At 67.6% G+C, this 57,168-nt stretch carries 53 protein-coding genes (2 of these 53 running past the window's edge); 24 read left to right on the top strand and 29 right to left on the bottom strand.

From position 1 onward, the window contains the following. From LX13_RS09100 to LX13_RS09085, 4 genes are all read right to left on the bottom strand, one after another. Positions 1-74, bottom strand: partial view of a tetratricopeptide repeat protein gene (locus tag LX13_RS09100; protein WP_253661017.1) — the 5' end (the start) only. The gene continues 2,428 nt to the left of window position 1, outside the view; only the first 74 of its 2,502 coding nucleotides appear in the window; its start codon is at positions 72-74; its stop codon lies off the left edge, out of view. 560 nt (positions 75-634) lie between these two features. Further along, positions 635-1,090 (bottom strand): hypothetical protein, encoded by a 456-nt coding sequence (locus LX13_RS09095; protein ID WP_253661016.1) that lies wholly within the window; start codon positions 1,088-1,090, stop codon positions 635-637. A 388-nt stretch (positions 1,091-1,478) separates the two neighbouring features. Next, positions 1,479-2,573 (bottom strand): inositol-3-phosphate synthase, encoded by a 1,095-nt coding sequence (locus LX13_RS09090; protein ID WP_253661015.1) that lies wholly within the window; start codon positions 2,571-2,573, stop codon positions 1,479-1,481. After that, positions 2,566-3,213: a PadR family transcriptional regulator gene (locus LX13_RS09085; protein WP_253661014.1), complete on the bottom strand. Its 648-nt coding sequence runs from the start codon at positions 3,211-3,213 to the stop codon at positions 2,566-2,568. Before LX13_RS09085 ends, LX13_RS09090 begins: the two co-directional genes overlap by 8 nt. Positions 3,214-3,456: 243 nt before the next feature. Between LX13_RS09085 and LX13_RS09080 the strand changes: the two genes are divergently transcribed. From LX13_RS09080 to LX13_RS09070, 3 genes are read left to right on the top strand one after another with little or no spacing between them, the layout of a single operon-like run. Then, positions 3,457-3,861 (top strand): DUF5318 family protein, encoded by a 405-nt coding sequence (locus LX13_RS09080; protein WP_253661793.1) that lies wholly within the window; start codon positions 3,457-3,459, stop codon positions 3,859-3,861. A gap of 48 nt (positions 3,862-3,909) precedes the next feature. Beyond that, the gene (locus LX13_RS09075) at positions 3,910-6,129 is read left to right on the top strand and encodes a transglycosylase domain-containing protein (protein WP_372499899.1); all 2,220 of its coding nucleotides are present in this window, start codon (positions 3,910-3,912) and stop codon (positions 6,127-6,129) included. Between the two features lie 14 nt (positions 6,130-6,143). Then, entirely contained in the window at positions 6,144-7,727 is a 1,584-nt protein-coding gene (locus LX13_RS09070; protein WP_253661013.1) for a glycosyltransferase family 87 protein, read from the top strand. Between the two features lie 38 nt (positions 7,728-7,765). Here LX13_RS09070 and LX13_RS09065 read toward each other — a convergent pair whose 3' ends face one another. Genes LX13_RS09065 through LX13_RS09050 form a run of 4 tightly spaced genes read right to left on the bottom strand, consistent with a single transcriptional unit; the run spans position 7,766 to position 13,830 of the window. Continuing rightward, the gene (locus LX13_RS09065; protein WP_253661012.1) at positions 7,766-8,341 is read right to left on the bottom strand and encodes a GNAT family N-acetyltransferase; all 576 of its coding nucleotides are present in this window, start codon (positions 8,339-8,341) and stop codon (positions 7,766-7,768) included. Then, positions 8,338-9,828, bottom strand: a complete 1,491-nt coding sequence (locus tag LX13_RS09060; protein WP_253661011.1) for a glycosyltransferase family protein — start codon at positions 9,826-9,828, stop codon at positions 8,338-8,340. The genes LX13_RS09065 and LX13_RS09060 overlap by 4 nt, the downstream gene beginning before the upstream one ends. A gap of 3 nt (positions 9,829-9,831) precedes the next feature. Continuing rightward, positions 9,832-11,790: a DUF7064 domain-containing protein gene (locus LX13_RS09055; protein WP_253661010.1), complete on the bottom strand. Its 1,959-nt coding sequence runs from the start codon at positions 11,788-11,790 to the stop codon at positions 9,832-9,834. 36 nt (positions 11,791-11,826) lie between these two features. Next, the gene (locus LX13_RS09050; RefSeq protein WP_253661009.1) at positions 11,827-13,830 is read right to left on the bottom strand and encodes a DUF7064 domain-containing protein; all 2,004 of its coding nucleotides are present in this window, start codon (positions 13,828-13,830) and stop codon (positions 11,827-11,829) included. 189 nt (positions 13,831-14,019) lie between these two features. On the opposite strand from LX13_RS09050, the gene rpsF reads away from it, so the two are divergent. The 4 genes from rpsF to rplI all read left to right on the top strand — a co-directional run bounded on the left by rpsF (position 14,020) and on the right by rplI (position 15,797). Further along, positions 14,020-14,307, top strand: coding sequence for a 30S ribosomal protein S6 (gene rpsF, locus LX13_RS09045; protein ID WP_188487760.1), 288 nt, complete (start codon positions 14,020-14,022; stop codon positions 14,305-14,307). A 192-nt stretch (positions 14,308-14,499) separates the two neighbouring features. Then, a complete protein-coding gene (locus LX13_RS09040; RefSeq protein WP_188487778.1) occupies positions 14,500-15,027 on the top strand; it encodes a single-stranded DNA-binding protein in 528 nt (175 codons plus the stop codon). 41 nt (positions 15,028-15,068) lie between these two features. Further along, positions 15,069-15,329, top strand: coding sequence for a 30S ribosomal protein S18 (gene rpsR / locus LX13_RS09035; RefSeq protein WP_253661008.1), 261 nt, complete (start codon positions 15,069-15,071; stop codon positions 15,327-15,329). 15 nt (positions 15,330-15,344) lie between these two features. Then, on the top strand, positions 15,345-15,797 hold the full coding sequence (gene rplI, locus LX13_RS09030; protein WP_253661007.1) for a 50S ribosomal protein L9: 453 nt from the start codon (positions 15,345-15,347) through the stop codon (positions 15,795-15,797). Positions 15,798-15,877: 80 nt separating this feature from the next. On the opposite strand, the gene LX13_RS09025 is transcribed toward rplI, so the two are convergent. Then, positions 15,878-16,960 (bottom strand): DUF3089 domain-containing protein, encoded by a 1,083-nt coding sequence (locus tag LX13_RS09025; RefSeq protein WP_253661006.1) that lies wholly within the window; start codon positions 16,958-16,960, stop codon positions 15,878-15,880. A 117-nt stretch (positions 16,961-17,077) separates the two neighbouring features. Continuing rightward, entirely contained in the window at positions 17,078-17,701 is a 624-nt protein-coding gene (locus LX13_RS09020; protein ID WP_253661005.1) for a hypothetical protein, read from the bottom strand. 599 nt (positions 17,702-18,300) lie between these two features. On the opposite strand from LX13_RS09020, the gene dnaB reads away from it, so the two are divergent. Together dnaB and LX13_RS09010 are read left to right on the top strand one after the other, a co-directional pair. After that, on the top strand, positions 18,301-20,511 hold the full coding sequence (gene dnaB, locus LX13_RS09015; protein WP_253661004.1) for a replicative DNA helicase: 2,211 nt from the start codon (positions 18,301-18,303) through the stop codon (positions 20,509-20,511). 105 nt (positions 20,512-20,616) lie between these two features. Then, positions 20,617-22,281: an ABC-F family ATP-binding cassette domain-containing protein gene (locus tag LX13_RS09010; RefSeq protein ID WP_253661003.1), complete on the top strand. Its 1,665-nt coding sequence runs from the start codon at positions 20,617-20,619 to the stop codon at positions 22,279-22,281. Positions 22,282-22,297: 16 nt separating this feature from the next. Here the strand turns inward: LX13_RS09010 and LX13_RS09005 are convergent, their stop codons facing one another. Continuing rightward, complete coding sequence (locus LX13_RS09005; RefSeq protein ID WP_253661002.1) at positions 22,298-22,873, bottom strand: TetR/AcrR family transcriptional regulator; 576 nt, start codon at positions 22,871-22,873, stop codon at positions 22,298-22,300. Between the two features lie 85 nt (positions 22,874-22,958). On the opposite strand from LX13_RS09005, the gene LX13_RS09000 reads away from it, so the two are divergent. Both LX13_RS09000 and LX13_RS08995 read left to right on the top strand, forming a co-directional pair. Next, positions 22,959-23,840: an SDR family oxidoreductase gene (locus LX13_RS09000; protein ID WP_253661001.1), complete on the top strand. Its 882-nt coding sequence runs from the start codon at positions 22,959-22,961 to the stop codon at positions 23,838-23,840. 103 nt (positions 23,841-23,943) lie between these two features. Then, a complete protein-coding gene (locus LX13_RS08995; RefSeq protein ID WP_253661000.1) occupies positions 23,944-24,828 on the top strand; it encodes an aldo/keto reductase in 885 nt (294 codons plus the stop codon). Between the two features lie 114 nt (positions 24,829-24,942). Here LX13_RS08995 and LX13_RS08990 read toward each other — a convergent pair whose 3' ends face one another. The 5 genes from LX13_RS08990 to LX13_RS08970 all read right to left on the bottom strand — a co-directional run bounded on the left by LX13_RS08990 (position 24,943) and on the right by LX13_RS08970 (position 31,871). Then, a complete protein-coding gene (locus tag LX13_RS08990; RefSeq protein WP_253660999.1) occupies positions 24,943-26,847 on the bottom strand; it encodes a glycoside hydrolase family 15 protein in 1,905 nt (634 codons plus the stop codon). Beyond that, positions 26,844-27,737, bottom strand: coding sequence for an SDR family oxidoreductase (locus LX13_RS08985; RefSeq protein WP_253660998.1), 894 nt, complete (start codon positions 27,735-27,737; stop codon positions 26,844-26,846). The genes LX13_RS08990 and LX13_RS08985 overlap by 4 nt, the downstream gene beginning before the upstream one ends. 266 nt (positions 27,738-28,003) lie before the next feature. Then, on the bottom strand, positions 28,004-29,362 hold the full coding sequence (locus LX13_RS08980; protein ID WP_253660997.1) for a wax ester/triacylglycerol synthase domain-containing protein: 1,359 nt from the start codon (positions 29,360-29,362) through the stop codon (positions 28,004-28,006). Between the two features lie 51 nt (positions 29,363-29,413). Then, entirely contained in the window at positions 29,414-30,040 is a 627-nt protein-coding gene (locus LX13_RS08975) for a dihydrofolate reductase family protein (RefSeq protein ID WP_253660996.1), read from the bottom strand. Between the two features lie 460 nt (positions 30,041-30,500). Then, positions 30,501-31,871 (bottom strand): lipase family protein, encoded by a 1,371-nt coding sequence (locus LX13_RS08970; protein WP_253660995.1) that lies wholly within the window; start codon positions 31,869-31,871, stop codon positions 30,501-30,503. 111 nt (positions 31,872-31,982) lie between these two features. Between LX13_RS08970 and LX13_RS08965 the strand changes: the two genes are divergently transcribed. From LX13_RS08965 to LX13_RS08955, 3 genes are all read left to right on the top strand, one after another. Beyond that, positions 31,983-32,552: a TetR/AcrR family transcriptional regulator gene (locus tag LX13_RS08965; protein ID WP_253660994.1), complete on the top strand. Its 570-nt coding sequence runs from the start codon at positions 31,983-31,985 to the stop codon at positions 32,550-32,552. Between the two features lie 60 nt (positions 32,553-32,612). Then, positions 32,613-33,215, top strand: coding sequence for a pyridoxamine 5'-phosphate oxidase family protein (locus LX13_RS08960; protein WP_253660993.1), 603 nt, complete (start codon positions 32,613-32,615; stop codon positions 33,213-33,215). Positions 33,216-33,330: 115 nt separating this feature from the next. After that, positions 33,331-34,812, top strand: a complete 1,482-nt coding sequence (locus LX13_RS08955) for a flavin-containing monooxygenase (RefSeq protein WP_253660992.1) — start codon at positions 33,331-33,333, stop codon at positions 34,810-34,812. Here the strand turns inward: LX13_RS08955 and LX13_RS08950 are convergent, their stop codons facing one another. Beyond that, positions 34,813-35,982, bottom strand: a complete 1,170-nt coding sequence (locus tag LX13_RS08950; RefSeq protein ID WP_253660991.1) for an acyl-CoA dehydrogenase family protein — start codon at positions 35,980-35,982, stop codon at positions 34,813-34,815. Positions 35,983-36,112: 130 nt separating this feature from the next. Here LX13_RS08950 and LX13_RS08945 point away from each other — a divergent pair, with 130 nt between their 5' ends. The 3 genes from LX13_RS08945 (at position 36,113) to LX13_RS08935 (ending at position 37,806) form a co-directional block, all read left to right on the top strand. Next, positions 36,113-36,319, top strand: a complete 207-nt coding sequence (locus LX13_RS08945; RefSeq protein WP_253660990.1) for a hypothetical protein — start codon at positions 36,113-36,115, stop codon at positions 36,317-36,319. Between the two features lie 73 nt (positions 36,320-36,392). Next, a complete protein-coding gene (locus LX13_RS08940; protein ID WP_253660989.1) occupies positions 36,393-37,388 on the top strand; it encodes an NADPH:quinone reductase in 996 nt (331 codons plus the stop codon). Further along, positions 37,381-37,806, top strand: a complete 426-nt coding sequence (locus LX13_RS08935; RefSeq protein WP_253660988.1) for a MarR family winged helix-turn-helix transcriptional regulator — start codon at positions 37,381-37,383, stop codon at positions 37,804-37,806. Before LX13_RS08940 ends, LX13_RS08935 begins: the two co-directional genes overlap by 8 nt. Here the strand turns inward: LX13_RS08935 and LX13_RS08930 are convergent. Further along, positions 37,787-38,152 (bottom strand): DoxX family protein, encoded by a 366-nt coding sequence (locus LX13_RS08930; protein ID WP_253660987.1) that lies wholly within the window; start codon positions 38,150-38,152, stop codon positions 37,787-37,789. The genes LX13_RS08935 and LX13_RS08930 overlap by 20 nt on opposite strands. A gap of 101 nt (positions 38,153-38,253) precedes the next feature. On the opposite strand from LX13_RS08930, the gene LX13_RS08925 reads away from it, so the two are divergent. Next, positions 38,254-38,748 (top strand): MarR family winged helix-turn-helix transcriptional regulator, encoded by a 495-nt coding sequence (locus LX13_RS08925; protein ID WP_253660986.1) that lies wholly within the window; start codon positions 38,254-38,256, stop codon positions 38,746-38,748. 16 nt (positions 38,749-38,764) lie between these two features. Here the strand turns inward: LX13_RS08925 and LX13_RS08920 are convergent, their stop codons facing one another. Then, positions 38,765-39,313, bottom strand: coding sequence for a DUF305 domain-containing protein (locus LX13_RS08920; protein ID WP_253660985.1), 549 nt, complete (start codon positions 39,311-39,313; stop codon positions 38,765-38,767). A 41-nt stretch (positions 39,314-39,354) separates the two neighbouring features. Between LX13_RS08920 and LX13_RS08915 the strand changes: the two genes are divergently transcribed. The 3 genes from LX13_RS08915 (at position 39,355) to LX13_RS08905 (ending at position 42,943) form a co-directional block, all read left to right on the top strand. Then, entirely contained in the window at positions 39,355-40,440 is a 1,086-nt protein-coding gene (locus LX13_RS08915; RefSeq protein ID WP_253660984.1) for an isocitrate/isopropylmalate dehydrogenase family protein, read from the top strand. A 99-nt stretch (positions 40,441-40,539) separates the two neighbouring features. Beyond that, complete coding sequence (locus tag LX13_RS08910; protein WP_253660983.1) at positions 40,540-41,052, top strand: hypothetical protein; 513 nt, start codon at positions 40,540-40,542, stop codon at positions 41,050-41,052. 76 nt (positions 41,053-41,128) lie between these two features. Continuing rightward, the gene (locus LX13_RS08905) at positions 41,129-42,943 is read left to right on the top strand and encodes an NAD-binding protein (protein ID WP_253660982.1); all 1,815 of its coding nucleotides are present in this window, start codon (positions 41,129-41,131) and stop codon (positions 42,941-42,943) included. Between the two features lie 43 nt (positions 42,944-42,986). Here LX13_RS08905 and LX13_RS08900 read toward each other — a convergent pair whose 3' ends face one another. Beyond that, entirely contained in the window at positions 42,987-44,555 is a 1,569-nt protein-coding gene (locus LX13_RS08900; RefSeq protein ID WP_253660981.1) for an APC family permease, read from the bottom strand. Between the two features lie 143 nt (positions 44,556-44,698). Between LX13_RS08900 and LX13_RS08895 the strand changes: the two genes are divergently transcribed. Continuing rightward, entirely contained in the window at positions 44,699-45,949 is a 1,251-nt protein-coding gene (locus tag LX13_RS08895) for an FAD-dependent oxidoreductase (RefSeq protein WP_253660980.1), read from the top strand. A gap of 282 nt (positions 45,950-46,231) precedes the next feature. On the opposite strand, the gene LX13_RS08890 is transcribed toward LX13_RS08895, so the two are convergent. Further along, positions 46,232-46,999: an SWIM zinc finger family protein gene (locus tag LX13_RS08890; RefSeq protein WP_253660979.1), complete on the bottom strand. Its 768-nt coding sequence runs from the start codon at positions 46,997-46,999 to the stop codon at positions 46,232-46,234. Beyond that, positions 46,999-49,920: a DEAD/DEAH box helicase gene (locus tag LX13_RS08885; protein ID WP_253660978.1), complete on the bottom strand. Its 2,922-nt coding sequence runs from the start codon at positions 49,918-49,920 to the stop codon at positions 46,999-47,001. Before LX13_RS08885 ends, LX13_RS08890 begins: the two co-directional genes overlap by 1 nt. 119 nt (positions 49,921-50,039) lie before the next feature. On the opposite strand from LX13_RS08885, the gene LX13_RS08880 reads away from it, so the two are divergent. Beyond that, positions 50,040-51,431: a wax ester/triacylglycerol synthase domain-containing protein gene (locus LX13_RS08880; RefSeq protein WP_253660977.1), complete on the top strand. Its 1,392-nt coding sequence runs from the start codon at positions 50,040-50,042 to the stop codon at positions 51,429-51,431. Positions 51,432-51,444: 13 nt separating this feature from the next. Here the strand turns inward: LX13_RS08880 and LX13_RS08875 are convergent, their stop codons facing one another. From LX13_RS08875 to LX13_RS08855, 5 genes are all read right to left on the bottom strand, one after another. Beyond that, positions 51,445-52,566, bottom strand: a complete 1,122-nt coding sequence (locus LX13_RS08875) for a GmrSD restriction endonuclease domain-containing protein (protein ID WP_253660976.1) — start codon at positions 52,564-52,566, stop codon at positions 51,445-51,447. A gap of 49 nt (positions 52,567-52,615) precedes the next feature. Next, a complete protein-coding gene (locus LX13_RS08870; RefSeq protein ID WP_253660975.1) occupies positions 52,616-53,248 on the bottom strand; it encodes a vitamin K epoxide reductase family protein in 633 nt (210 codons plus the stop codon). Further along, the gene (locus LX13_RS08865; RefSeq protein WP_253660974.1) at positions 53,248-54,030 is read right to left on the bottom strand and encodes a DsbA family protein; all 783 of its coding nucleotides are present in this window, start codon (positions 54,028-54,030) and stop codon (positions 53,248-53,250) included. The genes LX13_RS08870 and LX13_RS08865 overlap by 1 nt, the downstream gene beginning before the upstream one ends. A 145-nt stretch (positions 54,031-54,175) precedes the next feature. Continuing rightward, a complete protein-coding gene (locus tag LX13_RS08860) occupies positions 54,176-54,937 on the bottom strand; it encodes an SDR family NAD(P)-dependent oxidoreductase (RefSeq protein WP_253660973.1) in 762 nt (253 codons plus the stop codon). A gap of 55 nt (positions 54,938-54,992) precedes the next feature. After that, the gene (locus tag LX13_RS08855) at positions 54,993-56,138 is read right to left on the bottom strand and encodes an acyl-CoA dehydrogenase family protein (RefSeq protein ID WP_253660972.1); all 1,146 of its coding nucleotides are present in this window, start codon (positions 56,136-56,138) and stop codon (positions 54,993-54,995) included. A 161-nt stretch (positions 56,139-56,299) separates the two neighbouring features. Between LX13_RS08855 and LX13_RS08850 the strand changes: the two genes are divergently transcribed. Then, positions 56,300-56,512, top strand: a complete 213-nt coding sequence (locus LX13_RS08850) for a TOBE domain-containing protein (RefSeq protein ID WP_253660971.1) — start codon at positions 56,300-56,302, stop codon at positions 56,510-56,512. Here the strand turns inward: LX13_RS08850 and LX13_RS08845 are convergent. Further along, positions 56,493-56,831 (bottom strand): transcriptional regulator, encoded by a 339-nt coding sequence (locus LX13_RS08845; protein WP_253660970.1) that lies wholly within the window; start codon positions 56,829-56,831, stop codon positions 56,493-56,495. The two genes, LX13_RS08850 and LX13_RS08845, sit on opposite strands and share 20 nt — an antisense overlap. Continuing rightward, positions 56,828-57,168, bottom strand: partial view of a hypothetical protein gene (locus LX13_RS08840; protein ID WP_253660969.1) — the 3' portion only. It continues 124 nt past the right edge of the window; only the last 341 of its 465 coding nucleotides appear in the window; its start codon lies off the right edge, out of view — the gene reads right to left on this strand; it ends in the stop codon at positions 56,828-56,830. The genes LX13_RS08845 and LX13_RS08840 overlap by 4 nt, the downstream gene beginning before the upstream one ends.

The raw sequence follows: 57,168 nt of genomic DNA, 5'->3' as shown, positions 1-57,168 counted from the left end.
TTCAAGCCACTTGGCCAAATTGTTCCGCAGAATATAATCGGCGATACCACAGAGGATCGAAGCAGCTTCGTCACCGCCGTGGCGATAGCTACCCCAGTGTCGCCGGAGGTAAAATAGCGTTGCAATTCATCGAGCCAAACAACAGTGCGCCTGGGTATCCCGGCGCGAAGCAACTCAAGGAATTCAATCTCGTCGTATGGTAGCGCAATTTGCCAGTCGCTAAGCTCCTGTGAAATTGCCTCGAAGAGAGTGCGGGTCTTGCCGGTGCATGATGTTCCGATAATGGCTAGAAATGTCGAGTCGTCATTGGCTGATCGCTCTTGGAGATGCGACCTCAGTAACGCGTCGTGAGACCGGAAAAGATACGGCGTAGTTCCGTCTTCGTTGCTTACCGTGATGGATTTATGAACCCCAAGCTCCAGTGGTTCGCATTCGCATATGAGTCGTCCGGCGACAGCATTTATATCTGTTGCTTTTACGGAACGCTGGACGATGTCAACGGCGTCACTGTTGACGACGCTAATGTAAGTGCGACTACCGCCGAGCTGTGCATGATCGCCGGCTAAGAGCGCGTTAGCCGCAACGTTTCCACCTATATTCTGAGAGACCGTGCTGGTGGGCGAAGTCGGCTCCCTTAACGAGGGTGGTTCGATTCACCTCCGAAGTACTGCTGCTGGCCACCGATATGGGTGTGACCACCTCTCGCAGCGGTCGCGTTGATGATATTCGCGGCGACGGATCCCGTCCCGACTGCGGCGGGTCCCGCTTCGGCAAATACGGCGCGTGCAGTTTCGAGTACCTGCGTATCGGTGTTCAAGCCTGCCTCGATGACATGCGTAGATAAGGCTGCCGATGTTTCTGCGCTGGGCCGACGAAGGTGCACGTTCAAGTCCTCGATCGCGTGTGCGTCAGAACGAAAACTAGCCCTTACCATGGCGACTAATTTCTCGAGGCTGCTAGCGGCGGCTCCGCCCACGGCATCCACAGTTGCTGTCATAGCGCTTTTCGCACCTTGCTTCAAGCCGTCGCCTGCACCTGTTGCCAGAGCGCCGAGGATCAGAGAAACCCCATCGAGTTGGGTGACGTCCATACTTCTACTCCTTGTAAACTGGGAACTGCTCCGTGCCAGGGTAGACGTGCCACTTCAGATTCCCTCGAGAACATCATCCGGCTGCGTGCGCATTCTCGCCACACACGCGCCGCACTGCATGAACCCCGAAGAAGGGAAGGTTGAGCCTGACGCCCTTCGGGATACGTAGGCGACTTGCGATCGTCGACACCGAGGATTGTCAGAGATGGTAATCATTTCTCGGCGGGGCGTCTACGGCGTTGATGAAAGCGGCCAAAACTAACGATGTCAGACCACACGGCAAGCGTCCTTCAACGGCAAGTTGGCAATGATGAGTACGGCCCTAGACAACGCAACAGGCCCGCACCTCGAGATCGAGGTACGGGCCTGTCGACGTACTACGGACGGATCACTCAGCAGCGCTGATGAACTCCTCGAGCTCCACGCGAGCGACGTCGTCGGCCATCTGCTCCGGCGGGCTCTTCATCAGGTAGGCCGAGGCCGGCAGGATGGGGCCGCCGATGCCGCGGTCGAGGGCGATCTTCGCCGCGCGGACCGCGTCGATGATGATGCCTGCCGAGTTGGGCGAGTCCCAGACCTCGAGCTTGTATTCGAGGTTCAGGGGCACGTCACCGAAGGCGCGACCCTCGAGGCGGACGTAGGCCCACTTGCGGTCGTCGAGCCACGCGACGTGGTCCGAGGGTCCGATGTGGACGTTCTTGTCGTCGATCTTGCCGGCCAACGAGCCGTGCAGGTTCGAGGTCACGGCCTGGGTCTTCGACACCTTCTTGGACTCGAGACGCTCACGCTCGAGCATGTTCTTGAAGTCCATGTTGCCGCCGACGTTGAGCTGGTAGGTGCGGTCGAGCGCGACACCGCGGTCCTCGAAAAGCTTCGCCATGACGCGGTGGGTAATGGTGGCACCGACCTGGCTCTTGATGTCGTCGCCGACGATGGGGACGCCCGCGGCGCGGAACTTCTCGGCCCACTCCGGGTCGGAGGCGATGAACACGGGCAGTGCGTTGACGAAGGCGACGCCCGCGTCGATGGCGCACTGCGCGTAGAACTTGTCGGCCTGCTCGGAGCCCACCGGGAGGTAGGACACGAGGACGTCGACCTTGGCGTCCTTGAGGGTCTGCACCACGTCGCCGCCGTCACCGTCTGCTTCGGTGATGGTCTCGCGGTAGTACTTGCCGAGGCCGTCGAGGGTGTGGCCGCGCTGAACGGTCACGCCGGTCGGGGGGACGTCGGCGATCTTGATGGTGTTGTTCTCCGAGGCGAAGATGGCCTCGGACAGGTCGAATCCGACCTTCTTGGCGTCCACGTCGAACGCGGCGACGAACTCGACGTCGCGGACGTGGTACTTGCCGAACTTCACATGCATGAGGCCGGGAACGGTCACGTTCTCGTCGGCGTCCTGGTAGTACTGCACGCCCTGAACCAGGGATGAGGCGCAGTTGCCCACGCCCACAATGGCTACGCGCACAGAGTTGTTGTCACCCATGGTCGGGCTCTCTTTCTGTATTCGGTGTTACTGACGTTGCTTCGCCGGTGGTTGCCGACGGGACGGATGTGGCCGCGGTTTCGGACACATCCGGTTCGACGATCGCTGCGTCGTCGGCGGCTGCCGACGATTCAGCGGCGATGAGCTCGTTGAGCCAGCGCACTTCACGCTCACTCGACTCGAGACTCAATTGGTGTAGCTGTCGGGTGTAGCGGTCCACTGCACGATTGGACCGTCCGACGGCATCTCGCAGACCTTCGCGACGCTCCTCGACCTGGCGACGACGCCCTTCGAGGATCCGCATACGGGCCACTGCCGGCGTGCGGCTGAAGAATGCGAGGTGCACTCCGAAGCCGTCGTCGGTGTAATTCTGTGGTCCGGTGTCTGCGACCAGTTCGGCGAATCGTTCTCGCCCCGCGGGTGTCAACTTGTACACCCGGCGCGCACGTCGTTTCAGGGTTCCCTGCGGACCGGTTTCCTCGGCGATGATTCCGTCGGTCTGCATTCTCCGCAGAGTCGGGTACAGCGAGCCGTACGAGAAGGCCCGGAAAGCACCCAACAGTCCGGTGAGCCGCTTGCGCAGCTCGTATCCGTGCATCGGGGTGTCCAGGAGCAGTCCCAGCACTGCGAGTTCCAACATTGCTTTCGATACTCCTTCCCGACCTGTCGAACGAACGTGTGCAGCAATTATTACACGCAATGTATCGGCCCGATATAACTGGGATAGGAAACCACGTGTGAACTGGGGTTTACCGAGCCGATTCGGCCGGGTGTCCGGCCGGGGCCGCGAGTTGTGGCCCCCGATGTCATCGGAACGGTGATCGGGGTTGGGGCCGAACCTGTGGATGGTCGCGGAGCTGCACGTACTCTTGATGACGTGCTTGTGCAGAGACAGACGGTCGATTACGCGCTGCAGCGCCGATCGCTGCTGTCCGACGTCTACGCAGGACGCGCGGCCATGCGAACCGTCTGCGACGCGGATCCGTATCTGTTGCGCGCGGCGAAGTTCCACGGTCGACCCAGTACGGTCCTGTGCCCGGTCTGCCGCAAGGAACAGCTCACCTTGGTGTCTTGGGTTTTCGGTGACAAGCTGGGCACGGTCTCCGGGTCGGCACGCTCGACCGAGGAGATCACCCGGCTCGCGGAGTCCGCCGAGGAGTTCACGGTGCACGTGGTGGAGGTCTGCCGGACGTGCCGGTGGAACCACCTGGTGCAGTCCTTCGTTGCAGGGCTGCCCGTGCGGCCCCGGGCACGTCGGACCAGACGCGTGGCGGGCACCGGTGAGTGACCCCCTCCTCACGGCGTCGTGCCGACGCGGCCGGGAACAGTGTGTTCGATCGATGAGTATGGAGACGTGGTTGTGAGTAACGGAACCGGCGCGCAGCCGCGCACCGTCCGCCAGAAGAAGCGCACGCGGCTCAAGATCGTCGCCTGGGTGTTCGGGCTCCTCGGCAGCCTCGTGCCGCTGGGCGTCGTGGTCATGGCAGTGGTGTTCCTGTTCACCTACCTGGGCCAGTCGGTACCCGGCCCCGACGACATCAAGCAGAACCAGGTCGCGACCATCCTCAACTCGAACGGCGGCGAGATCGCGCGCATCGTGCCGCCCGAGGGGAACCGCACCGACGTCACGATCGACAAGATCCCCAAGTCGGTCCAGGACGCGGTCATCGCGGCCGAGGACCGTCAGTTCCGGAGCAACTCCGGGTTCTCGATCAGCGGTCTGGCGCGCGCGGCGATCGGGCAGGTCACCAACAATGCCGACGCCGGCGGTGGATCGACGATCACCCAGCAGTACGTGAAGAACGCCCTCGTCGGTGACGAGCGGAGCTACACCCGCAAGTTCAAGGAACTCGCGATCGCCACGAAGATGTCGAACGAGTGGTCCAAGGACGACATCATGGCCGCCTACCTGAACACCATCTACTTCGGTCGTGGCGCCTACGGCATCTCGGCGGCGTCGCAGGCCTACTTCAACAAGGACGTCTCCGCCCTGACCGTCCCCGAGGCCGCGGTCCTCGCCTCCTCGATCCGGTCGCCGTCGTTCTACGACCCGGCCACCAACATCGCCGCGGCCCAGGCGCGGTGGCGCTATGTGCTCGACGGCATGGTCACCATCGGTGCGCTGAGCCCGAGCGACGAGGCCACGCTGAAGTACCCGCGGGTCGCGGCGGTCAAGGACGTCTCCGGCAGCGTCACCAACGGTCCCAACGGACTGATCAAGACGCAGGTCCTCGCCGAGCTGAACTCGCTGAACATCTCCGAGCAGCAGGTGCAGACCGAGGGCTTGAAGATCACCACCACGATCGACCCCCAGGTGCAGCGCTCGGTCGTCGCCTCGGCCAACGGCCAGCTCGAGGGCGAGCCGAAGAACATCCGCGACGCGGTGGTCTCGATCGACCCGAAGACCGGTGGCGTGAAGGGCTACTTCGGCGGCAACAGCGGCCAGGGCTTCGACTACGCCCAGGCGGGTTTGCAGACCGGCTCGTCGTTCAAGGTGTTCGCACTCGTCGCGGCGCTCGAGCAGGGTGTGCCGCTGTCGAAGGTCTACAGCTCCTCGCCCTTCGAGGCGCCGGGCGGACTGACGGTGACCAACTCCGACGGTGAGAGCTGCGGCTCGTGCAACCTCGCAACGGCACTGAAGCTGTCGCTCAACACCGTCTACTACCGACTGATGATGGACCTCGACGGCCAGGCGCAGGCCGTGGCCAACGCCGCACACCAGGCCGGTATCGCCGAGAGCTTCGGCGACATCGCCAAGACGTTGCAGAACACCGACGGCACCGGCGTCGAGGGTGGCGTCGTCCTGGGCCAGTACCCCTCGCGCGTCATGGACATGGCGTCGGCGTACGCCACGCTGGCGAACTCCGGTGTCTACCACGCCCCGCACTTCGTGCAGAAGGTCGAGACCTCGGACGGGACCGTGCTCTACGACCGCAAGCCCGACGCCGGCCAGCGTCGCTTCTCGGCCGCGGTGGCCGACAACGCGACCGCGGCGATGGAGCCGATCGCGGCCGCATCGCGTGGACACGCCCTCGACGACGGCTCGCGTCCGTCGGCGTCGAAGACCGGCACCACGCAGCTCGGCGACACCGGACAGAACAAGGACGCCTGGATGGTCGGCTACACGCCGTCGCTGTCGACCGCGGTCTGGGTCGGCACCGATCGCGGTGTCGCACTGACCAACTACCAGGGCTCGATCGTCTACGGCTCGGGTCTCCCGTCGGACATCTGGCAGGCCGCGATGGATGGCGCCCTCAACAACAAGCCGATCGAACAGTTCCCGGACCCGGCGGAGATCGGTGGCGTCGCGGGTGTTCCCTACGAGGCGCCGGTGACGACCGAGCAGCAGACGCGTAGCTCGCAGTCGCGCAGCGAAGAGGAATCCACCGGTCCGAGTGAGACACTCGCCCCGCCGTCGCTGACACTCGCACCGGGCGTGACCATCCCGCTGCCGGGCGCACCCACCCCGCAGGAGGTGGAGCCGACGCCGCGAGGCAACGGAAACGGCAACGGTAACGGTAACGGCAACGGCAACGATCCCGGCGCCGGGCCGTAGGCGTCCGGGCCGAGATGACACAGTGGGATTCGCCGACACGGCTGTCGGCTGATCTTCGCGAGGACTCCGAACGCGAGCTCCCGACGCGGACCGACGTCATCGCGCGCGAGGCGTCGATCGCGGTGGGTGGCCCCCTCGGGTTACACGCCGTCGTCGGACGCAGTCGCTACTTCACGCCACTGCGCGTGATCATGCTGTTCGCGTTGATCGCGCTGGCTCTCGGCTGGTACGGCAAGGCGGCGTGCCTGCAGCAGGCGCCCAAGGCGGGCACCCAGACGCTCGAGCTCGACTGGAGTCAGCACCGGCAGTACATCGCCATGTGTTACTCCGACACCGTCCCGCTCTACACGGCCGAACGCCTCGACACCGGTGCGCTGCCGTACAAGTCGTCGTGGTTCCAGAAGGGTCCCGACGGGGCGACCGAGCAGCGCTACATGGAGTACCCGGTCGTGACCGGCATGTACATGTACGGCGCGGCGCAGGTCGCGCACGGCTGGCAGTGGATGCACGAGCACTGGGGTGTCCCGTCGGCGCTCGACGTGGTGCTGTTCTTCAACGTCGTCGCGCTGGGGCTCGCGCTGTTCTGGCTCGTCACCATCTGGGCCACCGCGCTGACCGCCGGGGTGCGGATCTGGTCGGCGTCGATCGCTGCTCTCTCGCCACTGGTGATGGTGCACATCTTCACCAACTTCGACGCCATCGCGACCGCGCTGCTGGCCCTGGCCATGCTGGCGTGGGCCCGTCGAAACCCGTGGGCCACCGGCATCTTCCTCGGGATCGGGGTGGCCGCGAAGTTGTATCCCGGGCTGCTGCTGATCCCGCTGCTGGTCCTGTGTCTGCGCGCGGGCAAGGTGCGGGAGTTCACCGTGACGGCGTTGGTGGCCGTGGGTACGTGGCTGGTGGTGAACCTGCCGTTCATCGTCGGGACCCCGACGGGGTGGTGGGAGTTCTTCCGCTACAACTCCGATCGTGGCATCGACCCCGACACGTGGTTCAACGTGGTCAGTTCGGTGTCGAACTACGACTGGGGCGCCGCGGCCGACGGGAAGTCGGCGCTCGTCAACGCCCTGTCGCTGGGATTGTTCGCCCTGGTGTGTGTCGGCATCGCGTTCATCGGTCTGCATGCGCCCACCCGACCTCGACTGGCGCAGTTGATGTTCCTGGTCGTCGCGGGGTTCCTCGTGGTGAACAAGGTGTGGAGTCCGCAGTACTCGCTGTGGCTGGTCCCGTTGGCGGTGCTGGCGATCCCGCGGACGAAGCTGCTCATCGCGTGGATGGTGCTCGACGCCCTGGTGTGGGTGCCCCGGATGGGGTTGTACCTCCCGGAGAACGTCAAGTGGCTCCCCGAGCCCTACTTCATCGGTGCGGTGGTGATCCGCGGGATCGCGGTCGTCGGCCTGTGTGCGCTGGTGGTCTGGGAGATCTACCACCCTCGACACGACGTGGTGCGCAACACCTCTCGCGGTGGTTTCTTCGACGACCCGGGTGGCGGCGTGCTGGACAACGCTCCCGACACGCTCCGACTCCGTCGTCGTGAACGTGCGGTCGAGCCCGATGCGCCCGAGCCCGAACACCGAGAGCCCGTCCCGCAGCTGTAACCCGTCGAGTGGGCGGATACGGACGCCGACTGGGCAGTTCAGGCGATGCGCGCCTGGAGACGCTCCCGACTGGCCGGCCACTCGTCGTCGGTCATGGCGTATTGCGCCGTGGTGCGCCACGTTCCGTCGGGGAGTGGACGATGCTTGCGCAGCAACCCCTCGAAGGTCGTGCCGAGCTTGAGGATGGCCGCTCGCGACTGCGCGTTGCGTTCGTCGGTGTGCCACACGATGCGGACCGCGCCCGTCACCTCGAAAGCGTGCTGCAGCAGAAGCAGTTTCGCTTCCGGGTTGACCGCGGTGCCCTGGACCCGCTTCGAGTAGAAGGTGTATCCGATCGCCGCTGCCCGGTTGAGTGGGTCGATGTCGTAGTAGCTGGTGGTGCCCACGAGGGTGTCGTCGCGCCGGTCGATGACCGCGAACGCGAACCGCCTCGGGTCATCGATCGCGGTCTGGATGGCCCGTGTCGCCGACGCCGTGTCCGTGGGGACGGTGGTCCAGCGAAAGGCGTCGGGTTCGTCGACCGCCGCTGCGAGCGCCGACGCGTCGTCGAGAAGGAGGGGCCGCAACAGCACGTGGCTGCCGGCCAGCGTCGGCGATCCGAGCCAGGTCGTCATACGGCGACGGTATCGGGGACCTTGCCGGGTGGGCCAACGGTTTTCCGGACGTACATGCGCACCGGGGCGCGCACGAACGCGAAGACCAGGATGGCCAGCAGCAGCGCATGCGTCCACACGCCGAACTGCACCCCGCCCATCACCCACCACTTCATCGGCGAACCGGAGGTGTAGATGCCGAAGAGCCGGAAGATGGTGAGGTCCAACGAGAGATCGGCCAACAGGTACAGCACGATGATCGGCCAGGCCACCCGCAGCAGCACGAAGAACGGCAGGATCCACAACGTGTACTGCGGCGAGTGGACCTTGTGGAACAGCATGAAGCCGGCCAGCATCGCCGCCGACACCCCGATCCACGGGTAGGGCTCACCGGTACGCCACACGCGCACACCGAGATAGACGACCAGGACGAACGACGCGAGGATCAGCAGCGGCGAGGCGATCCCGACGACCGAGTTGTAGCTGATGTCGGCGGCGTCGGTGAGATGCCGGACACCCCAGTACCAGATCGAGTTCGTGTCGACGTCCGAGCGACGTTTGCCCTGGAACGACAACGCCGCCTTCCACCCCTCGAAGCCGAGGATCATGAACGGCAGTTGAGCGGCCAGGACGGTGACGATCGCCGCGCCGGTCACCCAGGCGGCACCGACCCAGTCCAGCCCGGCCCGACGGATCGACAGCATCCGACCACGCAGACCTCCGGAGAGCCCGGCCTCGTCGGGTTGTTCGATCGACCAGTCGCCCGCCGAGCGCGCGCCGTGACCGCGGGTGAGCACGTAGGCGACCAGGGGTACGACGAACAGTCCCGGATACAGCTTGAGCGAGAAGCCGATCGACAGCAGGACCGCCGCGATGATCGCCGCCGTCAGGAACGGGATCCGTCGGCGCCCGGTCCGCGACGACTCCTGTGCACCGAAGTACATGACGGCGACGGCGCCGACGACCGTCGCCACCACCGGCATCTCCCAGTTGTGGAACGAGTACAGGATCAGTGGCGGGGTGGCGGCCCACAGCAGGGCGCGCCAGCGGGTCATCAGGCCGAGCAGGACGGTGATCAGGATGCCGAACGGCAGCAGGATCAGGGCCGAGTGCTGGAAGAACTGGGTGTCGGTGTGTGCCCCGATGGCGCCGAAGTACATCAGCAGTCCCGACAGCACCGGGTACTCCACGACGCCGCCGTAGAGGACGCCGTCGGAGGTGATCCCACCGTGGATGTAGGGGAAGACGTGGTTGTTGATGTCGCGGCCGATCCACAGGAACTGCAGATCGGAGTAGCACGGCATGAGCAGCTCGTTCTTGCCCACCGGCCAGTGCTCGCTGCGACCGTCGGCGAAGTAGGGAGCGCCGCCGCAGTCGAGTTTCCCGAGGTAGCCGAGCCACATGAGGATCAGGCTCAGGACAACCAGTACGAGGAGGACGACGGCGATGTTGCCGCGCGCCGCCAGCAACCGCAGCCGCCATCGATCGGTGGTGGAGACGGGGGGCATGGGCTACAGGTTAGGGGATCCGGTGTTCCACTCCACCCAGCCGACTCCCCGGCGACCGTCCGACCGGGTGAACTCGCCCCACGCCCGTGGCATCACGCTGACCGAGCCCCGGACACTCTGCGTCCGCTGGGGCGCCTGGGCGACGGCGCGGAAGGTCATGGTCATCGATCCCGGTTCGAGGGCGAAGGTCATCGCCCGCACCTGGTCGGGGTCGGTGTCGGCATCGACGAGCCGGCACTTGTCGAGCGCCAGCAGGGGTGCGGCGGGTTGCTGGGCGTAGCCCATCGAGATCGACGGCAACGACGGCAGGCGGATGTCGACTCCGTGCACGCGGGTGCCGTCCTCGAAATGGGCCGACAGCCAGAACCACTGGATGTGCCACCAGTTCTGTCCGTCCCATGCGTGGTCGCGTTGGCCGGGCGCATCGACGGGGATCGGTTCGGTGGGCAGACCGTCTCCGGCCAGCGTGATGGAGCCGGTGACCATGCACGGGATCTCGTAGACGCGAGTCAGGTCGTACTGGTAGGGATCGCCGGAGGTGTACCAGTGCAGGTCGAGGCGCACACCCACCGGACGGCCACCGACCCCGCGACCGACCCCGGCGGGATCGTCGTAGGCGGCACCGACGGCGTCGACCGTGACGTGCACGTGGGCCAGCGGGATGACCGGGACGTGCGTCGCGGACATGGTCTGGGTGCGGACACTCTGCATTCGGCCGAGGTCGAAGCCGGACTCCGTGACCGTGACCGTCGGGATGTGGGGCCCGGACACGGCCAGCGCGAACCACCCGTCCGGGTTCTCCGGTCCGACCCCGAACCGCAGGAACGCGCCGATGCCTGCTGCGGGGTCGGCGACGTCGAGGTACCACGTCTCGTTCCACTCGCCGCCGGGCTTCGGCGGGTGCGCCGACTCGTCGGTCGGGTCGACGTAGGTCATCACCGAGCGGGCCGCGCCGACCGGCCGCGAGCCGTCGAGGTCGGTGAGGAACGCGCAGGCACGACCGAACAACGTCAACCAGAGTTCGTCGGAATCGGGGGCGGGGTCGGTCGCCGACCACGACACGAGCACGTTGACCAGGCAGATGAAGGCGTTGTCGCGGACGTCGCGTCGGAGGGATTCGAGACTGCCGGACGCGGCGTCACTCAGCGACTCCTGATAGACCGTGATCAGGGTGTCGCCGTAGTCGAGTCGCATCGACCGGTCCATGGTGCCGAGGAAATAGGCGAGGTCGGTGGCCGCGAGACCCCACGAGATGCCCTGCCAACCGGTGATGGTGATCGGCCGGTCCGACCCGGATCGGCCGAGCAGGATGTTGCCGAGACGGAAGTCGCCGTGGACCACGCCGCGCGGGGCGGAGGTCTGTTCGCGGTGGGCGACGATGGCGTCGATCGACGCGACGATCCGGTTCGCGACCGTGAGGTCACGCAGGTCGATCCGCTCGCCGAAGTTCTCGACGAATCGCACGTACAACTCGCCGAGGCGACGGTGATCGATCGGCTCGGTCGCCGGGATCCACTCCACGCGGGCGGCCCGACGACCGAACGTCGCGTGCACGTCCGCCAGCGCGGCGACCGTCAGATGCGCCTTGCCGCGGGTCAGCCCGACCAGCTCGTTGCCGTGGCGGACCGGTCCGGCATCGACGAGGACCAGCCAGAACTCCCTGCGTGCGGGGTCGAAGTGGGCGTGCAGACATGGTGCGACGGTGCGCAGGGCGAGCGCGGGAGGTCGCGAGTAGAAGAGGTGGTCCCGCCGGAAGGGTTCGTCGGATCCGGTGTGGTCGGGACGTGCCGACTTGACGATCACCGTGGCCGGACACGACGGGTCCCGAGAACTCAGGTGCACCCGCACGGTCACCGACGTGGTCGAGACAGCGAACGGCTCCACGCTGAACCCGTCCACCACCCCGACGACCTGCGTCAGCCAGTCGACGGTGATGTCGTCGGTCGACCACCAGTGCGCCACCGGACAACGATAAGAGGCGTCCGGCTCCGACGGTGCTCAACCCGGCAGGTTGCGGTTCCATTCGACCCACCCGACGCCGTGGCGGCCGTCGGTGTCGGTCCAGGTTCCCCATGCGCGCGGGAAGTACGCGACCCGGCCGTCTTCGGCCACCAGGCGCAGCGGTCCGTGTCCCAGCGGGTGGAAATCGAGGGCGATGGCGCCCGGCTCGATCCGCAGGGCCGTCGACCGGGCGAGCCCGTCGTCACCGATCACCTCGGTGGCCCGGTGCGTGCCGAGCTCCGCCGTGGGCTGTCCCGGGTGCTGGGCGTACCCGATGCTGATCGCCGGGATCTGCGGGATGCGCAGGTCGAGTCCGTGGAGATGGGTGCCGTCCGGGAAGTGCGACGTCGTCCACACCCAGTCCATGCCCCACCAGTCGCGGACACCCCAGGAATGGTCGCGTTGGCCTGGGGCGTCGATCGTGATGGGTGCGGGGTCGATGCCGTCGCCGGAGATCGTGATGGTCCCGCTGACGCGGCAGGGGATCTCGTAGCGCGGGGTGAGGCGATACAGATACGGGTCACCGTCGGTGTGCCAGTGCAGATCGAGGGTCACCTGCACCGCTCGACCTCTCGGGTCGTCGCCGAGGATGTCGGCCGGATCGTCGAAGGCCTCACCGCGGCCGGTGAGCGTCACGTGGGCATGGGTCAGCTCCTCGACGATCTCGTGGGTCGCGGTCAGGGTGTCGGTGGAGACGGCGAGGTCGTCCGGTGGCGTGAGAGCGAAGTCGAGGATCGCGATGGTAGGGAGGCCCGGGCCGCAGATCATGGCGGTGTACCAGGCGTTGTCGAGTGCCGGCGTGATGCCGAGCCGGACGAAGGCGCCGATGCCGGCCGCCTCGTCGGCGACGTCGAAGTACCAACTCTCGTTCCAGAGTTCCTCGACGCCCGGGGTGTGGGCGCCCTCGTCGGTGGGCTCGGGGCGCAACGGGGTGGGGTCGGTGGGCTCGGGGAGCAGCGCGACGGCGTCGAGATCGAGGGCGTGTTCGCAGTTGCGGCTGAACGCGGCCATGAACATCTCGTCGCCGCGGTCGGTGCGCTCGACGAGCATCGGGGACACGATCGCCATGATGATCCCGAAGAACGTCTGCAGCCGGACGTCCTCGCGGAACTCGTCGAGGCGGGCGGGCGCCTTGTCGCCGAGACCGTCGTAGTAGAGCGTCACCAGCTCATCGGCGTGTGCGCGGCGGTTCTCGGTCGTCATCGCTGTGCCGAGGAAGTACGACAGATCGCTCGCCGCCGCGCCCCAGGTCACCGTCTGCCAATCGACCGCGATCACCGGGCGGGAGGCGTCGTCGGTGCTGAAGAGGAGGTTGTCCAGCCGGTAGTCGCCGTGCACCAGGCCTGCGGCGCTCACGGTGTCGGTCGAGAGCTCCTGGTAGCGCTCGAATCCGGCGATCAATGTGTCCGCGACGACGACGTGTCGTGCGTCGAGGCGTTCGGAGTACCGCTCGACGAAGCCGGTGTAGAGCATGGACAAAATGGCACCGGTGATGGGGGATTCGCGGTTGAGCCACGGCGCGGACTCGAGCGAGGGGTGTCCGATGCACGGCGCGTGCAGCTCGGCGAGGGCGGCGATCGCGAGGCGGGCCGCCTCCGGGGATGCGCCGTCGAGCTCGTTGCCGACCGTCGCCGGACTGACGTCCTCGAGGACGAGACAGAACGTCCCGGTCTCGGGTACGTACTCGGCGTGCAGGCACCCGGCCAGCGCGCGGCTGTCGATCGACGGCGCCACGTCCTGGTAGAAGCGGACCTCGCGTTCGTAGAGGCCCATCGACACACCGGAGTTGCGGCTCGTCTCGTCGGAGGCGGCGACCTTGACGATCACCGCTGCGGGTCCGCCGCCTGCGGAGTAGGTGAGGGTGACGCGATGGTTCTCGCTCACCTGGCCGGTGCCGATACGTTCGGTGGAGAACTCCGACACCGTGCCGGTGCCCACGACCGAGGACAACCATTCCGGCGTGAGGTCGGCGACGGAGGCCACTGCGAGTGAACTGGTCATGGCTCGAAACGTAACGCAGGTCACGTCTCGAAGAAGCAGATTCGCGATCCTGTTCCAACGACGGCGTCGCCGGCCACGATTTCGCTGGTCACAGGACACTGATGTAGCCTTGCCCGGTTGCCGACGCAGGCGACCCTCCTGCCACGGATCGTCCGTGGCCGACTAGCCCACAGGAGGTGATGTGGTCTTATGCGTCATTACGAATTGATGGTCATCCTCGATCCGAATCTGGACGAGCGCACCGTTGCCCCTTCGCTCGACACCTTTCTCAACGTTGTCCGCAAGGACGGCGGCAAGATCGACAAGGTCGACATCTGGGGAAAGCGCCGTCTGGCGTACGAGATCCAGAAGCACACCGAGGCGATCTACGCCGTCATCGACATCAACGCGGAGCCCAAGACGGTGAGCGAGCTCGATCGTCAGCTGAAGCTGAACGAGTCGGTCCTGCGCACCAAGGTTCTGCGGTCGGAGCACTAGAACGTCGGACGTGATCCGAGTCCGTCCGGCCGTTGCCGTCGCCCCGAAGTCGAGGTCGATGGAACCGATCGGGCAGAACTCGAGTCTCATGTCGGTACCGGGAAATATGGTCGACACGCACGAGCGTGACCGACTCTTGTCCCCGGTGCGCATCGATCCCGAGAACAACCCACACGCATAGGGAGTTTCACCATGGCCGGCGACACCATTCTCACCGTCATCGGAAACCTGACAGCGGATCCCGAGCTGCGATTCACCCCGTCGGGTGCGGCGGTGGCCAACTTCACGGTTGCCTCCACCCCCCGGATGTTCGACCGTCAGACCAACGAATGGAAAGACGGCGAGGCGCTGTTCATGCGCTGCAGCATCTGGCGCGACGCCGCGGAGAACGTGGCCGAAAGCCTGACGAAGGGCGCCCGCGTCATCGTGTCCGGCCGGCTCAAGCAGCGGTCGTACGAGACGCGTGAGGGCGAGAAGCGCACGGTCGTGGAACTCGAGGTCGAAGAAGTCGGTCCCTCGCTCAAGTACGCCACCGCCAAGGTCAACCGTGCATCGCGCGGTGGCGGCGGTGGGGGCGGCGGCAACTCCGGGTCATCGGGCGGCGGCGGCGGAAGCCGTGGCGGCTCGTCCGGCGGCGGCGCAGCGGCGAACGACGATCCGTGGGGCAGCGCCCCGGCGAGCGGATCGTTCGGCGGCGGGGACGACGAACCACCGTTCTAGGACCGCTGCGGCGGTCTCGCATCACATATCGGAGCAAGGAAATGCCGAAAACATCAGGCGGCGGACGCAGAGTCCGTGCCGAGAAGGACGTCAAGGCCAAGGCCTGTTCCTTCTGTACAGATATGAAACCTGACATCGACTACAAGGACACCTCGCAACTGCGGCGGTTCCTGTCGGACAAGGGCAAGATCCGGTCACGCCGTGTGACCGGGAACTGCGTCCAGCACCAGCGGGACGTGGCCATTGCGGTGAAGAACTCACGCGAGGTCTCACTGCTGCCGTTCACCTCCACGGCGCGCTGAGCGGAAAGGGACAAAATGAAGCTCATTCTCACCGCCGAGGTCGAAAACCTCGGAGTCGCAGGCGACACCGTCGAGGTCAAAGACGGTTACGGTCGCAACCTCCTGCTGCCCCGCGGTCTGGCCATCCCGGCCAGCCGTGGCGCACAGAAGCAGGTCGAAGGAATCCGGCGTTCGCAGGAAGCCCGCGCGGTGCGCGGACTCGATCACGCCAACGAGCTGAAGCAGGCTCTGGAGAACCTCGAGTCGGTCTCACTCCCGGTGAAGACCCACGACTCGGGCAAGCTGTTCGGCTCGGTCACCGTCGCCGACGTCGCCGGCGCCATCCGCACCGCGGGCGGCCCGGTCATCGACAAGCGTGCCGTCGAACTGCCCAAGGGACACATCAAGGCCACGGGTACCTACCCCGTCGTCGTGAACCTGCACCCTGACGTGTCGGCGTCGCTCAACCTCTCGGTTGTCGCGAGCTGATCGTCACCTGAACCACCACTTCGGCCCCCGCAGAATCCTCTGTGGGGGCCGAAGTGTGTCGTGGGTGGGTCGGGGTGAGCTCAGCGCCCGGCGTACGCCCGGCCCTGTGTGCCCACCAGGTCGACGAGATCGCCCTGCGCGATGTTGACGTCGAGCAGATGCAGTCCCCACGTGGCGTTGGGCAGGGTCGGCAGAACTCCCGCCGGTGGCGCGCCGTCCCCGCCCCCGCTGATCCGCAACACGTGTGCGCCCGCCCCGGTGCTGCAGACCCCGGTGTAACCCTGCGTCGACCGCCCGGCGATCTGGCTGTGCAGCCGGGCCGGAGCGCTGCTGTCCAGCGCGGCCGGATTGGTGCACAGCACCTCGTAGTCGGGGCCGGACGGCAGGTCGCCCCGCGTTCCCTGGGTCCCGGGTTCCGACGGCGGTCGTCCGAACCGGGAGTCGGCCGGCGGCTGCCGATTGAACGCGGAATAGGCGACGACGCAACCGGTCTGCGTCGTGGTGGTGCACGCCGGGACCGACGAGAAGTCGCCGCCGACGAGTGAGCCCTTGCGTACCAACACGTTCCCGCCGAGCAGGATGGCCGACACCAGTCGTGCCTGCACGGGGGTGTTCTCGATGCGCTTGCGGATCAGCGTCCGCAACATCAACGTCCCCTGTGAGTGGCCGATGAGGACGACGCCACGCCCGTTGTTGTGGTGTGTCAGATAGTCGTTCCAGCCCTTCTCGAGGTCGTCGTAGGCGAGATCCAGGGCAGCGGCGCGTTGGTTGCCGGTCGCGGTGAACAGCCCACGCAGGGTGCTCTGGCGGTAGACGGGAGCCCACACGTTGCACTTCGTGCCGAAGGGCGCGGCCTGCTGGCCGGCGATCAGACGTTCCTCCGCACCGATGGAACGGTTCGCGTTGGCGGTCAGCTGCAGCGAGACCGTCGGGTACACGTAGAAGCAGTCGACGGGCGCGCCCGAGCGGCCGCCGCACGGATCGGCGGCCTGGCCGGGTCGGCACAGCCACGTGGTGGACTCGTTCGGTTCCGCTCTCGCCACGCCCGTCGCCCCGCCCACCGCGACGGCGATGGACGCGACGACGGCGAGTACCACCGTCCGCCACAACGCCGGGTGTAACCGCCGGTCATGGGCCGTTCTGTGGTCTGCTGTCGGTGTCATGTGGCTCCCCGGCCTGTCCGTTCCGTGCGGCACGAAGTCGGTGCGCCGCTGTCGATCTCAGTAGACCGCACCGTGACGATGCGCGCCGGCGTTTCGCGGGTGTCGCGGGGGGATCGATCAGGCGCGTGCGACGGGCACCGGAGTCCGGATGGCCGTGGGACCGCACTCCGCGGCCGCCACCGGGGACGGGCAGGGGACGATGAGCAGGTCACCGACCTGCAGATCGCGCGGCAGCGACACCGCTGCGCCGTCCACGGTCGCGGCCGGGCGGTCCGGGCGGGCGTGTGCGGTGGAACCGTCACCGAGAACACGGAACGTGCCCTTGTGCGCGACCGAGATCCGGTCGATCAGACGCGCGTGTGCCCAGTCCGCGCCGATGTGGCCGGCCGCGCAGTCGACGAGGGCGATCGGCTCGTCGCCGTCGTGCACCACGGCACTGACCCGACACAGCACGACCCGCGCGCACCCGTTCGGCGAGGCCGTCGTCGTGGTCCACTCGCACGGCGTCCCCAGCAGATCGGCCACCCGGTGCATCGAAAGGCTCTCGACGACAACATCATCGGTGGTGGTTGAGGTGTTCGGTGGCCACGCGGCCAGGTCGATGGGGTCCGGGATGCTCATGCGCAGCGTCGGCATGATGTCGGTGAGTGTCACCGGGACAGGTCTACGCGCCGACGCGCGCCGCGAGGGCGTCGGGAACGCGATCTGTACGGCGTGCCCGGGCACCTTGACGAAATCCATACGCGCGAGACGATTTCGGATGCACGATCGGGCATGTCGGACCGTTCGCGGTGCGTGTCGTCGCAGACCGTCGACGCCCGACCGCTACGCTGGTAAAGGTACGGACGTACTCCTTCGCCGGATGGCTCGATGTCCGTTGTCCACGTCAGCTGGGTGTAACCCCGCATTGTGTCGGCCTTCATCTGATCGTCCGACAGCATTTGTTGCAAAATTCGAACACGCCCGGGTTACGCAGTCCCACGACACGCCGTAGGCAATTCGATGCACACCCTGTGCGTGGCCGCGGATGCCAGTGACCAGCGCGAACGCGATACGGGGATCAGGTTGTCCCCAAAGCGCCAACAGTCGGTCAACACGATTGGTGGATTGCTCCACAGGAACCTAACAACTTGGTCCACAGGTCGGTTTGGTGCGGATCACAACGGGACCTAACCTCGTGACCGTGCCTCGTGCCGGGTCCGCTCTGTCGGACCCCGGGAGTAGAAAACACGAGCGGGCGTGATCGGTTCGACGCGACGACGTGGTCGCGAACACCAGCGGTTGTCGCGGGTGCGGATCTCGACGCATGCCAGGCAGGGTCGACGTGGAGAGGGTGCAGGGTGGCAGTAGTGGACGAGCGCGGCCATTCGCCGCGCGATGAGCCGCCTCCAGCGGAGGAGTTCGGCCGTCAACCCCCACAGGACCTCGCCGCCGAGCAGTCGGTGCTGGGCGGGATGCTGTTGTCCAAGGACGCCATCGCCGACGTGCTCGAGGTGCTGCGCCCCGGTGACTTCTACCGTCCTGCCCACCAGGCCGTGTACGACGCGGTGCTGGAGCTGTACGGCAAGGGAGAGCCCGCGGACGCCGTCACGGTGTCCGCGGAGCTCGACCGGTCCGGCGAACTCCGCCGCGTCGGTGGCGCCCCGTATCTGCACACGCTGATCGCGACGGTGCCCACCGCGGCCAACGCCGGCTACTACGCCGAGATCGTCGCCGAGAAGGCGACGCTGCGCCGTCTCGTCGAGGCAGGCACCCGGATCGTGCAATACGGATACGCCGGCGCCGACGGCCAGGACGTCGCCGAGGTGGTCGACCGGGCCCAGGCCGAGGTGTACGAGGTCACCGAACGGCGCACCGCCGAGGACTACATCCCGCTCGAGGAACTGCTGCAGCCGACCATGGACGAGATCGACTCCATCGCGTCGCGCGGCGGGATCTCGCTCGGTGTGCCAACGGGATTCGTGGACCTCGACTCCGTCACCAACGGTCTGCACCCCGGTCAGATGATCATCGTCGCCGCGCGTCCCGGTGTCGGCAAGGCACTTGCGCTCGACACCCCGCTGCCCACCCCGCACGGGTGGACCACGATGGGCGAGGTCAAGGTCGGCGATCGTCTGATCGACGCGGAGGGCCGACCGACCCGCGTCGTCGCCACCACCGACGTGCTCACCGACCGCCCCTGCTACGAGGTGGAGTTCTCCGACGGATCGGTGCTGGTCGCCGACGAGGAGCACCAGTGGGTCACCGAGTCCGACGGGGTGAGCACGGTGCAGACCACCGGCGCCCTCGTCGGCCAGGTCGGTGCCGTCGCCGTCCGCAACGCACAGCCCCTCGACCTCCCGCGCCGACGTTTCGGTTACGGCCCGTACACCGTTGCGGCTTTGGCGGGCATGGCTTTCGACGATCACGAGATCGGCATGCGGATCGACGCAGAGGGGCCGGTCGACGTCATGGCGTTGATGTCGGATCTCGGCGGTCGGGTGCCGTACGAGTACCTCCGCGGATCCGTCGCCCAACGGCGCGCGTTGCTGGCCGGGTTGCTCGACGCCCGCGGCATCGTCGACGACGACGGCTGGATCACGGTGCCCGCGGCCACCCAACACATGAGCACCGTGATCGGTGACCTCGTGGCCGGACTCGGGTACAGCTTCCGTCGCGCCGCCACCGGGTGGTTGCGCGTCGACGCCGACGACGATGTCTTCACGGTGCACCGGAAGGCAGTTCGCCACAAAGAACTTCGCCGTCAGAGCGGAATGCGATGCATCGTGTCGATCCGTCCGGTGGACAGTGTCCCGGTCCGCTGCGTCCAGGTGGACAACCCGCGGCAGATGTACCTCGCCGGTGAATCCATGGTCCCGACGCACAACTCGACCCTTGCCATGGACTTCGTGCGCAGCTGCTCCATCACCCACCACATGACCAGCGCCTTCTTCTCCCTGGAGATGGGCCGGACCGACATCGTCATGCGACTGCTCTCGGCCGAGGCCAAGATCAAGCTCGCCGACATGAGGTCGGGTCGGATGACCGACGACGACTGGACGCGGCTGGCACGCCGGATGGGCGAGATCTCCGAGGCGCCCCTGTTCATCGACGACTCACCCAACCTCACGATGATGGAGATCCGAGCCAAGGCGCGAAGGCTCAAGCAGCGCAACGATCTCAAGCTCGTGGTCATCGACTACATGCAGCTGATGAGCTCGGGCAAGAAGGTCGAGTCCCGTCAGCAGGAGGTCTCGGAGTTCTCCCGGAGCATCAAGCTGCTGGCCAAGGAACTCGAAGTTCCCGTCGTCGCGATCAGTCAGCTGAACCGTGGTCCCGAACAGCGCACCGACAAGCGCCCCATGGTGTCGGACCTCCGCGAATCCGGCTCGCTGGAGCAGGACGCGGACATGGTCATCCTGCTGCATCGGCCCGACGCGTTCGAGCGCGACGATCCGCGCGCCGGCGAGGCCGACATCATCCTGGGCAAGCACCGTAACGGCCCCACGGCGACGATCACCGTCGCGCACCAGCTGCACCTGAGCCGCTTCGTCGACATGGCCAAGGGCTGACCGCCGAGATCGTCCGAACAAGACGGCGTCGACGGCAATACGCCCTCGACGCCCCCCATATCGGACGATTTCAGCGGCACCGGCCGGCGATGGGATGATCTACCCATGACCGCAACGCTCGTCGCGAAGAATGTGGCCGGCGGCTACGCGCATCGCACCCTGTTCGAGGGGCTCGACGTCACCGTCGCGCCCGGCGACGTGGTCGGGGTGGTCGGCGCCAACGGAGCAGGCAAGAGCACTCTGCTGCGGATCCTGGGCGGCGACCTTGCGCCGCTCGACGGCACCATCAGCCTCGCTCCGGCCGACGCGTTCGTCGGCTGGCTGCCCCAGGAGCACGAACGCGTGCCCGGCGAGACGGTCGCCGCCTACATCGCGCGACGCGCGGGGTGCACCGAGGCAACGCAGGCAATGGAATCCGCTGCCGCGGCCCTCGCCGACCCGGATCTCACTGCTGCGGGCGAGGATCCGACGGACGTCTACGCCGCGGCGCTGGACCGCTGGCTCGCATCCGGTGCCGCCGACCTCGAGGAACGTCTCCCGGCGGTGCTCGCCGATCTCGGCCTCGACACCGACGCGGTACGCCCCGATTCGACGCTGATGACCGCCCTGTCCGGTGGACAGGCGGCGCGAGTCGGCCTCGCCGCACTGGTGGTCTCGCGTTTCGACATCGTCCTGCTCGACGAGCCCACCAACGACCTGGATCTCGACGGACTCGCCCGGCTCGAGGACTTCGTGCAGAACCTCCGCGGCGGGGTGGTGTTGGTCAGCCACGATCGAGAGTTTTTGGCGCGCAGCGTCACCCGGGTCCTCGAACTCGACCTGGCGCAGAACACCACCACGGTGTTCGGCGGTGGGTACGACAGCTACCTCGAGGAGCGCGAGACCGCCCGGCGACACCGGCGTGAGCAGTACGACGAGTTCGCCGAGAAGAAGGCCGACCTCGTGGGACGCGCTCGGACGCAACGCGAATGGTCCAGCCAGGGCGTACGCAACGCCATGAAGAAGTCGCCGGACAACGACAAGATCCGTCGTAAGGCGGCCGCCGAGTCGAGCGAGAAGCAGGCGCAGAAGGTCCGCCAGATGGAGAGCCGGATCGCGCGCCTCGACGAGGTCGTCGAGCCGCGCAAGGAGTGGTCACTCGAGTTCACCATCGGGTCGGCGCCCCGTTCGTCGTCGGTGATCGCCACGCTCGACGACGCTGTCGTCCGGCAGGGGGACTTCGTCCTCGGGCCGCTGTCGTTACAGATCGACGCCGGCGAGCGGGTCGGCATCACCGGACCGAACGGCGCCGGGAAGTCCACCTTCCTGCGGCTGCTGCTGGGTCGTCGCGAACCCGACGAGGGACGAGCGAGTCTCGGCGCGAACGTCGCGATCGGCGAGATCGACCAGGCGCGCGCGGACTTCGCCGGGACGGGCAAGCTGGTCGACCGATTCGAGCAGCGTGTACCGACGTGGACGACCGCTGATGTGCGAACGCTGCTGGCCAAGTTCGGATTACGGTCCGACCATGTGGACCGTCCGGTCGACGGGCTCTCACCGGGCGAGCGCACTCGCGCGGGGCTGGCCCTGCTCCAGGCCGTCGGGACCAACGTGCTCGTGCTCGACGAGCCGACCAACCACCTCGACCTCGCCGCCATCGAACAGCTCGAACAGGCGCTGGACAGCTACGACGGCACGCTGCTGCTGGTCACACACGACCGCCGGATGCTGGAGAACGTCCGCCTGGACCGCACGCTGCACGTCGAGAACGGGCGCGTCACCGAGGTATGAGTGCGGGTGTCCCAGGTCAGCCGAGAGATGTTGTCGCGTCGCGTAGCTCGGCGAGAGCGGCCAACGCGTGGGGGGCGAGCCCGGTGTCGTCGGCAGGGTTCTCCGACCACCGGGCGTAGCCGCGCTTGAAGGCGAGAACCCCCAACTCGGCCGCGAGGTGTGCGAGCGGGTCGGCGACACCGCGGGCGGCCAGGGCGTCGGTCATCGCGGCCGCGAGGCCCACGCTCTTGAGGGCGTCGCGTTCCTGTAATTCGGTGCTGGCGGCGACGGCGGCTTTCAGACGGGGACCGAGCTCGCGATTGGCCGTCCCCATCTCGCCCGAGGCCCGCTCGAGGCCCGCGGCGACGGCGTCCAGAGGGCTCGCATCCGTCGGTGCCTCGGCGATCCCCTCGGCCAGCAGACGACTCAACGTCTCCTGACCGGCGACGAGCAACTCGCGCTTGTCCGAGAAGTGCCGGAAGAACGTGCTTTTGGTGACCCCGGCACGCTCGGCGATCTGGGCGACGGTCGTCGCGTCGTATCCCTGTTCGGTGAACAGGTCGACCGCGGCGACGACGAGTCGCTGGGTCGCGCCGGGTTGCCATCGAGCCATGGGTCGATACTAGTCGACGGGACAACGGTCCCATCAGGGGTGTACGGTGACGGGACAACTATCCCATCACCCGTCAGGAATCGCCATGCACGTATTCGTCACCGGAGGTACCGGCACCATCGGCTCGCCCGTGGTCGCCGAGCTCATCAGCAACGGTCACACGGTCGTCGCGCTGGCTCGATCCGAGAGTTCCGCACAGGCCCTCGAACGAGCGGGGGCGCACACGGTCCGCGGCGGACTCGCCGATCTCGACCTCCTGGGGGAGACGGCCGCGTCGGCCGACGGCGTCGTCAGCCTGGCCTTCGGACGGGACTACAGCAGCGCGGACGCCCTGACCGCGGCCATCGCCGAGGAGGGGGCTGCGCTCGGTGCCCTCGGGGAGGCGTTGATCGGCACCGACCGCCCGCTCGTGACCGTGTCGGGGACGCCGTGGGTGCCGGGTCGCGCGTCCACCGAGACCGATCCGCTCCCCACCGAGGGGCCGGTCGGGGGCCGCGCGGTGTCGGTGAACGCATTGCTGGCGTTGGCGTCTCGTGGTGTGCGGGCGACGGCGGTTCGTATGCCGCGGACGGTTCACAACGACGGCGAGGGTGGGTTCGCCGGGTTGCTCACCCAGGCAGCGCGGCGCACCGGGGTGGCGGGCTACCCGGGCGACGGGACCCAGCGCTGGCCGGCGGTACACGCACTCGATGCGGCGGTCCTGTTCCGACTGGTGCTGGAGTCGGCGCCCGCGGGTACGGCATGGCACGCCGTTGCCGACGAGGGCGACGCGGTGCGCGACATGGCCGCGATCATCGGACGACGCCTCGGCCTCCCCGTCGAGTCGGTACCGGAGGACACCTTCGGCCCGTTCGGCCCGATCTTCGCGATGGACCAGCCGTCGTCGAGCGTGCACACACGCGACACCCTCGGATGGGAACCGACGCACCTCGGGTTGCTCGCGGATCTGGAGAACATCCGGCCGTGATGCGCCGCCTCAGCTGCGCAAACGTCGCCGCGCACGGGGTTCCGGACGAGCCGGGTATAGCCGGACCCTCCCTCGGTGGCATGAGGGTACCTACGGTGGAGTCATGACCGTTCCCACCTTCACCCTGAACAATGACGTCGAGATCCCCGTACTCGGATTCGGGGTCTACCAGACTCCACCGGACGAGACCCGCTCTGCGGTCACCGCCGCACTCGAGACGGGCTACCGCCACATCGACACCGCCGCGGCCTACGGCAACGAGCGTGAGGTCGGCGAGGCGATCCATCGTGCCGACATCGACCGCGACGAGCTGTTCGTCGAGACCAAGGTCTGGATCACCGACTTCGGTCACGACGCCACGCTGCACGCCTTCGACAAGGCCGTCGGCAAGCTCGGACTCGACCGTCTCGACCTGCTGATCCTGCATCAGGCGCTGCCCGGCGAGTTCGATCTGACCCTGGACGCCTACCGGGCGTTGGAGAAGCTCCACGCCGACGGCAGGGTGCGCGCCATCGGCGTCTCCAACTTCATGCCCGAGCACATCGAGCGCCTGCTCGCCGAGACCGAGGTGGTCCCGGCGGTCAACCAGATCGAGGTGCATCCCTACTTCCGGCAGTCCGATCTGCTCACCATCGACAGCGAGCACGGCATCCTCAACCAGGCGTGGTCACCCATCGGCGGCATCACGTTCTACCGCGACGGGTCGCAGGGTTCGACGCTGCAGGACCCGGTGATCGGCGAGATCGCCACCGCGCATTCGAAGTCCGCCGCCCAGGTGATGCTGCGGTGGCACCTGCAGCAGGGCCGTCAGTCCATCCCGAAGTCGGTCACACCGTCGCGGATCGCGGAGAACTTCGACATCTTCGACTTCGAGCTCACCCCTGAGGAACTCGACGCGATCGATGCCCTCGACACCGGTGTCCGCGGCGGACCCGAGCCCGAGGACGTCACCCGTGAGAAGTTCGGTATGGAGATCCCCGAGGCCTGAGACCGTCTGGTCAGACCGTCGGTCAGCGACCGCCACTCCGACACCAGCTCGTCGACGGTGTTTCGCGCAATTCGGAGATCGGATCCATCGTCTACTCCTCGCTGTGGGCGTCGGTCACCGGCTCGATCCGGTGTTCCGTGTCGGTGCCTCGCCGCCGACCGATGAGGGATGGTCGGAGTTGATCGTCAACGCGGCGTTGATGATCGCGAGGTGGCTGAGCGCCTGAGGGAAGTTGCCCAGGAAACTGTCGTCGGTGGGGTCGATCATCTCCGCCGCCAGTCCGACGTCGTTGAGAACGCCGACGAGCTCGTCCATCAACGTCCGCGCACGATCGCGCTGGTCGGTGTGAACCAACGCCGCGACGAGCCAGAACGAGCATGCGACGAACGTCGCCTCCTCATCAGAGGCCCCGGTGAACCGGTACAGATGCGGTCCGGCGCCGAGGTCGCGGATCAGGGCGTCGATGGTGCGCCGCATGCGGTCACCGCGGTCGAAACCGCTGATCGCGTGCAAGAGGATCGATGCGTCCAATTCGTCACTGCCCGGGTAGAACTCGTACGCATCGAGTTCGTCCGACCAGCAGTTGTCGGCGATCCACTCCGAGATGGCGTCCGCCTCGAATCGCCAGCGGTCGACGGGACCGGGTATCTGACCGATCTCGCCGAGGTGGACCGCCTTGGTGAGCGCTTGCCAGCAGCCGAGTTTCGAGGTCGTGTAATGCCGGGCGTCCTCGAGTTCCCAGATGCCGGCGTCGGCACGGCGCCACTGGTCGGCGGCCTGGTCGGCGATGCTCGTCATGAGCCGTCCGGTGGCGTCGTCGAGCACGTTCCCGTTGTCCACGTACAACTGGACGATGTTGAACAGGTCGCCGTAGACGCCGAGCTGCAACTGGTCACTGGCACGATTGCCGCCCACGACGGGACCGTGACCCCGCCATCCCTCGACGTCGAACTCGGTGACCTCGCTGTCGGGGAGGTGGCCGTCGAGCGCCTGCAAGACGCTGATGTCGTGGCCCTGCGATCGCAGGACGCGCAGCATCCAGCTGATCGCGCCGTGCGTCTCCTCTCGGATCCCGAGCTGGAACAGCGCGGTGAGCGAGAACGCGGCGTCACGGATCCAGGCGAAGCGGTAGTCCCAGTTCTTGGCCGTCGTCAACGACTCGGGCAGCGACGTGGTGGCGGCCGCGGCGACCGCACCGGTCGGCGCGTAGATGAGCTGCTTCAACGCGATCGCGCTGCGGATGACCGTCGACTGCCACGGACCGTCGTAGTGGATCGAGTCCGCCCACTGCTCCCAGTTGCTGATGGTGAGTGTGAGGCCGGAGTCGAGATCCTCGGGGTTCGGCAGGTGCAGCGGCTCCCGGTTGGTGCTGACCAGCCCGAGCAGGTGCCGCGAGCCCGGCGTCGTGCGGTAGTGGGCGACGATGCGGCGTGGGGTGACGTCGACGCCGTTGTCGTGCAGGGTCCGGACCGCCATCGTGATGCCGTCGAGTCGCAGCACCGTGCCGTGCACGGTGTCGAAGATCCAGGGCGACGCGGTGTTGAGAAGCGTTCCGGGAGCGACGGTTGCGCGGAGATCGACCGACCCGGTCACGCCGTCGATCCGACGGGCCAGCTCACACCAGGGCAGGCGACCGGCCAGGCCGGTGTTGAGGGAGTCGGTGATCCGTACGACCCCGTCGTCGGTGTGGAACGTCGTCTCGAGAACTGCGGTCGACGGCAGGTATCGACGTGTGACGCGATACGCCACCGTCGGTTCCAGTGCGAGGAAGCCGCCCTCGTCGGCATCGAGCAACGCCGCGAACGGCGGCACCGAGTCGAGATCGGGCAACGGCAGCCAGTCGATGCGGCCGTCCCGCGCGACCAGAGCGACCGTTCGGCCGTCGCCGAGGGCTGCGTACGAACGGATGTCGGCGTATCCGCGATCATCACGATCGGTGACGAGCTGCGGTTCATCGGTGCCGTCACCGGCGCCGCCCGCGAACGGGTCAGCGCCGGAGCGGTGTTCGACATCGTTCACGGAGTCGGCATCCCACCGTTGACGTGCAGGGTCTCACCGACGACGTAGCTCGACTCGGGTGATGCGAGGTACACGTACGCCGTCGCGAGCTCGGCAGGCTGACCCCAGCGACCCAGCGGTGTCTGCTCTCCGACGGTGGGCAGTGCGTCGGTGGGTTGTCCGCCCGCGGTCTGTAGCGGCGTCCAGACCGGACCTGGGGCAACGACGTTGACGCGGATGCCGCGGTCGGCGACCTGCTGCGCAAGACCCTTGAAGAAGGTGTTGATCGACGCCTTGGTCATCGCGTAGTGGATGAGGTGTGGTGAGGGCTGGTACGCCTGGATGGACGACGATCCGACGATGGTCGACCCCGGGGGCATGTGCGGCACCGCGGCCTTCACCGTCCAGAACATCGCGTAGACATTCGTCTTGACTGTCCGGTCGAACTCCTCGTCAGTGATGTCCTCGATGCGTTCCACATGCTGCTGCTTGCCCGCGTTGATCACCAACGCATCCAGTCCGCCGAGCTCGCGAACCGCGGTCTCGACAGCGGACCGGCAGTACTCCGCGTCGGTGACGTCGCCGGGGATCTTCACCGCCGTGCGTCCTGCATCGGTGATGAGCTTCGCGACGGCGTCGGCGTCGGATTCCTCCTCGGGGAGGTACGAGATGGCGACATCGGCGCCTTCGCGTGCATAAGCGATCGCGGTGGCTGCGCCGATACCCGAGTCGCCGCCGGTGATCAGGGCCTTGCGTCCCGCGAGACGACCCGAACCACGGTAGGTGTCCGCGCCGAGATCGGCTTTGTCCTGGAGTTCGGAGTCCAACCCGGATCCGGGCTGGCTGACCTTCTTGGGATCGAAGTCGTCGTACATCGAGCTGGGGTCGCGGAAGGTGTACTGATCGGTCATGTCGGGCCTCCTGGCGATGGGACGGCTGGGCTCGAACGTCGAAAGTGCACGCACCAGACAGAAATCGGGACGCGACTGTCGAAGAGCGGCGGTCAGCCGCGATGAATGAGTCCCCGCAGAGGTTTGACGAGGCGACTACTGAGCTACGCGAAATATCAACGTCGGGCCGGTCGATACCATTCCACTGTAACCAGGCTTACGGTCGCCATGGCGCCGGTCGTATCCGCGCCGCGGCCGCCGATCGCCGTCAGATGAGCGGTGGGCGGTCAGGCGTCCGGAGTCCCCTCGTCGGTCAGCGCGGCGATCACCTCGTCCCACGCCTGCTGGAGCAGCGCGGGCTGGCGATGGCCGTCGGGGACCGCGGTGGGCGACCACACCACACCGATCGTGACGGTGCGACCAAGGGTGTAGATGCCGTGTTTCATGGCGAAATGACGGGTGAGGGCGGGGAAACCCGAGGAGAGGACGGCGGTGGCGTCACCGAGCCGAAGTGGTGCGTCACCACGGTTGATGCTGGTGACGACGGTGTGCGCGGCCACGGTCGTCGGTGTGACGCGCCGACCGAGTGCCGTGATCGCCACCAGTAGGGGCGCGGGTGCCGCTTCGAGCACGCCGAGCCGTTGCAGCACAGCAGGATCGAGTACCCGCGCGCGCTCGGCGTGCAGGTCGTGCTGGATGAGTTCGGCGCGCGCCACCAGGTCGGGCACATCGGTGTGTAGGTCGACGGTTCCGGTGACGACCCTGTTCGCCCCCGAGAACTCCACCGAGTCGGGCACGCCGACCGGGACGCCGGCGCTCAGGTCCGTCTGCTCCCCCGTCGCCAGATACCGTTGCAGGGCAAGCGATACCGCGGTGAGGCCGATGGTGGTGACCGTCATTCCTGCGAGGCGGTTCGGCGGCCGCGGACGGACGATGATCGCGACCGAGCGGTCGGCGCCCGGCGGAGCGTTCAGCGGGCTGAGAGGCCGTTGCGGCGGTGCGGGCGGTGTGTCCGGGCCATTGCGTCCGCGGCGGGCATCGGTCACGAGCGCTCGGATGTAGCCGGCGATGCCCGCGGGCAGGGTGACCGCGCCGTGGAGAGCCGCGCGGTACTCCGAGCCGGGGCGTGATCCCACTGCCGGTGGTGGGCCGGCGACCTCCGCGTCCTCGCCGAAGACGCTGCGTCCGAGGGCTGCTGCGCCCTGACCGTCGACGAACGTGTGCGAGACACGCAGCACGACCACGATCACCGGCCGGTCGGAGAACGGTGCGTCGGTGACCACGTCGACGAGGTCGGCACGCCATGCCGACTGCGTCGTGTCGATGGGGTCCTCGACGAGTTCGGCCAACCTACGCAGCGTCTCGGTCCATCGTCCGTCGGGCTGGTGGGCGGTGACGAACGTTGACGCCGGCGTCGAATGCGCTTCCCATCGCGGATACGCGAGGGTCGCGGGAACCTCGACCAGTCGGCGCCGGATGCGTTCCACCCGCGACAGCGCGCGGGTCAGGTCCGCGACGACAGTCGTGTGGACAGGTGGGCGCGTGGTCCGGCCGTCGACGAACCCGTAGACCAGGCAATGGTCGGAACTCCTGCCGGACTTGGCGCCGAGATAGAAGATCGCGTCTTTCGGATCAACCCTGTTCACCTGAACAGGCTAGGGTCCGCGGCGCCGATGCGCGCGCCGAGATCGTGCCGGTCAGCCGCGGTCGGTCATGTCGCCGGTGGCGGGCACACCGTCGAGTGGTCCGTAGCGGACGTGGACGGTGCCCACAGGATCGGAGACCGGCGGTGCCAGCAGTCGTAGACTGGTCGGGACGGCGCCACCGTCGAACACCTTCTTGCCGACCCCGAGGACGATGGGGTGTATCCAGAGGTCGAGACGGTCGAACAGCTTCTCCCGCAACAGAGTCTGGACCAGGTTCAGACTGCCGACGACCGTGATCTGTTGGTGCCGTTCGCGTAACGCCCGGATGTCGCCGACCAGGTCGTCCGCGTCGAGAAGCGCCGAGTGGTCCCATGACAGATCCGGCCTCCCGCGGGAGGCCACGTACTTCGGGATCCGGTTGAACAGAGACGCGAAACCGTCATCCGCACCGCCCTGCTGATGGGGCCAGTATCCGGCGAAGATGTCGTAGGTCCGCCGACCGAGGAGCAGCGCGTCGGTACCGGCATAGGCGTCGGCCACCTGCGCCCCGCCGATCTCGCTGAACAGCGGCGCCTGCCAACCGCCGAAGTCGAAGCCCTCCGGGTCCTCGTCCGGCCCGCCGGGTGCCTGTCCGACGAGGTCGAGGGTGGTGAACAGTTCGATGGTGATCTGGCCCATGATGTGTCTCCCGGTGGATTGATCGGTTCTTTCACCAGGACAGACCCCGCCGAGACTGCGAACTCATCGCACCGACCCACCCCGGACATGACGAATCCCGCCACGGAGGGCGGGATTCGTGGTGTCGAGAGTTGGTTCGGGCGCGCTCAGCGCCGCCCGGACGAGATCTCGCGACGGCCGAATTCGAGGCCGCCTCCCGACGACATGAAGGCCCAGGAGAGGGCGGCGAAACCGGCGACGATGAGAACGGTGGTGACCATGATGTGTAACCCCTTTTGTGTGGTCGTCGAGCGATCGAGTGGGATCATCGGTGATCTCCCACGGTCTGCTCGTGATGACTCAATGCTACGAGTACACGTGTTCACTGAAAAGGGTTTGGCATGGGAGTCACAGCGTCCCGACGAGAGAGTCGTGCGCCACACGATCGGCCGAATTGGACGGCCGTCTCAGTCGGCGGTGGTCACCGGTCGAACTCGGACAGCGGTGCACGACTGATAGATCGCCCACCGACCACCTTCGCCGAGATCGCGACGAGACGCGCCATGCCCTGATAGGTCGACGGGTTGAGCAGCGTGGGCCAGGTGGTGCGCAGGCGGTTCGCACGCACCGGACGCCCGTCGAACCGATCCTGCAGCCACCGCAACGCCATCGGCGCCGACATGGGGTGCAGCAGCATGTGCTCGCTGAACCGGTCGCGGTGGTAGGTCACGCTGGCGCCGCCCTCGGAATACAGTCGCGCGAGCTCGTCGATGTCGTCGACCGACATGATGCGGTCGTTGACGGCCTGCACGATCAGCACGGGCATGGCGGGAGTCGAGCGGCCGAGTCGGATGGAGTCGAAGACCTCGCGCACCTCGGGCAGCGCGAGGACCTCCTCGAGGGGGCGGTCGAGCATGGAGGCCATGTCGGTGAACATGAACCGCACGACGGCCTCGACGGTGGTCATCTTCTGCAGGCGCGCGAGCGACTTCTTGCCGGCGGGCGTGGCGTGGGTCTCGATGACGCGCTGCAGCTCGGGGTAGACGTGGGTCAATGCGCCCACCACCAGGGCGGGCAGGCCGGAGAAGAAGCTGCCGTTGAGGCGTTCGTAGGTCTTGCCGAGATCGCCCACCGGAGAACCCAGCACGGCTCCGACGACGTCGAGTTCGGGCGCGTACTCGGCGAACATCTCCGCTGCCCACGCCGAGGCGAGGCCGCCGCCGGAGTATCCCCAGAGTCCCACCGGTGCGGAGGCGTCGACGTTGAGCGGTGCGTGGTTCATGGCGGCGCGGATCCCGTCGAGCACGCAGTAGCCGGGCTCGCGGGGCAGGCCCCACAGGCCTTGTGGTCCCTCGTGGTCGGGAACCGAGACCGCCCAGCCCTCGGCGAGAAGCGCTGCGATCAGGAGGAATTCGAGCTGCGGTAGTGCGCCGAGCGCCTTCGACCCGCGGCGCAGTGCGTAGGACGGGAAGCATCGACCTGCGATGGCGTCGATGGCGCACTGGTACGACACGATCGGGTACACCTCGCCGAGTGACCGGCTCGACGGCGACAACACCGTCGTCACCGCGGCCATCGGCTCGCCGTTCATGTCGGTGGTCCGGTAGGACAGCTGCACCGCCGCGATCCGCTGCGGGATCACCCCGAGGAAGGCCAAACCGACGTCGCGGGATCGCAGGACCGTTCCGGGTGCGAGGTCGGCCATGCCGTCGACCGGCTCATAGAACGGGTCGTCGCGGGGGAGCAGGGGGCGCCGGCCGATGAGATCGTGATGCGGGGCATCGAAGCCCCGGTCGGTCGGCAGGCTGCGCTCGTCGTCGTGAATCGAGATGTCGGATCCCCTGTGTGCCATGGGACACACCGTCGTGTCCGATCATCTGACCGTAGCGCACGTCACACATCGACTCTTCTGCCTGGTTGGTCGGCCTTGCGTTTGTACCGATCGTTCGGTACAAATGATCGCATGGCGCCTCGCAGCATCTCCGACATCGACCTCGTCGCCCGCCTGGAGGCCGTCTTCCGTGCAGTCGGCTACGACGGTGCGAGTCTCGCGACCATCGCGGCCGCGACCGGGTTGCAGAAGTCGAGCCTGTACAACCGGTTCCCCGGCGGAAAGCAACAGATGGCGGCTGAGGTGGCCGCGTCGGTGGGCATCCGGTTCGCGACCGACATCCTGGCGCCGTTGACCATCGACGCGCCTGCGGCTGTTCGGATCGGCAGAGTAGCCGCCAATCTCGAGACCTTCTACCGGAGCGGGGAGCATCAGTGCCTGCTGAACATGTTGTCGATCGGCGACCCCGGGGTGGCGGCCCGCACCAATCTCCGCGACGGTGCGGACCACTGGATCACCGCCTTCGCCGACGTCGCGTGTGGCGCCGGAGCCACTCGTGACGACGCCACGGCCAGAGCCGAGGACGCCGTCTGCGCCATCGAGGGCGCTCTCGTGCTCGCCCGCGTCACCGGTCGGACCGACGCATTCCATCGCGCGCTGACGCGACTTCCCGCACTGCTCCTGGGGGACTCGCCCAGCTGAGAGCGACCAGCCGTGCACCGTCGTGGTGCGACCACATCCATTGCAACCGAGGACGATCTCATGCCCAACTACTACGACATCGCATTCGGACCACATGAGGTCGCTCACCAGGAGCGACACAATTCGGCACAGCGGTACGAGGTGATGGCCGGGCAGCCGGGACCCGACGGACTAGGGCTCGCGGAGATCGAGTTCCTCGCCGACCGCGACAGTTTCTACATCGCGTCGGTGGGTTCGGATGGATGGCCGTATGTGCAACATCGGGGTGGACCGCGGGGCTTCGTCACCGTCAGTCCGGACGCGCGACAGATCGCGTGGGCCGAGCGCGCAGGGAACCGGCAGTACATCACCGCGGGACACCTCGACGCCGATGGTCGGGTGTCGCTCATCGCGGTCGACTACCCGGCTCGCCGCCGGCTGAAGATCTACGGTCGCGCGCGTTACGACACCGCGCCGTCGCCCGAGAAGCTCGCCGGGCTCGGCATCGACGGGCCGATGGACGCACTGTTGACGGTCACGGTCGAGGCGTTCGACTGGAACTGCCCGAAGTTCATCACTCCGCGGTTCACCGCGGACGAGGTCCGCGCCGCCGCCGAACCCCTGCAGAACCGAATCGCCGCACTCGAGAGGCAGGTCGAGTCGTTGAGGCAGCATCAGGCGTGAGCGCGCTGACAGAGAAAGCGGTTTCCCGCTCTCCGAGGCGGATAGCGTGGGCCCCGGTGTCGCACAATCGGTACCCGTGCGAGTGCCCGACTCGCGAAGCAGACGAAGGCAGGCCATGACCCACGACTCGACAACCAGCCGACCCTCGATCGCGATCGTCGGGGCCGGGTTCGCCGGTCTCGGCATGGCGATCAGCCTGAAGCGCGCCGGACTGACGGACTTCACCGTCTTCGAACGCGGCGACGACGTGGGCGGATGTTGGCGGATGAACACCTACCCGGGTGCCGCCTGCGACGTGCCGTCGCACCTGTACTCGTTCTCGTTCGCGCCGAATCCGCGCTGGTCCCGACGGTTCGCGCCCCAGCCGGAGATCCTCGACTACCTGCAGCACTGTGCCCGCGAGTACGACCTGCACCCGCACATCCGGCTGCGCACCGCGGTGGAGTCCGCGGTCTACGACGAGGCCGACAACACGTGGGCCGTCACCCTGGCCGACGGCACCGTCTCGGTCTTCGATCTCGTCGTCTTCGCGTGCGGCCAGCTCAGTCGCCCCGCCACCCCGCACGTCCCCGGCATCGAGAACTTCGAGGGCACCGTCTTCCACTCGGCGCAGTGGGACCACGACTACCCGCTGGCCGGGAAGCGGGTCGCGGTGGTCGGAACCGGTGCATCGGCGATCCAGTTCGTCCCGAAGATCGCCGACGAGGTCTCGACCCTGCATCTGTTCCAGCGGTCGGCGCCGTATGTCATCCCGAAGGCGGACTATCCGTACTCGCAGCGTGTGCGTCGGGTCTTCGCCGCGCTGCCTGCGGTCCAACGACTGTCACGGTGGCTGACCTACGTGACGCTCGAGCCGCGGGTCATCGCGTTCAACCGGTACCCCGGTCTGATGAAGCTCTTCGCGTGGCGATACCGAAGGCTGGTGGCGAAGTCGATCCCCGATCCGGAACTGCGGGCGGCCCTCAAGCCCGACTACCCGATCGGCTGCAAACGGATCCTCATCTCCAACGACTACCTCGCCTCGCTGGCCGGTTCCCACGTCGACGTCGTCACCGAACCCATCGCCGAGGTCGGGGCGTCGTCGATCACCGCTGCCGACGGGACGTCGGTCGAGGTCGACGCCATCATCTTCGGCACCGGATTCCACGCGACCGACTTCCTCCGCGGCATCTCGGTCACCGGACGCGACGACACCGACCTGCACACCGTGTGGGCCGACGGCGCATACGCGCACCTGGGTCTGACCGTCAACGGATTCCCCAACATGTTCCTGCTCTACGGGCCGAACACGAATCTCGGCCACACCTCGATCATCCTGATGCTCGAGGCCCAGATGCGGTACATCATCGAGGCCACCCGGCTCCTGCGCGTACGCCGCGGTTCGGCCATCGAGGTGCGGACCGACGCACAGTCGGTGTCGAATGATGCTGTGCAGGCGGCACTGTCGGAGACGGTCTGGAACCAGGGGTGCAACAGCTGGTACAAGACCGCGAGCGGCAAGAACACCAACAACTGGCCCGCGTCGACCGCGAAGTACATCCGGATGACGCGCTCGGTCGAGGAGGACGACTACACCTGGGGCCGCTCGTCGGCCTGATCAGCGCAGCAGGGCCCGGGACATCACGACCCGTTGAATCTGGTTGGTGCCTTCGTAGATCTGGGTGATCTTGGCGTCGCGCATCATGCGCTCCACCGGGAAGTCGCGGGTGTAGCCGGCGCCGCCGAACAGCTGCACGGCGTTGGTGGTGACCTCCATCGCGACATCGGAGGCGAAGCACTTCGACGCCGAGGCGATGAAGCCGAGTTTCTCCTCGCCACGCTCGGCGCGCGCGGCGGCGGAGTACACCATCAGGCGGGCGGCCTCGATCTTCATCGCCATGTCGGCGATCATGAACTCCACGCCCTGGAACTGCGAGATCGTCTTGCCGAACTGCTTGCGGTCCTTGACGTATGCGATCGTGTGGTCGAGTGCCCCCTGCGCGATCCCGACCGCCTGCGCCCCGATGGTCGGGCGGGTGTGATCAAGGGTGGTCAGTGCGGTCTTGAAGCCGGTACCGGGTTCGCCGATGATCCGGTCGCCGGGGATCCGGCACTTCTCGAAGTACAGTTCGGCGGTCGGGGAGCCGTGCAGACCCATCTTCCGCTCGGTCGGCCCGACCGTGAACCCCTCGTCGTCCTTGTGGACCACGAACGACGAGATCCCGTTCGCGCCCTTGTCGGGATCGGTCACGGCCATGACGGTGTACCAGGTTGCCCTGCCGCCGTTGGTGATCCAGCACTTCGACCCGTCGAGGACCCAGGCGTCGCCGTCGGCACGGGCGCGCGTTCGCATGGCGGCGGCGTCGCTGCCCGCCTCACGTTCGGACAATGCGTAGGCGGCCATCGCCTCTCCCGAGGCCAGGGACGGGAACACCTGCTGCTTGATCTCGTCCGACCCGCGCAGCACGATCCCCTGCGTACCCAGCTTGTTGGCGATCGGGATCATCGACGACGATGCGCACACCCGCGCGACCTCCTCGATGACGATGCACGCCGCGACCGCGTCGGCGCCCTGGCCGCCGTATTCGTCGGGGATGTGCATCGCGGAGAACCCCGCTGCGTTCAGCGCGGTCAGTGCCTCATCGGGATAGCGGGAGTCCTCGTCGACCTCGGCCGCGTAGGGAGCGATCTGCTTCTCGCAGAGGTCGCGGAGCACCGCTCGGAGCTCGGTGTGCTCGTCCGGGAGAGCGAACACGTCGAACGAAGAATTGCCTTGCCAGTGCGCCACAGATCGTCCTCGTGCTCGTCGGGCCCCCTGTCGGAACTCTAACCCCCTGGTCGGACGTGGTTTGCGCCTGGGGTGATCTGTATTACAGTGCGGTGATCGAGTGATGAACGACACATGATGGGTTGTGAGCATGGCATCTCCGGACACTCCGCAGAACATGGCCGCGATGTCGTGTTGCCCCGGTGGGGCGGTCGCGATGCTGGGCGTGGGACTCGGTCACATGCTGGCCGGATCGATGCACCGGCTCGCCGCTCGGCGGGCCCGACGCCGCGAACTCCACATGCTCAAGCAGATGTGGGCCGCCGAGTGCGCGTCCCCGGCCACGCGCCGCGTCTGAGGTAACCCCGCCGCGGTTTCCGGCCGCCCGTCGAGTTATATTCCATGGAATACAACTTGTGAGGGGGTGTCCCATGCGCGCAGCGTTCTACGACAGTCAGGGACCGGCGGCCGAGGTGCTGCGAATCGCAGAGCTCGACGATCCCGTTCCGGCCGCGGGGGAGGTTCGTGTCCGCATCACCGTCTCCGGCGTCAGCCCCGGCGACACCAAGAAGCGCGCCGGTTGGCCGGGCTCGCCGATGGTCTATCCGCGAGTCATCCCGCACAGCGACGGCACCGGTGTCATCGATGCTGTCGGCGACGGTGTCGACCCGGCACGGATCGGCACGCGGGTCTGGACATTCGGTGCGCAGTCCTACCGGGCGTTCGGTACCGCCGCCGAGCTGACCTGCCTGCCCCAGGAGCTCTCGGTACTGCTCCCGGACGGGGTCGCCGACGAGGTGGGTGCGTGCCTGGGGATCCCTGGGATCACTGCGCACCGCGCCGTGTTCGCCGACGGGCCCGTCGCCGGGTCGGTCGTACTGGTCCAGGGAGTGCTGGGGGCGGTCGGTTCGCTCGCCGCACAGCTCGCAAAATGGGGCGGCGCCACTGTGATCGGCACCTGCACGCGCTCCGCCGACATCCTCGCCGCATCGTCGGTTGCCCACCACGTGGTCGCGCTCGACGGTCCCGACCCCGCCTCGGCCATCCGGGAGTTCGCTCCCGGTGGTGTCGATCGCGTGGTCGAGGTGTCGTTCTCGGACAACCTCGCACTCGACGTCGCCGTCCTGGCCGACAACGGGGTAATCGCGTCCTACGCCACGCGACACGACCCCGCGACCATCGAGTTCTGGCCGATGGCCTTCGCCAACGTCACCCTGCGCATGCTCGGCAGCGACGACTTCCCGGCCGCCGCGAAGCAGCACGCGGCCGAGGACCTGACCGCGGCCGCCGCCGATGGCGCGCTGACGATCTCGGTGGCCGAGGTGTTCCCGTTGGCCCGCATCGCCGACGCTCATGACCGGGTCGATTCCGGGGGACGGGGACGGGTGCTGATCTCGGTCACCGGTGTCGCCGACACCGGTGAGTGAACTCCGGCAGGTCTTCGACGATCTCGTACGGGTCGAGACGGCGCTCTGGAACGCCGTCGACACCCGGCTTCGCGAGGACTGTGGGCTGCCGCTCGGCCGCTACGAGTCGATGACCGTGATCGATCGCCGGGAGTCCTGTCGTGTCAACGACATCGCCGCCGACCTGATCATCACCGTCGGCGCGGTCAGCAAGTTGGTGGATCGGATCGCCGCGGCCGGACACTGTGTACGTCGGCGGGACCCCGCCGACGCGAGGTCATCGATCATCGAGCTCACCGACACCGGTCGGGCGCTGCTCGCGCACGCACACAACGTCGTGGAGACCGAGCTCGCGGCGCGTGTCGACGAGGTGATCCCCCGCCGGGCGCTCACCGACCTCGCGTCGACGCTGGGGATCCTCAGGCGGCGGCGAGGGTGATCACGACGGCGATGGAGACGATCGCGAGGACCCCTGCGGGAAGTGACGCGCCACGGGTCTCGGCGTTGCTGTAATCGCCGAACTTCGCGTGGAAGACCACGGCGCCGATGAACACGATCGCCAGACCGATGCCGGCGGCGATGCCCAGCGGATGCCAGAAGATGCCGATGACGAGACCGATCGCGCCGGCGACCTCGGCGGCTCCGATGAAACGGACCAGGTTCGGGCTCAGGTTTCGTCCGGTCAGCTGCTCCGATGCGGGCCCCTTGAGCAGGGCTTTCGGAGCTCCGGCGCCCGCGCTGACGAGCGCAAGGATGATGCTGAGAATCACTGCGGTGATGAACATGGACGTTCCTTCGGTCACGGGGCGGTTCGCCCGGGGAACTTGCGCACGCAAGTACTGCGGCCAGCGTGACACAAAGTACTTGCGTACGCAATAATTGCGGCATGGCGAACTCCGGCGATCACGAGGCGATGTCGGATCGGTCGCGTCCGCTGTCGGACGCCGAGGCGCGCGTCTGGCGCGCGGTGGCCAGGGCTCTGATCCTCGTCCCGAGGGCGCTCGACATCGATCTGCAACGCGACTCCGACCTGACCATGAGCGAGTACCAGGTGCTGATGATCCTGTCGGAATCGCCAGGGCGACAACGACGCATGAGCGACCTCGCGATGTTCGTGGGGCTCTCGGCCAGTCGCATGTCGCGGCTCATCGACTCCCAGCAGGAGTCGGGGCTGGTGGAGAAGACTCGGGACGCCGCCGACGGTCGCGGGATGATCGCCCATCTCACCGACGCGGGATTCGCGCGGCTCGACGAGGCCTATCCGGCACACCTGGCGAGCGTGCGCGAGCGCGTCATGGAGCCGCTCGCGGGTCTCGATCCGGATGCGCTCGGTGCCGCGCTCGAGGGTCTGACCGGACCGACGCCTCCGAATATCTGCTGATCCCGCCCCTGTGATCTCAGCCGGGTAGCTGCGCGGCCAGCTCGCGGAGCTTCGGGATCTGCGTCGTGGGCGCGGTCGCGATCGAGGTCGCCAGGGTGCGTGCCGGTTCGTAGATCCCGGAGGCCAGTTCGCGTTGCGACATCGCCGCAGCTCCGGTCTCGCTCGACGCCGACGACAACAGGAAGTCGCGGTCGAAGGTGGCGCCGGTCTCCGAGCGCAGGCGTGCCAGCGCACCATCGTCGATGTAGCCGTCGGGCATCCTCATGTCGAAGTTCGGGGGAACCGGGAAGTCCTTCGACCATCCACGCAGGCTCGTCAGTTCGGGGGTCTGCTGCGACACGATGAGCGTGCCGAAGTCGCGAACCCGCTGATCGCTTCCCTTGTCGGCGGCCAACTGACCGACCTCGATCGCGCGCTGGTGGTGCGCGGCCATCATCGCCACGAAGGCGATGTCAGCATCGTTGTGCTTCGGTGCATTGTCATCAGCTCCGCAGGCGGCGAGCATGCCGGTTACAGCCAAGACGGCGACGACCGCCGTGAGAACTCGTGCGAAGATTCGGTGCATCACTCCATAGTGCGCTTCATCGTGGATGACACGATGGCGCGATGACGACGATCGCGGTGCTCCCCGGCGATGGGATCGGACCCGAGGTGGTCGAAGCGGCGCTACCGATCCTCGACGCGGTGGGCGTGGGGTGGGCCGTCGAGTTCGGTGAGATCGGGTGGGGCTGCTGGCGCCGTGAGGGCGAACCGATCCCGTCGGCGACCTGGGATCTGATCGAGCGCGCCGACGCGACGCTGATGGGTGCGATCACCAGCAAACCCCCGCGCGAGGCCGAGGCCGAACTGCCGGCGGATCTACAGGGCACCGGTCGGCGATACGCGTCCCCGGTGATCGCGCTACGCCGCCGGCTCGGGCTGTACGCGAACATCCGCCCCATAACCGACCTGTACGGCGCGGACTTCGACTTCGTCGTCATCCGCGAGAACACCGAGGGGTTGTACGCGGGGTACGACTACCGCGGCCTCGACGACGACCTGTGGAACCTCGTAGGGGACCATCCCGGCGCTGTCGAATCCGGCCGCGACGACACCGCTGTCGCCCTCCGTCTGCAGACCCGCTCCGGTCTCGACCGCATCTTCCGGTGCGCCTTCGACCGGGCCGCGGCGGGCGGCTTCACCCGCGTGACCCTGGCCGACAAACCCAACGTCCTGCGGGCGAGTGGGGAGTTGGCCCGCGAACGCTTCGATGCGATCGCGGCCGAGCACCCCGAGGTCGAGGCGCACACCGCCAACGTCGACGCGGTCGCGATGCAGATGGTGCGCTCACCGGAGTCGTTCGGGGTGATCGTGGCGGAGAACATGTTCGGCGACATCCTCTCCGACCTCGGCGCCGGCGTGATGGGCGGACTCGGCCTCGCGAGCAGCGCGAACGTGGGTGGACGGGGGAGCCTGTTCGAGCCCGTGCACGGCAGCGCCCCCGACATCGCCGGCCGCGGGGTGGCCAACCCGTTCGCGACGATCCTCACCGTCGGGCAGATGCTCGCCGAACTCGGAGCGCCCGACGAGTCGGCTCGTGTTCGGGCCGCCGTCCGCGAGGCGGTGCAACACGGCGCGGTGGTGACCCCCGACCTCGGCGGCACGGCGAGCACCGCGGACGCGGCGGCCGAGGTCGTCCGTCGGCTGGGCTGATCCGCGGCCGGGTCCCGTCGATACGACATCTTGACGCGGTGGCGTGATTCTTTACGCCGTGTGTCTGGCGCCGCGGATCCGGTCGCGTGACCATGAATCATGACCTCCACCGCCGTTGCCGCCGAACCACTTCCGACCGTTGTCCAGACCGTCGCCGCCGACTCGGTGCACCGCGCCGACGGCCCGTCGTTCTTCCGACTGCGCCCGCCGGCCCCGATCCGGCTGCTCGCCGCGACCTGGGACCGGACCCACAACCCGCCGCGGGCCACATCCGGCCACGTCGCCCTCGAATACCCGGTGACCAGCAGCATCGTCGTCAGCCGCAACCTGTACGCGGTGACCGACGAGATGCGCGACGCCCTGATGGACTCCGACCTGACCGGATTCGCGTTCGGTGCGCTGGCCGTCACCCGGTCGCATCACCTCGTCGGCGACACCTCCGCCCGTACGCCCGCGCTGCACACCCTGGTGCTCACCGGCCGCGCGTGCCGCAGCGACATCGCCCCGTGGCGCTGTGACTCACTGGCCCTCTCACGCCGCGCGGCCCGGTTCTTCTGGAAGCACGACCCCGCGCTGCTGGCGTTCACCACATCGCTCGACGTCATCTCCTGACTCCACTCACCCCGCTGAACAGCGCGTTTGCCCGTATCGTCACTGAACAACAGTGGCGGGGCGGCGGAGGTGCGCGGTGGTCGAGGGTGTCGATGGAACCGGCAAGGTGCGTCGATCGGGGCACGTCATCGTCTGTGGGTGTACCGGTCTGGCCACCCGGATCATCGACCAGTTCCTCGCGTCGGGGGAGTCGGTGTCGCTGGTCGTGCGTCAGGCCGACACCGTGGTCGACGCGGCGGTCGCACGGTGGCGCGTTCGCGTCCACACCGCGGGTGTGGGCATCGGTGACGCACTCACCGCCGCCGGCATCGACACCGCGATAGCCGTGGTTTGTGTCGAGGACAACGAGCTGTGGAATCTCGAATCAGCACTGATCGCAACGCGATTGAACCCTGAGGTCCGGGTGATCACGCAGCTCGGCAACGCCACCGTCGGCGGCGCGATGAACGACGGGAGCGGGCCCGGCGTGGTGCTCGACGTCGCGGACCTCGCCGCTCCGTCGGTGGTCGAGGCGTGCCTCGGCATCAGCACCCACCACCTCGACGTGGCCGGCATCGACTTCGTCGCCGCCGCGATCCCGGTGACGTCGGCGGGGTCACTGCGCGAATCGTTCGGGGATCTCGCGCCGCTCGCGGTCGCCGCGGGATCCTCGTCGTCGCCGGGCGCCCGTGTGGTCACGTGCCCGGGACGCGATCACCCGGTGCGGCCCGGCGATGTCGCGACGATGCTCGGTACGGCAGATGAATTCGTGGCCCGTGGTTTCCCGATCGGCATCAGACCGCGCACCGCCCGAGCGAGTGAGCCCGGCCCGGTGCTGCGCGCGAAAGCGGGCATACGTGGCTTCGTCGAGGACGCCAACCCGAACTTCTTCCGCATGCTCGGCGTGCTGTTCACACTGCTGGTGTTGTCGACGACGGTGCTGCGACTGGGCTATCAGAAACCGGGCATGAGTGTTCTCGACGCGATCTACTTCAGCACCGAGACCGTGGCCACGGTCGGCTACGGCGACTTCAACTTCGCCGATCAACCTCCGCTGCTGCGGATCTGGTCGATCGTGTTGATGTTCGCGGGTCTGACCACCACCGCGATGATCATGGCGTTCCTCGCCGAACTGTTGATCTCCCGTCGTATCGCCGAGGCGGCCGGTCGACGCAAGGCACGCTTCATGGACGGCCACATCGTGGTGATCGGTCTGGGGGCGTTCGGGATCCGCGTCGCCCGCGAGCTCCAGGCCCGCGGCCGCGACGTCGTGGTCATCGAACGATCCCGGTCCAACCGCTTCATGGCGGCCGCAGACGAACTCGGCGTACCGGTCGTCATCGGTGACGCGACCGTGCCGCAGACCCTGACCGACGCCCGGGTCGAGAGCGCATCGGCGGTCGCCGTGCTCACCAGCGACGACATGGTCAACGTCGAGACCGGCATCGCGGTGCGGAGCATCCTGGGTGATCGCTGGTCCGACTCCGTCGACCATCCGGGCGTGCCGGTGGTCCTGCGCATCTTCGACCGCTCGATGGGCGACGCCGTCGCCGAGCGATTCGGGTTCCACCACGTCCGCTCGACCGCAGAACTGGCCGCGCCGTGGTTCATCGGCGCCGCCCTGGGGCTGACCGTGCTCGGGACGTTCTCCGTGCAATCGCAGTCGTTCATGGTCGGTCGGGTCGGGATCGTCGACGGCGGCGGACTCGTCGGTGTGGCGATGCAGGACCTCTCGGCGACCACCCGGGTCATCGCGCTGCGTCGAGCCGCGACCGGGGAGGTCGAATACCCGCCCCGGCGCGGCACCGCGTTCGCCGCGGGCGACGACGCCTACGTGGTGGGCCCCTATGAAGAACTGCTCGCAGTGCTCGAACACCAACGCGCCGCGGCACGCGTCGGACGACTGTCGTGACCCGGCATGCCCGATCAGTGGTCAGCGCACAGCGATCGCCGGGTCAACGCACGGACGCCACGGATGCCGGGGGGATCGATTCCGATGTCGGCCGCTCCCGTCGCCCGAGGGCCCAGAAGGCCACTCCGATGGCGATGAACACGGCCAGCGGGACGAACTCGGTGAGCAGGTAGGTCCACTTCTCGTCGCCGGTCCACCCGTCGGGGCGGTAGTCACTGCCGAACCAGCTGTCGCCGAGACCGGGGAACAGTATCTGCACCGTGCAGAACACGATGAACACCAGCGAGATGGACGTGGTGAAAGCGATGGCCGGGCTCCGGTAGGGCAGTGGGTGGTCGGGGTTCTTGCGACGCAGTGTCCACGCCGCCGGGAACAGACCGAGGTAGGACATCAAGGTGGTCGACACCGCCAGCGACAGCGCGACGGTGAAGAACTTCGCCGCGTCGCCACTGGTGATCTCGGTGGCCGCGACGAACACGACGCTGGAGACGACGCCGGACAGGATGTTGACCCGTACCGGCGTACCGAAGCGTTCGGAGAACTCGCCGAGGTACCTCGGACCTGCCTTGTCCAGGCACGAGACCGCCAGTGCGCGATCGGAACCCATGATCCAGGTGAGTCCCGAGGTGAAGGCCGCGATCACGATGAGCAGGCCCATGATCCATCCGATGAGCTGGGAGAAGCCCGTGAGCGTCGTCGTGACGGTGCCGTCCGCGGCGGTGGACACGGTTCCACCGAAGACGGTCAGTGCCTGCTTGATGGCGTCCGGGAACCCGGCGAGGCCGGAGGCCTGACTCGCAGGCAGCACCAGCAGGATGCCGAGAACCGGGAGTCCGTAGAGGAGCCCGGTGGTGATGAGGGACTTGCGGATTCCCGCGGGCACGTCCTTCGCGGCGTCCTTCATCTCGTCGCCTGCCGCGCTGGGCAGCTCGAATCCGACCATGCTGAACAGGATGAGTGGGACGAGGGCGACGAAGCTGGAGTAGCTGGGCGCGAAGCCGCCCGCGCCGATGCCGTGGAAGCCGTGCTCGGCGCCGTACATCACGATGACGACGACGAACACGCCCAACAGCAGAAAGCGAGAACAGGCGCCGATCGTCGACACCCATTTGCCGACCCGGAACGAGAGGATCGCGAACAGGACTCCGGCCCAGATGAACACGGCGCCGATGATGTACAGCGTCGTCGTGCTGTATTCGTTGCCGCCGTTGAAGAAGACGAGCAGACCTCCCACGGCGGTCCCCACCAGCGTGCCGCCCATCCAGACCGGATTGGTCACCCAGTAGAGGAAGTTGTTGACCGCGCCGGCGAGGTGTCCGTACGCCATCCGCACCCACACGTACGGCCCACCCTCGTCGGTGTAGGCGGCGCCGAGCTCGGCGAGGAGCATCGACGACGGCAGCGCGAACAGCAGCAGGCAGAGGATCAGCCACGTGAATCCGGCGCCGCCCTTGGTGGCCAGAGTACCCAGACCGTCGACACCGAACAGCGTGCAGACGAGGTAGAAGAAGATGTCGGCTCTGCCGAAATGTCGACGCAGTTTCGACAGCTCTCCCTGTGCGTCGACACCGAAGTCGGTGATGGAGCTGCCCTGAAGGGGTGGTGCTGTCATGGTGTGGCCCTCTCGCCGTCGCGCGCTGACCCAGTTTCTGCCCGAGGTGTTTCGCAGCCGTTGCGCGATGTCCGTCATCGATGTTGTGCGCGTTAAGAAAACGGGCCAAAACAGGCAAGTGGGCGCTGTGGTATCGATGAGGTGTGACTGACGCTGATGTCGACGTGATCGTGGTGGGAGCCGGGCTGGCCGGGTTGCGAGCCGCGACGGGGGTCCGGGCCCGTGGCCTGACCGTCCGGGTACTCGAACGCGAGGCGTCGCCGGGCGGGCGGATCCGCACCGACATCGTCGACGGGTTCCGCTGCGATCGGGGGTTCCAACTCCTCAATCCGTCCTATCCGGCGGTGCAGCGACACGTCGATGTCGCGGCGCTGAACCTGCGGACCAGTGGACGAGGCGTGCGAACCGTCGACGGCTCGGGTCGTGTGTCCACCCTCGCCGATCCGACCCGGCATCCCCGTCTGTTGCCGACCACGATCCGCTCGGCCTACGACGTCGGGTTGTTGCGGCCGCGTGCGGTGGCCGGTGCGGTGCGATGGGCGTTGCCCGCGGTCGGCTCGGTTCGGCGGCTCGGCGCCGCCCCCGACGCCGGGCTCGGTGACGACTGGGACCGACTCGGCGTGCAGGGCCCCATCCGGGATGCGGTGTTGGCGCCGTTCCTGTCGAGTGTCCTCGCCGACGGCATCGGGTCGACGTCGGATCGCTATGTGCGACTGGTTCTCCGGAGTTTCCTCCGGGCGACGCCCGGTGTCCCGGCGACCGGGATGCAGGCGTTGCCGCGGCAGTTGGCCGCGCCGCTGCGGGAGGACATCCGCTACGAGACGGTGGTCGAGGACGTGATCGACGGCCCTTCGCCGTCGGTGCGTACCGCCGGCGGCGAGACTCTCCGCGCGCGGGCCGTCGTCGTGGCCGCCGAGGCGCCGGTCGCGGGTGCGTTGACCGGGCAGGCCTGCGCCCGCATGCGGGGACTGTCGACGTGGTGGTTCGCGGCCGACGGGCTGTCGTCCGACCAGTTCCTCCGGGTGTCGGGATCAGGTGGTCCGGTGGTGAACACCGCTCAGCTCAGCGCGTTCGCGCCGGAGTACGCACCACCCGGTCGGGTGCTGGTGCAGGCCACGACCCTGCTCGACCAGGACGGTCCTGCACCCGAATCGCAGGTGCGCGGCGAGGTGTCTCGCATCTGGGGCGCATCGGCCGCGGAGTGGGAGCTGCTGATCCGTCACGACGTGTACGACGCGCTGCCCGAACAGGTTCCGGGGACCCCGTTGCAGCGACCCCTGCGGGTCGGGGAGCGGATCGTCCTGGCCGGAGACCACCGCGACACCCCGTCGATCCAAGGCGCGCTGGTGTCCGGTGGGCGGGCGGCGTCCGAGGTCGCACGCCTGCTCGCCTGAGACCCCGCAGTTGGGCACGTAACGACCTCAGTTGGGCACGTAACGACCGCAGTTGGGCACGTAACGACCGCAGTTGGGCACCTTGGTGCCGCCGGCGTGATGACATTCGGCGATTCACGGTGTTGACCTTGACGCCGGGGCTGGCCCGTCCCTCATCCGGTTGCGACAGCTGGTGGCCGATCGCGGTTGGACCGGCTGGAGCTGGATGGAGAGCCGCGCTGATTGATCCGGTGACCACGCTCGGGTGCCCAGCTGCGGCGATTACGTGCCCAACTGCGGTGGTTACGTGCCCAACTGCGTTGGTGGGGTGCGGATCAGCTGGGCGTAGAGCTCGGCCAGCTCGTCGGTGACCTCACCGACGTCGAGCGGTCCGACACCGGACATGCGCAGAGCGCGGTTCAACCCCGCCACGTCGAGATCGGCGAAGACGTCCACCGACGGCGGGCTGGGCAGGGGCGGCAGCGTGAGGCGCGCGCCGAAGAAATCCACCGGTTCCGGGGCGCGCGGCCGTACGGGGCGGGCGGTGTCGTCGGGGGTGTCATCACGCAGGTGCGCCAGCAACGTGGCCACCTCGGCGCCCATCATCGTCAACGCCACCGATGGCGCCTTGTCGATCTGTGCGGCCATCTCGTACGCGAGTGCCAGCACGTGGATGCACCGGGGCTCGTCGTCGGGACAGTTGCAGTCACCGCGGACGTCGGCCGGTTCGGTGGGCAGAACCACCGAACCGAGGATGCGGGGCTGTTCACCACGGGCGACGGCCAGGAGATCATCGGTCGCGCCCCTCTCCTGCAACAGGGCGACGACGGTGTCGGCCTCGACGGTCCGCATCGTGAGGGAGGTCTCGAACGGCTCGACCTGGCTGCCCTGTACCAGTGCGCTCACACGGCCCGGCCGGAGGCGGACGTCGAGGATCTTGCGTTCACGGAAGTAGGTGCGTGCCTTGCCGACCCGCCGGGTGTCTTCAGGGCGGTCTACGACCGCGAGCATCGCCCGTGACCAGGCGGTGAGGCCGTACCCCCGTGTGGGCGCCTCCTTCTTGCGCGCCATCAGTCACCCACCGCCTCGTCGCGCAGCCGCATGAGGTCGTACAGTTCGTCGTTCTCGATGTCGGCCAGCCAGCTCTCGCCTGCGGTGACGGTCAGGTCCGACAGTGCGCGCTTGTCGGTGATCATCGCGTCGATACGCTCCTCGATCGTCCCGACGCAGACGAACGTCCGGACCTCGACGCGCTTGGTCTGACCGATCCGGTAGGCACGGTCGGTGGCCTGTGCCTCGACCGCAGGATTCCACCAGCGATCCAGGTGCACAACGTGATTGGCGGCGGTGAGGTTCAGCCCGGTGCCACCCGCCTTCAGTGAGGCCATCAACACCGGCGGCCCGGCGTCGTCCTGGAACTCCGTCACCATCCGGTCGCGTGCGGTGCGGGACAGTCCCCCGTGCAGGAACGAGACGTCCTCACCGCAGACCTTCGACAGCCACGGCGCCAGCATCTCGCCGAACGCCGTGAACTGCGTGAAGATGAGGGCGCGCTCGCCGTCGGCGACGATGTTCTCCAGGATGTCGGCGAGCAGTTCGAGTTTTCCCGAGCGGTGTGTGTTGCGACGCATCAGCGCCGACCCGTCGCCGAGGAAATGCGCGGGGTGGTTGCACACCTGCTTCAGACGGGTCAGCGCGGCGAGAACCGTTCGCACACGGTGACCTTCGTGGGTTCCGTCGGATTCGGTGCGGCCCAGGGCCTGCATCAGATCGTCGGTGACCGCGCGATACAACGCCGCCTGCTCGACGGTGAGGTTGGCGCGCACGGTCAGCTCGGTCTTCTCGGGTAGATCGGCGATGATCGTCGGATCCGTCTTGACGCGGCGCAGGATGAACGGTGACGTGATCGCGTTCAGGCGGCGTGCCGCCTCGGGATCGCGTTCTCGCTCGATGGATTCGGCGAAACGCGCCTTGAACACCGACGGTGAGCCGAGCAGCCCGGGGTTGACCAGATCGACGACGGCACGCAGATCCTCGAGACGGTTCTCGACCGGTGTGCCGGTGAGCGCGATGCGTTGTCGCGCAGCGATGTTCCGTACCGCGCGCGACTGGGCCGTGTTCACGTTCTTGATGTGTTGCGCCTCGTCGACGACGACGTGCCGCCACGGGACGCTCTGCAGCGCCTCGGTGTCGCGGGTGGCGATGGCGAAGGTGGTGATGGTGACGTCCGCTGCCTTCGCGGCCGGGGTGAACGGTCCTCGCCGTGACCGGCCCGGGCCGTGATGGACAAGCACCTGCAGATGCGGTGCGAACCGGGCGATCTCGCGTTCCCAGTTGCCCACCACCGACATCGGGCAGACGATCAACGTCGATCCGCGGTCGGCCGGCTCGGCGCCGGCGGCGTTCTCTCGCTCGCTACAGAGCAGGGCGATCACCTGCACCGTCTTGCCCAGACCCATGTCGTCGGCGAGCACGGCCCCGATCCCGAGTGAGGCCAGGTGTGCCAGCCACTCCATCCCGCGATGCTGGTAGGGCCGCAGCTCGGCGGCCAGCGACGTCGGCGCGGTCAACGGTTCGGGGGTGAGCGTGCCGCCCGCCGCGACCTCGTCGAGCCACGACAGGCCCGAGACCGAGGTGACAGGCACTCCCAGCCGGTCGGCCCCGGTGGTCACCAGGTTGAACAGCTCGCCCATGTCGGCGGGGTCGCCGGACGCGGCCAGCGCCCGCTGCGTGGTGATGAACTCCGCGGCCCGACTCAGCGCCGACCCCTCCGCGCGGATCCAGACACCGCGCACCCGGACCAGACTGCCCTTCTGCGCGGCGAGCGCCGCGAGGTCGCCGTCGTCGAGGACGTCATCACCGATCGCCAACTGCCACTGGAAGTCCCGGATCTCCGACAGGCCCACCATGACCGAACGCTCGACGGTCGCTCCTACACCGGTTCGTCCCCGCAGCGACAGCGTGGGCGACACCTCGGCGAGGGTCCGGGGGAGCAGGACGACGATCCCGGCGCCGGCGAGGTCCGCGGCCCCGGAGTCGAGGAGTTCGGTGACGAGGTCGGTGCCGAGCAGGAAATCGAGGGTGGCGCGATCGTGCCCGGCGCGCGACAACCCCGCGAACGCGCGCACTGCGGCGGCGACCTCGGTGGTCACCTCGTCGAGCTCGTGGGGGTCGAGTCGGTGCAGATCGATCGGGACGTCCAGGCCGTCGACGGTGCGGCGGCAGACCTGCAGTCGCCAGCGATCATCCGGGACGGAGTGCGGGTCCTCGTCTTCGCTGTGTTCGGGCTCGTGCAGCCTCAGGACGAGGGAGCTCTCGTTCTCGCGGACCCCGTCGGCCCATTCCTGCCAGGCGGTCGACGCCGAGGACGCGCGGTCCGACGACATCGGGACCTCGTCGTCGGCGCCGGGCAGCAGCGACCGCACCAGCGACGATCGGAAGACCCCGGCCGACAACGCATCACAGCGGCGTCGGCACTCGTGGTCGGTGACCTCGCGGCAGAAGTCCAGTACCGCTTCGCCACCACCGTTCTGGGTGACGACCGGTGGCGCCGCCGAGATCGCACCGGACAACCACGCTCGCCAGTGGGTGCTCGGAAGAGGAGTCCATCGCGTCACCCAACTGCCGGTGGTCCACGCGAGGGTCGGCGTCACCGAGCCGGCCGAGACGAAGCGGCGGACCGAGGCCGCGAGGTAGGTGTAGTAGCCCAGCTCTCCGGTGCGGGGGAGACCCGGGTCGTCGAGCAGGGCGGTGGCCGCGGCCGGGCCCAACGTCAGCGACCCCACCTGGCGCACGGTGCCGGGATCGGGTCCGGTCACGCTGATCGTGCGGCGCAGCGTGCGCCCGGACACCACCTCGGCCACCGGCGCGGGCAATGTCGCGGTGTCCGGCGTGGCGGTGGGCGAACCGTCGGCGTCGGTGAACCACAGCGACAGACCGATACCGGGACGCCACAGAGCGTGCGTCGTCTCGGCAGATGTCACGCGTTCCATCCTGGCACGCGTGGCCGACAGCCCCGACGTGGTGAGGAGCGCTGTGAGCGCCGCGAATCCGATGTGGGCCGACGCACGGTGTGGTGTGCTGTCAGCGCACCGCAGAGTAGGGGACACCGATGAAGCAACTTGCGTCGAGGGATGCCGCCTACCTCTACCTGGGAGACGCACACCGGACCTCGACGATCGTGTCCTGTTGGGTGGTGGCCGAACGCCACGGCGCCCCTGCCACGATCAGTGCCGACCAGGTCGTCGGGCGCATGGCGACGGCGGCGTCGCAGGCCGATGTCTTCGCGGCAGTCCTGGTGCGCCTCCCGCTCGACATAGACCTGCCCTACTGGCGCCTCGATCCCGACTTCGACGTACGCGATCACATCGTGTTCCATCACGACGTCGCCGACTGGTCCCAGGCCCGGGATCGACTGAGTGACATCGCCGCCCGCCCGCTCGATCGTCGGCGACCGTTGTGGCGGATCGACATACTGGTCGACGTCGAGGGGATGCCCGGCCGCACCGGACTCTCGACCGTCGTTGCCATGATGTTCCACCACGCGGCGTTCGACGGCGTCACCTTCGCCCACCTCACCAACACCTACCTCGACGACGCGCCGTTCCCGTGGCCGTACGACGCCGAGGCGAACAGGATCGGGTCCGACGTGGTCGCACGTTCCCGTCTCACCACTCGCGCCCTGGTGCGCCAGCCCGTCATGTGGGGTCGATGTGTTCGCGCGCTGACACAGGCCGTCGCCGAGGCGCGGCGCAGTCCGCAGCCGCCACTCAAGGCATCGTCGACACCCACGGTGTTCGGCGACCCGGTCCGAGGGGTGCGGCGCACCGACTACACGATCCTGTCGCTGACCGATGTGAAAGCCATCAAGAACCGGATCCCAGGAGCGAAGGTCAACGACGTGTTGTTGTCGATCATCGGCGGCGCCATGGTTGCTCACACCGGGGTCGACGCGTCGACCTCACGGTCACTGGTGGCACTCGTCCCGGTCTCGACGCGAACACTCGACGCCGCCGGTGCCGTCAATCAATTCGTCCCGACGATGGTCGACATGCACACCGATGAGGCCCGGCCCGAGGTGCGCATCGCGGCAATAGCGAGGTCCTCGCAGGACGCCAAGGCAGCGGCCATGGCGTCGGCGCTGGGACAGGGGGCCGGGCTGTTGAACGTCATGCCGGCCCTGCTCCTCCGGGTGGTCGGCGTCATCGCGCGGCTCGTCGGACGCGTCGTCCCGTCGTCGGTGCGCTCACCGGCCGACGCGGTGGTGGCGAATGTCTACAGCCCGTATTCGATCAACTCGATGTTCGGCATGCCGGTCGTGGGCGGTTTCGGCATCCAGCCACTCGACACACCGACCCTGGCCCACGGCGTCTACTCGCGAGATGACCAGCTGTTCATCTCGGTCACGACGGACTCGGCCGTGTTGGCCGACCAGACGCCGTACCTCGACGCCATCGCCGGGTCGTTTGCACGCCATCTCCGCATCCTGGAGGGTGACGGCTGACGGTGGGTGCGGCCTACTCGCAGCCGACGCCGTCGCGATCCCGGTCGAGCTTCGTGCTGTACCCCGGGTCGCCGACCCGGATGGGTGCAGCACCTGCGGCACGAACCGCGGCACAGTTCGCGTACGAGACATCGCCGCCATCGGGGATTGCCGGTGCGACAGGAGCGGGCGGCGGCGGGGTGTAACGAGGTGCGGGGCGTGGGACCGGCGTCTGGGTCTGGGTGCGCGTGGGCTGCGACGGGGCGACCGGCGCCGCGATCACCGCGCCACAGGACCCGAGCACCCGCGCGATGGCGTCCTTCTCCGCCTGCGTCACCCACAGTCGGTACGCGGCCTTGACCGTGACCTGCCGCGCGACGTAGGTGCAGCGGAACGATCGGTTGGGCGGCAACCAGGTGGCGGCGTCGCCGGATCCCTTGCGGGAGTTGGTCGGACCGTCGGTCGCCTGGAGGTTGCGGGGGTCGTTGGCGAGGTCGCGTCGGGTGTCGGCCGACAGTTGTTGGGCGCCCTTCTGCCAGGCGTCGTCGAGGGCCACGACGTGGTCGATCTGGACCGCCTGCGAGGTCTTCTCGCCGCGGACGAAGTCGATCCGGGTTCCGGTGTAGGGGTCGGCGAGAACCCCGGACGTCACGACGCACCCGCGTGACCCGGATCGCGCGACGATGCTCGTCAGGTCCCGCCGGAGGATGTCGTTGCGGGTGTCGCACCCGTTGTGCCCGCCGTCGACGTTGACGTCGTCGGTCCAGGCCTGCCCGAACTGTGCTCGGCTGTAGCCGGTTCGCGGTGCACGACCCTTGACGGCGAGCGTGTTCAAGAGCGTCAGAGAGCTCTGCGCGGCCGACCCCGACCCGACCTGTGCCGGTGTCGACGGAGCCGGCGCGGGGGTCTCCGACGACGAGATGGGATCAGAGCTGGTGGCCGGCGCGGCCGTCGTGGCCGGCGCGCTGCCGATGACGGCCGCGGCCTGGTCGTTGCTCTGCTTGGTGTCGTCCGGCGCGATCAGGCCGACCACGGTGATCGCAACCACGGCGCCCAGTGCGATCCAAGGCCATCGCCGCCGTCGACGCGGGGACTTCTTGTAGCCGGGGGGCCTGTTCCACTCGGCCGGCACGGAGGAGTTCGAGCTGCCGGTCATCAGGTCATTGAATCATCGTCGGGCGCCCGCCATGCGCACATACGTCCGATCAGATCAGGGTCGACCAGTAGTACCAGAAGTGTTCTGCGATCAGCAGTATGACGACGACGTAGTAGATGACCAGGACGGGCCACAGCCACCCGACGATGCGCCACAGTGCGGGGATGCTGCCCAGACGGGCAGCGGTCTGGGCGGCGACGACGAACAGGATCGGGGTGATGGTCCAGACCACCATGCAGTAGGGGCACAGCGCGTTGATGCGGTAGATGCTCTCGGTGATCAGGTAGAACACGAACACCATGCCCGCGGTCGTGCCGAGGGCGAGCCCGATCCAGTACCAGACCGGTAGTGCGACACGAGCGAGAACGAGCACGCCGGTCACCACGACGATCGCGAACGCTGCGATGCCGATGAGTGGGTTGGGGAATCCGAAGAACTGTGCCTGCGCGGTCTGCATGACCGATCCGCAGGAGAGGACCGGGTTGATGCTGCAGCTGGGTCGGTAGGAGGGGTCTTCGAGGAGTTTGAACTTCTCGATCGTGAGCGTCGCGGCGGCGACGAGTCCGATGGCCCCGGCGATCAGGATGATCAGTCCGGTCACCCGTCCCGGCGCCCAGTCGGGCTGCTCGACCGCGTCGTCGACGAGCGGGTCGGGCTCGTGGTCGGCGTCGGTCAGTGTCATCAGGCGACCGCTGCGTCGACCGCGGCGATCAACGCCTGCGGGGTGCTCAGCTCGACGACCTTGCCGTTGAGCTCCACCTGCGGCGTGCCCTGCAGTCCGTTCTGGGCGGCCTTCTGTGTCTGCTCGGTGACCCAGCCCGAGTACTGGCCGTCGTCGACACACTTCGAGATCGACGCGGGTGCGCCTGCGTCGGTGGCGATGCTCGTCAGCTGCTCGTCGGTGAGCCCGGACGACTGCTCCTCGGGCTGCTGCGCGTAGAGCTCGTCGTGGTAGGCGAGCCACGTGGCGAAGTCGCCGTCGCCCGCGGTCGCCTCGGCGACACACGCCGACGCGTTCGCCGCGCGGGTGGAGTACTTGGTCGACGACATGCGGTCGAGGATCGCGATGGGCTTGTAGTCCACCGCGACCTGGGAGTTGCCCCGGATCTGCTTGATCGCGTCACCGAAGATCGACTCGAACTGTTTGCACGCGGGGCACTGGAAGTCCTCGATGAGGGTCAGGGTGGCCTTCGGCGAGGTGACCTTGTCGACCCGGTAGGCGCCGGTGTCGGTCACCACCGACGGCGTCGACGAAGAACCGGCCGTACCGGACGCGATGGGTCCCGCCGGCGACGCGGACGTCGACGTCCCGTCGTCCTTGGTCACGATCAGCCACACCCCGATGGCGACGGCTACCACGACGACCACCACGGTCGCGGCGACCTTGATCAACAGGCTGCGGCGGCGTTCGTCGGCGCGGGGATCGGTCACCATCGGGCGACGCTTGCGGTCATTGGCAGCCATGAGGTTCCTGAACTCTTCTCGGTTGTCGGCCGGACGGGCCACGGGGCATACGGCCGCCGATGATACGCGGCACGAATGAGAAGAAGATGAAGGCCGACGCGATCCTGGCGAACAGACGACGGGGCTGGTCAGCCGAGGCGGGGTACTACGTGACGGTGACGCCGCCGTCGACCGCGATGGTCTGTCCGGTGACGTATCCGCCTGCGGCCGACGCGAGCCAGACCGCGGTCGCGGCGAGCTCCGCGGGGTCGCCCATCCGGCCGAGCAGTCGGCGTGCGGCCTGTGCGTCGAGGTAGCCGTGGTCGTACTGATCGGTCATCTCGGACTCGAAGAACCCGGGTGCGATCGCGTTGACGCGGATGCCTTTTCGGCTGCCCCACTGCTGCGCGAGGTCGCGGGTGAGCCCGATGATGCCCGCCTTGCTCGCTGCGTAGGCGGCCTGCGGCAGACCCGCGGTCGTCAGGCCCAGCACGCTGGAGATGTTGATGATCGAGCTGCCCGGCTCCATCACACGCGCGGCGGCCTGCGCGGCCCAGTAGGAACCGTTGAGGTTCACGTCGATGACCGACCTGAACTGCTCAGGGGTCTCACGGGTCGCCGGCACCGCGGTGCCGATACCGGCATTGTTGATCAGCACGTCCACCCGACCGAACTCGCTCATCGCGGCGTCGACCATCGCCTGGGCCTGTTCGGGATCGGCGACGTCGGTGGCGACACTGAGTGCCCGCCCACCGGCCGCCTCGACCAGTTGTGCTGTGTCGCCCAGCTTCTCGACTCGACGCGCCGCCAGGACCACCGACGCGCCGGCCTCGGCCGAGGCCTGCGCGAAGGCCACACCCAGCCCGGAGGACGCGCCGGTCACGATGACCACCTTGCCGTCGAGACGGAACATGTCGAGAACGGGCATCGGGGTCTCCTCAGGTGGTGCGGGGTGCGTTCGTCTGGTCAGAGTACGGGGAGGATCAGAAGCCGAGATCGCGGCCGATGATCTCCTTCATGATCTCGTTGGACCCCGCCCAGATGCGCGTGACCCGGGCGTCTTTCCACGCCTGCGCGATGCGGTACTCGTTCATGTAGCCGTAGCCGCCGTGCAGCTGCAGGCAGGCGTCGAGGATCTTGTTCTGGATCTCCGCGGTCCACCACTTGGCCTTCGCCGCGTCGGCCGCACTGAGTTCGCCCTCGGTGTGCGCGGTGACGCAGGCGTCGATGAACGCCTGGGTCACGTCGATCTGCGTCGCCAGCTCGGCGATGGTGAACTTGTTGAACTGGAACGACCCGATCGACTTCCCGAACGCCTTGCGCTCCTCGACGTAGGTCAGCGTCTCCCCGAACAACGCCTTGGCGTGGGCCAGGTTCGACACCGCCGCGTTGAGCCGCTCCTGCGGCAGGAACGTCATCATGTGGATGAAACCGCGGTCGACCTCGCCGATGACGTTCTCGGCCGGGACGCGGACGTCGGTGAAGAACAGCTCGGCGGTGTCGGATTCGGGCTGGCCGACCTTGTCGAGCTTGCGCCCGCGCTCGAATCCGGGCATGTCCTTCTCGATCGCGAACATGGTGATGCCCTTGGACTTCTTCTCCGGGGAGGTCTTCACCGCGGCGACCACGAGGTCGGCGTTGAAGCCGTTGGTGATGAAGGTCTTCGACCCGTTGATGACCCAGTCGGTGCCCTCCTGCTTCGCGGTGGTCTTGATCCCGGCGAGGTCGGAGCCGGCGGCGGGCTCGGTCATCGCGATCGCGGTGACGATGTCGCCGGTGCAGAACCCCGGCAGCCACCGCTTGCGCTGCTCCTCGGTGGTCAGGTTCACCAGGTACGGCGCGACGATGTCGACGTGGATGCCGAACGCGGACGGCAACGCCGCGCTGACCCCGGACAGCAATTCGGTGAACATCGCATTGAACCGGTAGTCGCCGGCCTCGGATCCGCCGTACGCCTCGGGCACCTCGAGTCCGAGGAACCCGGACTCGCCGGCGTGCTTCCAGATCTCCCGATCGATGAAGCGCTGCTCGATGATCGCCTCGTGCCGCGGGGTGATGTATCGGTCGATGAACTCGCTGACCGATTCGCCGAACGCGGCGTGGTCGGGTCCGTACAGGGTCCTGCGCATTGGTTTCTCCCACCCTCAGTGTGGTGACCGGCGGTGTTCGGCCAGTCGAGCTCAATGCTGCGCGACAACGGTGGACCGGGTCAAAACGGTCGTGCGCTGCCACTAGCGTGGTGCCGTGACCCGAGACCCGGGTCCGCGCCCCGGAGAGGAACGCCCACGTCATGAGGTTGTCGACCCGTAATCAGCTCGCCGGTGTGATCACCGAGATCAACCTGGGCTCGGTGATGGCCACGGTGAAGGTCGCTCTTGACGGCGGCGGTCAGACCGTCGTCTCGTCGATCACCAAGGAGGCCGTCGAGGACCTCGGCCTCACCGTCGGCCAGCAGGCCACCGTGTTGGTCAAATCCACCGAGGTCACGATCGGCGTGGAGTAGCGGGAGCAGGCACCTCGGCGGCGACCGCCTGTGCGTCGCCGACGATGGCCTGCAGCGCGGCGACGTGGCCTGCGAAGGCATCGCGGCCGGTGTCGGTGAGCCGCGCCCGGACCGTGCGTCGTCGCCCGGTGCTCACGCGCTCGGTGATCAGATAGTCCGCGCCCTCGAGGGTGGACAACTGCTTCGACAGCGCTGAATCCGACAGCGACAGACGATCTTTCAGGAACGCGAACTCAGCCCAGTCGGTGGCGGCCAGCGTCGCCACCAGGGACAGGCGGGTACTCGGGTGGATGAGCTCGTCGAACCGTCCTTCGGTCACGCTTTCATCCACCGACGCATGGTCTGCAGCATCTCGGGGCCGCCGAAGCCGATGACGGCCGCAACGAGCACCGCCGACCACAGCTCGGGGTGCCGGGCACCGTCGGTGTCCAGGGCCATGGCCGCGACCACCGTCACCGCCACGAGCACCAGCAGCATCCCGATCACCGCGACCGGCACGCGACGATCGGCCACGGCGCGGGAAACCTGCAGTCCCCGGGTCCGATGACGCCCGTCGAGAATTCGGGACGCGACCGCCGCGTGACCGGCGCCGAACGCGATGGTCGCCACCGTCGTCAGCCAGACCGGGCCGAACGCGCCGATGATGCCCAGCACCA

It is taken from the genome of Williamsia maris (assembly GCF_024171815.1).
GTDB lineage: Bacteria > Actinomycetota > Actinomycetes > Mycobacteriales > Mycobacteriaceae > Williamsia_A > Williamsia_A maris.
Note: the sequence above shows the minus strand (reverse complement) of the source record. Positions and strands in the feature narration are given on the sequence as shown.

Coding starts and splice junctions, on each gene's coding strand:
- LX13_RS09040 (WP_188487778.1), top strand. CDS start 14,500: ATGGCCGGCGACACCATTCTCACCGTCATCGGAAACCTGACAGCGGAT.
- LX13_RS08985 (WP_253660998.1), bottom strand. CDS start 27,737: ATGACCGATCAGTACACCTTCCGCGACCCCAGCTCGATGTACGACGAC.
- LX13_RS08860 (WP_253660973.1), bottom strand. CDS start 54,937: ATGCCCGTTCTCGACATGTTCCGTCTCGACGGCAAGGTGGTCATCGTG.
- LX13_RS08910 (WP_253660983.1), top strand. CDS start 40,540: ATGACCTCCACCGCCGTTGCCGCCGAACCACTTCCGACCGTTGTCCAG.
- LX13_RS09010 (WP_253661003.1), top strand. CDS start 20,617: ATGACCGCAACGCTCGTCGCGAAGAATGTGGCCGGCGGCTACGCGCAT.
- LX13_RS09020 (WP_253661005.1), bottom strand. CDS start 17,701: ATGGATTTCGTCAAGGTGCCCGGGCACGCCGTACAGATCGCGTTCCCG.
- LX13_RS09050 (WP_253661009.1), bottom strand. CDS start 13,830: ATGACCAGTTCACTCGCAGTGGCCTCCGTCGCCGACCTCACGCCGGAA.
- LX13_RS08970 (WP_253660995.1), bottom strand. CDS start 31,871: ATGGCACACAGGGGATCCGACATCTCGATTCACGACGACGAGCGCAGC.
- LX13_RS09095 (WP_253661016.1), bottom strand. CDS start 1,090: ATGGACGTCACCCAACTCGATGGGGTTTCTCTGATCCTCGGCGCTCTG.
- LX13_RS08900 (WP_253660981.1), bottom strand. CDS start 44,555: ATGACAGCACCACCCCTTCAGGGCAGCTCCATCACCGACTTCGGTGTC.
- LX13_RS08890 (WP_253660979.1), bottom strand. CDS start 46,999: ATGGCGCGCAAGAAGGAGGCGCCCACACGGGGGTACGGCCTCACCGCC.
- LX13_RS09070 (WP_253661013.1), top strand. CDS start 6,144: ATGACACAGTGGGATTCGCCGACACGGCTGTCGGCTGATCTTCGCGAG.
- LX13_RS08975 (WP_253660996.1), bottom strand. CDS start 30,040: ATGGGCCAGATCACCATCGAACTGTTCACCACCCTCGACCTCGTCGGA.
- rpsF (WP_188487760.1), top strand. CDS start 14,020: ATGCGTCATTACGAATTGATGGTCATCCTCGATCCGAATCTGGACGAG.
- LX13_RS08940 (WP_253660989.1), top strand. CDS start 36,393: ATGCGCGCAGCGTTCTACGACAGTCAGGGACCGGCGGCCGAGGTGCTG.
- LX13_RS08960 (WP_253660993.1), top strand. CDS start 32,613: ATGCCCAACTACTACGACATCGCATTCGGACCACATGAGGTCGCTCAC.
- LX13_RS09005 (WP_253661002.1), bottom strand. CDS start 22,873: ATGGCTCGATGGCAACCCGGCGCGACCCAGCGACTCGTCGTCGCCGCG.
- LX13_RS09085 (WP_253661014.1), bottom strand. CDS start 3,213: ATGTTGGAACTCGCAGTGCTGGGACTGCTCCTGGACACCCCGATGCAC.
- LX13_RS08920 (WP_253660985.1), bottom strand. CDS start 39,313: ATGCACCGAATCTTCGCACGAGTTCTCACGGCGGTCGTCGCCGTCTTG.
- LX13_RS08865 (WP_253660974.1), bottom strand. CDS start 54,030: ATGGCTGCCAATGACCGCAAGCGTCGCCCGATGGTGACCGATCCCCGC.
- LX13_RS08930 (WP_253660987.1), bottom strand. CDS start 38,152: ATGTTCATCACCGCAGTGATTCTCAGCATCATCCTTGCGCTCGTCAGC.
- LX13_RS08855 (WP_253660972.1), bottom strand. CDS start 56,138: ATGCGCAGGACCCTGTACGGACCCGACCACGCCGCGTTCGGCGAATCG.
- LX13_RS08885 (WP_253660978.1), bottom strand. CDS start 49,920: ATGGAACGCGTGACATCTGCCGAGACGACGCACGCTCTGTGGCGTCCC.
- LX13_RS09060 (WP_253661011.1), bottom strand. CDS start 9,828: ATGCCCCCCGTCTCCACCACCGATCGATGGCGGCTGCGGTTGCTGGCG.
- rpsR (WP_253661008.1), top strand. CDS start 15,069: ATGCCGAAAACATCAGGCGGCGGACGCAGAGTCCGTGCCGAGAAGGAC.
- LX13_RS08955 (WP_253660992.1), top strand. CDS start 33,331: ATGACCCACGACTCGACAACCAGCCGACCCTCGATCGCGATCGTCGGG.
- LX13_RS08870 (WP_253660975.1), bottom strand. CDS start 53,248: ATGACACTGACCGACGCCGACCACGAGCCCGACCCGCTCGTCGACGAC.
- rplI (WP_253661007.1), top strand. CDS start 15,345: ATGAAGCTCATTCTCACCGCCGAGGTCGAAAACCTCGGAGTCGCAGGC.
- LX13_RS08875 (WP_253660976.1), bottom strand. CDS start 52,566: ATGACCGGCAGCTCGAACTCCTCCGTGCCGGCCGAGTGGAACAGGCCC.
- LX13_RS09000 (WP_253661001.1), top strand. CDS start 22,959: ATGCACGTATTCGTCACCGGAGGTACCGGCACCATCGGCTCGCCCGTG.
- LX13_RS08995 (WP_253661000.1), top strand. CDS start 23,944: ATGACCGTTCCCACCTTCACCCTGAACAATGACGTCGAGATCCCCGTA.
- LX13_RS08880 (WP_253660977.1), top strand. CDS start 50,040: ATGAAGCAACTTGCGTCGAGGGATGCCGCCTACCTCTACCTGGGAGAC.
- LX13_RS08945 (WP_253660990.1), top strand. CDS start 36,113: ATGGCATCTCCGGACACTCCGCAGAACATGGCCGCGATGTCGTGTTGC.
- LX13_RS08965 (WP_253660994.1), top strand. CDS start 31,983: ATGGCGCCTCGCAGCATCTCCGACATCGACCTCGTCGCCCGCCTGGAG.
- LX13_RS09090 (WP_253661015.1), bottom strand. CDS start 2,573: ATGGGTGACAACAACTCTGTGCGCGTAGCCATTGTGGGCGTGGGCAAC.
- LX13_RS09065 (WP_253661012.1), bottom strand. CDS start 8,341: ATGACGACCTGGCTCGGATCGCCGACGCTGGCCGGCAGCCACGTGCTG.
- LX13_RS08850 (WP_253660971.1), top strand. CDS start 56,300: ATGAGGTTGTCGACCCGTAATCAGCTCGCCGGTGTGATCACCGAGATC.
- LX13_RS09025 (WP_253661006.1), bottom strand. CDS start 16,960: ATGACACCGACAGCAGACCACAGAACGGCCCATGACCGGCGGTTACAC.
- LX13_RS08915 (WP_253660984.1), top strand. CDS start 39,355: ATGACGACGATCGCGGTGCTCCCCGGCGATGGGATCGGACCCGAGGTG.
- LX13_RS08925 (WP_253660986.1), top strand. CDS start 38,254: ATGGCGAACTCCGGCGATCACGAGGCGATGTCGGATCGGTCGCGTCCG.